The sequence below is a fragment of the Palleronia rufa genome, assembly GCF_000743715.1.
Taxonomy (GTDB): domain Bacteria; phylum Pseudomonadota; class Alphaproteobacteria; order Rhodobacterales; family Rhodobacteraceae; genus Palleronia; species Palleronia rufa.
This window is the reverse complement of record NZ_JQEY01000010.1, coordinates 56386-111979: the sequence shown is the minus strand read 5'-3', so window position 1 is coordinate 111979 and position 55594 is coordinate 56386. Positions and strand designations below refer to the sequence as shown.

Here is a 55594-nt window from a genome sequence, read left to right as displayed (position 1 = left end):
ATCCGGTCTATGTGCGCCGCTCATCCACCTCCACCGGGCGACAGGGTGACCGCGATCCGCGGGCCTTCCGGTGATGTTGCAAAGGACCGAGACCATGGCGCTCGATGCGACCGACCTGCGGGGCAAGACCCCGGACGAGCTGCGCGACCAGCTTGCCCAGCTGAAGAAAGAGCAGTTCAACCTGCGCTTTCAGGCCGCCACCAACCAGCTTGAGAACACCGCGCGGATGCGCAGCGTCCGCCGCGACGTGGCGCGGGTCAAGACGGTGATGAACGAGAAAGCCGCCGCCGCGGCGTCAGACAAGACGGCCGCCCCGGCCGCCGACAGCAAGACGGAGGCGTAAGACATGCCCAAGCGTATCCTCAGGGGCGTCGTGACGTCGAACCAGAACGCCCAGACCGTGACCGTGTCGGTCGAGCGCCGCTTCACCCATCCGATCCTGAAAAAGACGATCCGGAAGTCGAAGAAGTACCGCGCCCACGATGAGGACAACCGGTTCGACGTGGGCGATCTGGTGCGGATCCAGGAATGCGCGCCGAAGTCCAAGACCAAGCGCTGGGAAGTGATGACGCCGGAGATGATCGAGGCCGATCGGATCGCGCGCGAGGAACACGCCCGCCAGCAGCAGGTCGAGGACGCCCAGCGTCACGAGGAGAAGGAGGCCGCCGCCACATAAGCGGCGACCGACCGGGCCGGCGTCGTCGGTCCGGGACACATACGAAACCCCAGGGATGGTCCCTGAAGGTCGGGAGATCTAACCAATGATCCAGATGCAGACCAATCTGGATGTCGCTGACAACTCCGGCGCGCGCTGGGTGCAGTGCATCAAGGTCCTTGGCGGATCGAAGCGGAAATATGCCTCCGTCGGCGACGTGATCGTCGTGTCGGTGAAGGAGGCCATTCCGCGCGGTCGCGTCAAGAAGGGCGACGTCCGCAAGGCCGTCGTCGTGCGGACCGCCAAGGAAGTCCGCCGCGACGACGGCACCGCGATCCGCTTCGACCGGAACGCCGCCGTCATCCTCAACAACAACGGCGAGCCGATCGGCACCCGCATCTTCGGACCGGTGGTCCGCGAGCTGCGGGCCAAGAACTACATGAAGATCATCTCGCTCGCTCCGGAGGTGCTGTGATGGCTGCGAAACTCCGCAAGGGCGACAAGGTCATCGTGCTGGCCGGCAAGGACAAGGGCAAGCAGGGTGCGATCCAGACCGTCATGCCCGCCAAGGGCAAGGCCATCGTGGAGGGCGTGAACGTCGCCATCCGCCACGTGCGCCAGTCCCAGACCACGCAGGGCGGCCGCACCCCCAAGGCGATGCCGATCGACCTGAGCAACCTGGCCCTGGTCGACGCCAACGGCAAGGCGACCCGCGTCGGCTTCCGCGAGGAAGAGGGCAAGAAGGTGCGCTTCGCCAAGACCACGGGAGACGCGATCTGATGCTGGACCAAGCCACATACACCCCGCGTCTGCGCCAGCAGTTCGACGAGACGATCCGCGCGGCCCTGAAGGAAGAGTTCTCCTACAAGAACGACATGCAGGTTCCGCGCCTGGAAAAGATCGTGCTGAACATCGGCGCCGGCTCAGAGGCGGTGCGCGATTCGAAGAAGGCGAAATCCGCCGCGGACGACCTGACCCGGATCGCCGGCCAGCAGGCCGTCGTCACCAAGGCCAAGAAGTCGATCGCCGGCTTCCGGGTGCGTGAGGACATGCCCCTCGGCGCCAAGGTGACGCTGCGCGGCGCGCGGATGTACGATTTCCTCGACCGTCTGGTGACCGTGGCGCTGCCGCGGGTGCGGGACTTCCGGGGGCTCAAGCCGTCCTTCGACGGGCGCGGCAACTTCGCCATGGGTCTCAAGGAGCATATCGTGTTTCCGGAGATCAATTTCGACAAGATCGACGAGGCCTGGGGCCTCGACATCGTCATCGTCACCACCGCCGCGACCGACGCGGAAGCCAAGGCGCTGTTGAAGCATTTCAACATGCCGTTCAGCAGCTAAAGCCTGGAGGATATCATGGCCAAGAAAGCAATGATCGAGCGCGAGAAGAAGCGTCAGGCGCTGGTGGACAGATATGCCGCCAAGCGTGCCGAGCTGAAATCCGTCGCGCGCGACGAATCGAAGCCGATGGAAGAGCGGTTCAAGGCCCAGCTGAAGCTGGCCAAGCTGCCGCGCAACTCCTCGGCCACCCGCCTGCACAACCGCTGCCAGCTCACCGGGCGTCCGCACGGCTATTACCGCAAGGTAAGGATGAGCCGGATCGCGCTCCGGGATCTCGGCTCGGCCGGACAGATCCCCGGCCTTGTGAAATCGAGCTGGTAAGGAGGGTATGACATGAACGATCCTCTCGGCGATATGCTGACCCGCATCCGCAATGCGCAGATGCGCGGCAAGTCCACCGTCCGCAGCCCGGCCTCCAAGCTTCGCGCGTGGGTTCTGGATGTGCTGGCGGACGAGGGCTATATCCGCGGCTACGAAAAGTCGGTGGATGAAAACGGCCACGCGCAGATCGAGATCTCCCTCAAGTACTACGAGGGAACCCCGGTGATCCGGGATCTCAGGCGCGTCTCCAAGCCCGGCCGCCGCGTCTACATGGGCGTTGCGGACCTTCCTTCGGTCCGCCAGGGCCTTGGCGTGTCCATCGTCTCAACCCCGCAGGGCGTCATGTCCGACCAGGCCGCGCGTTCGGCCAATGTCGGCGGTGAAGTGCTCTGCACCGTCTTCTAGAGGAGGGCAAGATGTCTCGTATCGGAAAACGTCCCGTCGAGATCCCCTCCGGGGTCGAGGCGAAGATCGACGGCCAGCGGGTCGAGGTGACGGGGCCCAAGGGCACCCGCTCCTTCAAGGCGACCGACGATGTGACCATCGCCATGGATGACGGCGCGATCAAGGTCACGCCCCGTGGCCTGTCCAAGCGGTCGCGCCAGCAGTGGGGCCTGTCGCGCACCATGGTCGCGAACCTGGTGCAGGGCGTGACCACCGGGTTCCGCAAGGAGCTTGAGATTCAGGGCGTCGGCTACCGCGCGCAGATGCAGGGCAACACCCTGCGCCTGAACCTCGGCCTCAGCCACGATGTGGAGTTCGAGGTGCCCGACGGCATCACCGTCACAGCCCCCAAACCGACCGAGATCGTGGTCGAGGGCAGCGACGAGCAGCAGGTGGGCCAGGTCGCGTCCAACATCCGCGACTGGCGGCGCCCGGAGCCCTACAAGGGCAAGGGCATCCGCTACAAGGGTGAGTTCATCTTCCGCAAGGAAGGCAAGAAGAAGTAAGGAACCGGACAGATGGCAAACAGTAAGTTGCAGCTGTTCCAGAAGCGCCGCCTGCGCGTCCGGAACAAGCTTCGCAAGGTGAACACCGGGCGTCTCCGCCTGTCGGTCCACCGCTCGAACAAGAACATCCACGCGCAGCTGATCGACGACGGTCAGGGCGTGACGCTGGCCTCTGCCTCGACCCTGGAAAAGGATCTGGGCGTGGTCGGCAAGAACAACCGGGACGCGGCGGCCAAGGTCGGCGCGGCGATCGCCGAGCGCGCCAAGGCGAAGGGGGTCGAGCAGGCCTATTTCGACCGCGGCGGGTTCCTCTACCACGGCACCATCAAGGCGCTGGCCGATGCCGCGCGCGACGGTGGTCTGAAACTGTGACGGCGCAGGGAGGCAGGTTGCCTCCCTCGATGATCCGGGGGCCGCTCGTGCCCACCAGGGATCGGATGGTGCGGGGCGCGATGCCCCCTGACGGAAGGAGCCAGGCATGGCCAGAGACGACAACAGAGGCGGGCGGGGCGGACGCCGCGACCGTGACGAGAACCCGGAATTCGCCGATCGCCTCGTCGCGATCAACCGCGTCAGCAAGACCGTCAAGGGCGGCAAGCGCTTCGGCTTCGCGGCGCTCGTCGTCGTGGGCGACCAGCGCGGCCGCGTCGGCTTCGGCAAGGGCAAGGCCAAGGAGGTGCCAGAGGCGATCCGCAAGGGCACCGAGGCCGCCAAGCGCAACATGATCCGCGTGCCGCTGCGCGACGGGCGCACCCTGCACCATGACGTCAACGGCCGCCACGGGGCCGGCAAGGTGGTCATGCGCACCGCGCCCCAGGGTACCGGCATCATCGCCGGCGGACCGATGCGCGCCGTGTTCGAGATGCTGGGCGTGCAGGACGTGGTGGCCAAGTCGAACGGCTCGCAGAACCCCTACAACATGATCCGCGCCACGCTGGACGGGCTGCAGAACCAGTCCAGCCCCCGGTCGGTGGCGCAGCGCCGCGGCAAGAAGGTCGCGGACATCCTGCCCAAGCGGGACGAGGCGCCAGAGGCCTCCGCCCAGGTCGCAGAGGAGTCCTGATCCATGGCCAAAACCATCGTCGTCAAGCAGGTCGGCTCTCCCATCCGCCGCCCCAAGGTGCAGCGCCAGATCCTGGTGGGGCTGGGCCTGAACAAGATGCACCGCACCCGCGAGCTTGAGGACACGCCCTCGATCCGCGGCATGGTCAACAAGATCCCGCATCTCGTGGAGATCGTCGAAGAGCGGGGCTGACCGCCCCGACATCCCGACAGGAACGGCGCCTCCCGGGGCGCCGTTTTTCTGTCCGGCCCCCCGCGAACCGCAACGGCCCCCGCGCGGCACGCCCCTACCGAAGGATATGTGGACCGCGGCACCGATGGGGCGCAGTCTTGCCCCCGTGGCCGATGTCCGGCCGCAAGCGGAGGAGAATCCCCATGTCCGATCACTATGAAGGCGGCTGCGACCACATCCATGCCACGGCCAGCGCCGCGCCGATCGACAACCACGTGTGTCACTGCGACGTCTGCAAGTCCGTCACCGGCCAGCAGACCACCCATGTGGCGTTCTTCAACCATGCCGACCTGACGGTGGATCACCCGGAGAAACTGGCCCGCCAGCCGTTCAACAAGGACAATCCCGACGGCCCGCTGCAGCTGTGCACCTGCCAGGACTGCGGCACGCCGATCATGCTGGACGATACCGAACGGCGCATCCGCGTCGCGGTGCCCAACGTCATGGGCTACGACGAAGCGCGCTTTCCAGAGGCCGACTACCACGCGTTCTGGGACGAATCGAAAGGCTATGCCAAGCCGGACGACGGGCGCCCCGTCTATGACGGGCTGCGCCCGGATTTCCAGTGGCCTACGCCGTCCTGACGCGCGGCGCCCGGGCCCGCGCCGTCCGCATCGCGCGCCCGGCGGCGCGGGCCTCTGGCCACGCGGCGGGCGCTTGATCTTGCGCGCCACCCTGTCTATACGCGCCCATCTGAACGCAGGCCGTGTCCCCCTCATCCGCTTCCCGGAGGGGTCGTCCGGCAAGACAGGAGAAGCGACATGAAACTGAACGAACTCCGCGACAACGACGGCGCGGCGAAGAAGGCCCGGCGCGTCGGCCGCGGCCCCGGCTCCGGCAAGGGCAAGACCGCCGGACGCGGCATCAAGGGCCAGAAGTCCCGGTCCGGCGTGGCGATCAACGGCTATGAGGGCGGCCAGATGCCGCTCTACCAGCGCCTGCCCAAGCGCGGCTTCAACAACCGCAACGCCAAGTCCTACGCGGTGGTGAACCTGGGCCTGATCCAGAAGTTCATCGACGCCGGCAAGCTGGGCGAGGAGATCACCGAGACCGAGCTGGTCGATTCGGGCCTGGTGCGCCGCAAGCGCGACGGCATCCGTCTGCTGGCCAAGGGCGAACTCACGACCGCGGCCAAGATCACCGTCACCGGCGCCTCCAGGGGCGCCATCGAGGCGGTCGAAAAGGCCGGCGGTTCGGTCACCGTGACCCAGCCCCGCGAGACCTCCGAGGCCTGAGGCGGCCCGCAGGGCGGCGGCCACCGCCGCGCCGGGGCAGACCGGCGCGGCGGTTCAGCCCGCCTCCGCCCGCCCGGCCACGCGGTGGGATTTCTCGTACCCGCGCGCGAGGTAGAGAAACGACAGCGGCAGCGTCCAGCCCATCGCGCCGACCACCGCGATCTTTTCCAGAAGCCCGTCGATCCCGTCCGGGGCCAGCTTGAACCCGGTGGCGAACACCGCCCAGGACGCCGCGGCGCCGACGAAGAGCGCCGCATAGGTCCGCGACAGCCCGGCCACGCCGGGCACCATGACCAGCGGACCCAGAAGAAACAGCGGTCCCAGCACGAAGCTGAGCTTGGTGTGGACGCTCATGCCGTCTCCGGGCTGTGCCGAGGCGCCGAACTCGTCCCAGAGGCCCAGCAGCACCACGTCGAGCGCCAGGAACGCCAGGCAGAAGATCCCCACCGACCAGCCCGCCCGGCCCAGATGCGCATGGGCCGCCGCGATGGCCAGCGCCAGAAGCCCGGCGGCGTGGAAATAGAACCCCAGGTCCATGATCCATTTGTTGTCGCCGCGGGCGAGGTCGCTGATCGTGTCGGCGACAAAGGCATGGTCGGTGACCGACCAGCCCCAGAAGATCGTCACCACGGGCATGACATTGCCGATCAGCCCGACGAGGCCACAGAACATCAGCAGTTCGGGCCGCTCCCGCGCGACGATGTCGGCCTCCTCGTGGCGGTTGCCGAGATTTGCGAACATGGACACCTGCCCCCCATTGTCGTCCCCCTGCCGAACGGCCCCCGGGGGCGCAAGTTCCGGTCCGCCGCGCCGAACGAGGTTGCGGAGACAGGCGCGCGTCTTTAGATGACCACAGAATTGCGCGGTGGGCCGAGAGCCGGACCGCCCCATGGTCATGAGAGAGGCCCCCATGGCATCAGCAGCCGAACAGATGGCCGCCAACATGAGCTGGTCCGCCTTCGGCAAGGCGACCGAGCTTCGCGCCCGCATACTCTATGCCCTGGCGCTTCTGTGCGTCTACCGGCTGGGGACCTACATTCCCGTTCCCGGCATCGACGGCGGGGCGCTCAGGGACTTCATCGAACAGGCGAGCGCGGGCCTGGGCGGGATCCTCAACATGTTCACCGGCGGCGCGATCGGCCGGATGGGGATCTTCGCGCTGGGGATCATGCCCTATATCTCGGCCTCGATCATCGTGCAGCTGATGACGGCGATGGTCCCCAAGCTCGAACAGCTCAAGAAGGAGGGCGAGCAGGGGCGCAAGAAGATCAACCAGTACACCCGCTACGGCACCGTGTTCCTGGCCACGTTCCAGGCCTACGGGCTGGCGGTCAGCCTGGAGGCGGGGGGGCTGGTGACCGATCCCGGGTGGTTCTTCCGCGTCGCCTGCGTCATCACCCTGGTGGGCGGCACCATGTTCCTGATGTGGCTGGGCGAGCAGATCACCCAGCGCGGCATCGGCAACGGCATCAGCCTGATCATCTTCGTGGGCATCATCGCCGAGGTGCCGGCCGCCCTGGCGCAGTTCTTCGCCTCCGGCCGGTCGGGCGCCATCAGCCCGGCGGTGATCATCGGCGTCATCGTCATGGTCGTCGTGGTGATCGGCTTCGTGGTGTTCATGGAGCGGTCCTTGCGCAAGATCCACATCCAGTACCCGCGCCGGCAGGTCGGCATGAAGGTCTATGACGGCGGCTCTTCGCACCTGCCGATCAAGGTGAACCCGGCGGGCGTCATCCCGGCCATCTTCGCGTCCTCGCTGCTGCTGCTGCCGACCACCCTGGCGACCTTCTCGGGCAACCAGTCCGGCCCGGTCCTGTCCACGATCCTGGCCTACTTCGGTCCCGGCCAGCCGCTCTATCTGCTGTTCATGGCGTCGCTGGTGGTGTTCTTCACCTATTTCTACACCGCCAACGTCGCCTTCAAGTCAGAGGACGTGGCCGAGAACCTCAAGAACCAGAACGGCTTCATCCCCGGCATCCGTCCCGGCAAGCGGACCGAGGAATACCTCGACTACGTGGTGGCACGCATCCTGGTGCTCGGCTCGGGCTATCTGGCGGCCGTGGTCCTGCTGCCCGAGATCGTGCGCAGCCAGTTCGCGATCCCGTTCTATTTCGGCGGCACGTCGGTGCTGATCGTGGTCTCCGTCACCATGGACACGATCCAGCAGATCCAGAGCCACATGCTGGCCCATCAATACGAAGGCCTCATTGAGAAATCCCAGCTGCGCGGCAAGAAGAGGGGGCGCAAGGGCGCAAAAGCGCCGACACGGGGAGGTTCGCGCCGATGACGACCAACATCATCCTTCTGGGACCGCCTGGGGCCGGCAAGGGCACCCAGGCCCGCCGCCTGGTGGAAGAGCGCGGCATGACGCAGCTTTCCACCGGGGACATGCTGCGGCAGTCCCGCAATTCCGGGTCCGACATGGGACGGCGGGTGGCGGAGGTGATGGACCGCGGTGAGCTGGTCACCGACGACATCGTGATCGGCCTGATCGAGGAACGGCTCGACGCCGACCGCACCGACGGCTTCATCTTCGACGGGTTCCCGCGGACGCTGGCCCAGGCCGATGCGCTGGCCGCGCTGCTGGAAAAGAAGCGGGAGCGTCTGACCGCCGTGATCGAGATGCAGGTGGACGACGACGCGCTGGTGCGCCGCATCACCGCCCGCTCGACCTGTGCCAACTGCGGCGAGATGTACAACGACATCACCAAGCCGATCCCCGAGGACGGCAAATGCGCGGTCTGCGGCGGCACCGAGTTCAAGCGCCGCGAGGACGACAACGAGCAAAGCCTCAAGCAGCGCCTGCTCGAATATTACAAGAAGACCTCGCCGCTGATCGGCTATTACCACGCCAACGATCAGCTGGACCGGGTCGACGGGCTGGGTGAGATCGAAGAGGTCTCCCGCGCCATCAAGGACGTGATCGACTCCCGCGCCTGACCGCGGTGCCGCGACCCGCACCCGGGGCGCCGGCGGTCGGACCGAAGAAAAAACCCGGCCGGGGGGCTTCGCGCGGGGGTCTCGATCCTGTAGCCTGACCTCACAAACACGACCAAAACAAAAAACGATCGAGGCAGGCTAATGGATACCATCACGCAGACGGTCATCGCCGTCTATGCTATCGGATTCGGACTGGGGCTTTGCGGCGTCGCCCTGGTGTTCGTCATCAACTGGCTGGACGCGCGGGACGACTAGCCCGCGGGACCGGAAACGCCGCCGCCGCAGCGCGCGTCCCAACACTCCGGGTCCGGCATGGGTCCGCCGCGTCCCCGGCAGGGGGCGGGGTGGACTTGACCCCGTTCCGAATCCCGACTAAGGCGCAGCATCCCAACGGATCGGGTGCGGCACGGGGTTTGCCCGGCGGCCCGGAACACCTGTCAGACGCAAGGCCGCCGGCGCGCACCGTGCCGCGGTCCGACGTTGTGAAAAAAGGGCCTGGTACCACGGGCTCGCAACGAAAAGGAACGTATATTTGGCACGTATCGCCGGGGTCAACATCCCCACCGCCAAGCGGGTGCCCGTCGCCCTGACCTATGTCACCGGAATCGGCCCGTCCTCTGCCCGCTCGATCTGCGACGCCGTGGGCATCGACCCGGCCCGCCGCGTCAACGAGCTGTCGGATTCCGACGTGCTCAAGCTGCGCGAGCATATCGACGAGAACTACACGGTCGAGGGCGACCTGCGCCGCGAGACGCAGATGAACATCAAGCGCCTGATGGACCTGGGCTGCTATCGCGGTCTGCGCCACCGGCGCAACCTTCCCGTGCGCGGCCAGCGCACCCATACCAATGCACGCACGCGCAAGGGCCCCGCGAAGGCCATTGCCGGCAAGAAGAAGTAAGGGGAGGCCTGACCAATGGCACGCGACCGTCGCGCTACCGCGAAAAAGAAGGTTTCCAAGAACATTGCCGCCGGCGTTGCGCATGTGAACTCTTCGTTCAACAACACCAAGATCCTGATCTCCGACGTCCAGGGCAACGCCATCGCCTGGTCGTCGGCCGGCACCATGGGTTTCAAGGGCTCCCGGAAATCGACGCCCTACGCGGCGCAGATGGCCGCGGAGGACGCCGGCCGCAAGGCCCAGGAGCACGGTGTGCGCACCATCGAGGTCGAGGTCCAGGGCCCCGGCTCCGGCCGCGAGAGCGCCCTGCGCGCCCTGGCCGCCGTGGGGTTCAACATCACGTCGATCCGCGACGTGACGCCCATGGCCCACAACGGATGCCGTCCGCCCAAGCGCCGCCGCGTCTGATCGCAACCTGACCGTCCGGCGGACCGTGCCCCCATGGCGCGGTCCGCAATCGTCGTTTTTACCTCGGGGTGTCGCGCGCTTTGCATGGGCTGCCGACAGGAATTGAGGAGACATACATGCTTCACAAGAATTGGCAGGAACTGATCAAGCCGGCGCAGCTGGAGATCAAGCCCGGCAACGATCCCCATCGCCAGGCCACGGTCGTGGCCGAACCGCTGGAACGGGGCTTCGGCCTGACGCTGGGCAACGCGCTGCGCCGGGTTCTGATGTCGTCGCTGCAGGGCGCCGCGATCACCTCCGTGCAGATCGACAACGTCCTGCACGAGTTCAGCTCCATCGCCGGCGTCCGCGAGGACGTGACCGACGTGGTGCTCAACATCAAGGGCGTGGCCATCAAGATGGAGGTCGAGGGGCCCAAACGGGTGTCGATCCAGGCCAAGGGCCCGATGGTCGTGACCGCCGGCGACATCGCCGTGAGCCAGGGCATAGAGGTGCTCAACAAGGAGCACGTCATCTGCCACCTGGACGAGGGGGCCGAACTGTTCATGGAGATGACCGTGAACCAGGGCAAGGGCTACGTCTCGGCCGACAAGAACCGCCCGGAGGACGCGCCGATCGGCCTGATGCCCATCGACGCGATCTATTCCCCGGTGCGCCGCGTCAGCTATGACGTCCAGCCCACCCGTGAGGGCCAGGTGCTGGATTACGACAAGCTGACGCTGAAGCTCGAAACCGACGGCTCCGTCAGCCCCGACGACGCCGTGGCCTTCGCCGCGCGGATCCTCCAGGACCAGCTGGGCATTTTCGTCAATTTCGACGAGCCCGACCAGGGCGGTCAGGCCACCGACGACGACGGGCTGGAGTTCAACCCGCTGCTGCTCAAGAAGGTCGATGAGCTGGAGTTGTCGGTCCGCTCCGCCAACTGCCTCAAGAACGACAACATCGTCTATATCGGCGACCTCATCCAGAAGACCGAGGCCGAGATGCTGCGCACGCCGAACTTCGGCCGCAAGTCGCTGAACGAGATCAAGGAAGTGCTGTCCGGCATGGGCCTCCACCTGGGCATGGACGTCGAGGAATGGCCGCCCGAGAACATCGAGGACCTGGCCAAGAAGTTCGAGGATAACTTCTAAGAAAAGGTTTAGGGGGGCGTACGCGCCCTCCTACAAGACTCCTACAGGGCTCATACGGGGGTCCGACGGGGGTAGGACACGACCGGGCACAAGCCCCAAGGAGAGCCGGGTGACACGCATCCCCCGGCCGGACAAAGCAAAACGCGAAAGGACACACCATGCGTCACGCCCGCGGCTACCGCCGCCTGAACCGTACCCATGAGCACCGCAAGGCGCTCTTTTCCAACATGGCCGGATCGCTCATCGAGCATGAGCAGATCAAGACCACGCTCCCCAAGGCCAAGGAGCTGCGCCGGATCGTCGAAAAGCTCGTGACCCTGGGCAAGCGCGGCGACCTGCACGCCCGCCGGCAGGCCGCGTCGCAACTCAAGCAGGACATGCACGTGGCCAAGCTTTTCGACGTTCTCGGCCCCCGCTACGCCACGCGGCAGGGCGGCTATGTGCGCGTTCTGAAAGCCGGATTCCGCTACGGCGACATGGCCCCCATGGCGATCATAGAGTTCGTGGACCGCGACCGCGACGCCAAGGGCGCCGGCGACCGCGCGCGGCTGGAGGCCGAAGAGGCCGAGTGATCCACACGTCCTGGCCACGACCAACGGACGTCAGGCTTACGTAAGGTAACGCGAACTTTCCTTTGATAATCAACCCCAGGCCGTTGTATGACTCGGTCTGGTATAAGGGGTTGTCTTAAGACGCTTTCACGCCGGTTTTCCGTGGGCGTCTGTAGGGAAAGAAGGTTGCGGATGGTTTTTCGGTTCGACGCACGGTCGTGGCGCCTGAAGGATCTGGATGAGGATCTCGGCGCGCTTGGGCATGTCGCGCCAAGGGGCTACGCCGTCGGTCTGCACATCAGGTTCGCGGCACCGACCATCACGGCGCACACCTATCCCGAGGAATGGCTGCAGATCTATACCGAGCAGGGCTACGCGCTCCGCGATCCCCTGATCGGTTGGGGGCTGAGCACGACGGGCGCGGCGCGCTGGAGTGAGATCGCCGTGCCCGATCCATTTGGAATCTGGCAGCAAGCCAGGGAATTTGGTCTCAATTTCGGAGCCGCTATCTCGGTCGGGCCCCTGCAGTCCCGCAGTATCGTCGGCATTTCCCGCGAGGACCGGGAGTTCACCGCCGAGGAGCTTGCCACGGCGGAGCAGATCGTGGCGCGGATGCATCTCAGCGCGCAGCCGCCGGCCGAGCTGACGAAGGCTCAGGCAGAGGCCCTTTGTTGCATCGCGGACGGTGACCGTCTTGCAGCCGCGGCATATCGCCTCGGAATATCGGAAAGTGCGCTGAAGGCGCGCCTGTCTTCCGTCCGGCAAAGACTAGACGTACGAACGCTCCCCGAGGCCATTCTCAAGGCGAAGGAGTACCGGTTAATCTGACGGTCACCATCCTGCGGTGCATTGGACTCTCCCCCTAGCATCAGGATTTACCATGAAGACCACAACTCTTTCCTTCCACAACATGCACGAATACGGCCCGCTCCTGGCGAACGTCCTGAGAGCGCGCTACGAAACCTTCATAGAGGAAGCCAAGTGGGACATCCCCTCGTCCGAGGGGATGGAGTACGATCAGTACGACACGCCCGCCAGCCGCTGGATCGTCGTCCATGACGCGGACACGGTGCTTGCCGGGGTGCGGCTGACGCCGACCACGGCCCGCTGCGGGATCTACACTTACATGATCCGGGACGCGCAAAAAGGCCTTCTCGATTCCATCTCGAGCGATCTTCTCTACGAAGAGGCGCCCGTCAGCCCCGACATCATCGAGAGTTCCCGCATCTTCGTGTCCTCGAAAGTCGAAGCGAAGCTCAGGATGCGTGTCCAGATCGGTCTCATCTCCGAGATGGTGGCGAGCGCCGAGCGGATGAACGCGAAGCGCGTGCTGGGCCTGATCCCGGCCAACGGTGCCCGCTGGGGGCGCCGCGTGGGGCTGGACATCGAACCCGCCGGCCCGGTGCTGGAGTTCGAGGACGGAACGACCCCCAGCAGATGCGTCTGGATCAATCTCAACGCATCGCACTAGGGGCCGGACTGGCTCGGCGGCATGGGCGGACTACATCCTGCCCATGCCCGATCTCTTCGATACCGGTCCCATGTCGGAGGACGCATCGTCCGACCGCAGGGGCGTCGCGCGTCCGCTTGCCGACCGGCTTCGTCCGACCGTCCTTGGGGATGTGATCGGTCAGCCTCAGGTGCTGGGACCGGACGCGCCCCTGGGCGTGATGCTGGCATCCGGGGCGCTGTCGTCGGTGGTGTTCTGGGGCCCGCCCGGGGTGGGCAAGACCACCATCGCGCGCCTCCTCGCCCATGAAACGGATCAGCATTTCGTCCAGATCAGCGCGATCTTCACCGGCGTTCCGGACCTTCGGAAGGTGTTCGAGGCCGCTCGGCACCGGCGAGCCAACGGGCAGGGGACGCTGCTCTTCGTCGATGAGATCCACCGCTTCAACAAGGCCCAGCAGGACAGCTTCCTGCCGCATATGGAGGACGGCACGATCCTGCTGGTCGGGGCCACCACCGAGAACCCGTCCTTTGAGCTGAACGCCGCCCTTCTGAGCCGCGCGCAGGTGCTGGTCCTGGACCGACTGTCGCCGACGGACCTGGAGCGACTGGCACAGCGGGCCGAGACGGAGATGGACCGCGCATTGCCGCTGCTCCCCCAGGCGCGGGCCACGCTGCTGGACATGGCCGATGGCGACGGACGGGCGCTTCTGAACCTAGTCGAGCAGGTGATGGCATGGACGGTCGACGCCCCGCTTGACACCGCGGGGCTGCAGTCCCGCCTGCAGCGCCGGGCGGCGCAATACGACAAGTCGGGCGACGCGCATTACAACTTGATCTCGGCGCTGCACAAGTCGGTGCGCGGGTCGGATCCGGATGCCAGCCTCTATTGGCTTGCCCGGATGCTGGCCGGCGGAGAGGATCCGCGTTATCTGGCGCGCCGGATCACCCGAATGGCGGTCGAGGATATCGGCCTGGCCGATCCCCAGGCCCAGCGAGTCTGTCTGGACGCGTGGGAGACCTACGAACGGCTCGGCAGTCCCGAAGGGGAGCTGGCTCTGGGCCAGGCGGTGACCTATCTGGCGCTCGCGCCCAAGTCGAACGCCGGCTATGCGGCGTTCAAGGCGGCGATGCGGGACGCCCGGACCTCCGGCTCACAGCCGCCGCCCAAGATCATCCGCAACGCCCCCACCAGGCTGATGAAGGAGCAGGGCTACGGCGAAGGCTATGCCTACGACCACGACGAGGAGGACTCGTTCTCCGGGCAGAACTACTTTCCCGACGGTATGAAGCGCGGCATCTACTATCTGCCCAAGGAACGCGGCTTCGAGCGCGATCTGAAGAAGCGGCTCGACTGGTTCGTGTCGCTTCGCGCCAAGCGGCAGGCGGGCGGGGATTGACGCCGCGCGCGCCGCAGGAAAGGAGGGGGACATGATCGCCACCCTCCTCCAGGTCGCCGCGGGCGGCGCGCTCGGCGCCTCGGCCCGGTACCTCACCGGCGTCGGGATCGCGCGCATCGCCGGGCCGGGGATGCCGCTGGGCATCCTCACGGCCAATGTGCTCGGTTGCCTGCTCATGGGACTGTTCATCGGCCAGGCGGGGGTGCGGGGCTGGACCTGGCTGAACCCCTTCGTGGCCACCGGGCTCCTTGGCGGCTACACGACCTTTTCCTCCTTCTCCCTGGAGGCGATCAACCTGATGAAGGAGGGGCAGGCGGGGCTGGCGGTCGCCTATGTCGTGCTGTCGGTGGGCGCCGGTCTGGGCGCGCTCTACCTGGGCCTTGTGCTGGCGCGGGGCGTGGCATGAGCGGCGTCCACATGCGCCGGGTCGCGGCCGGTGAGGGCGACCAGAGGCTCGACCGGTGGTTCCGCAGACACTATCCGCACGTCCCCCAGGGCCGGATCGAAAAGATGTGCCGCAAGGGTGAGATCCGCGTCGACGGTGCCCGCGCCCGCGGCGCGACCCGCCTTGATGAGGGGCAGGAGGTCCGCATCCCGCCCCTGCCCGACGGCGCGGCCCCGCAGCCCCAGCGCGGCGCCACCGAGGTGAGCGCGGCGGACGCCCGGATGATCCGGGACGCGGTGATCTTCCGCGATGACCACATCATCGCGCTGAACAAGCCGCCTGGCCTGCCGACCCAGGGCGGCTCCAAACAGACGCGCCATGTGGACCAGCTGTCCGACGCCCTGCGATTCGGGTTGGAGGACCGGCCGCGGCTGGTGCACCGGCTGGACAAGGACACGTCGGGGATCCTTCTGCTGGCCCGCACCCGCGCGGCCGCCAAGGGTCTGGCCGAGGCGCTGCGCCACCGCGCCACGCGCAAGATCTACTGGGCCGCGGTGGCGGGCGTGCCGCAGCCGCGCAGCGGGACGATCAAGTACGGTCTGGTCAAGGCGCCCGGCCACGGGCGCAGCGGCGAGGGCGAGAAGATGATCTGCCTTCATCCCGACGCGGTGCGCGACACACCCGATGCCAAGCGGGCCGAGACCGATTTCACCGTCATTTCCGGTCTGGGCGGGCGCGTGTCCTGGTGCGCGCTTGAGCCGATCACCGGGCGCACCCACCAGCTTCGCGCGCATATGGCGGAACTGGGGCACCCGATCGTCGGCGACGGCAAGTACGGCGGCTCCGGCCAGCAGAATGAGGGTGACGGCTGGGGCGCCCAGCTGGGCGGCGACATGTCGAAGAAGCTGCATCTCCACGCCCGGTCCATGCGGTTCGAGCATCCCGTCACCCGCGCCGCGATGACACTGACCGCCCCGCTGCCGGAGCACATGGCCCGCACCTGGGCAGCGCTGGAATGGGCGCCCGCCGACGCCGCGGACGACCCGTTCGCGCCGGATCCATGACGCGGCGCCCGCTGCACCGTCCGGTGAGGTCCGCGCATGTCTGACTGGGCCCCGAAACGCTTCTGGACCGCCGCCAGGACCGAACCTGCGCCGGGCGGTCACCGGGTTTTGCTCGACGCACGGCCGATCCGCACCCCCGCCGGCGCACCCCTGGTGGTGCCGACGCCGGAGCTTGCGGCGGGGATTGCGCGGGAATGGGACGCGCAGGTGGAGTTCGTGCGCCCTGCGACCATGCCGATGACCCGGACCGCCAACTCCGCCATCGACAAGGTGGCGCCCGAACACGCGGCGGTCGTCGCGATCCTGGCCGAATACGGCGGCACGGACCTGTTGAGCTACCGCGCCGAACGGCCGCAGGATCTGGTCGCGCTCCAGTCGGAGCGTTGGGATCCGCTTCTGGACTGGGCCGAGGACCGGTTCGGCGCGCGGCTCTCGGTCACGCAGGGGGTCATGCCGGTCGCGCAGGATCCCGAGGCGCTCGACCGCCTGGTGGCGCCAGTCCGGGCCATGTCGCCGTTCCGCCTGGCCGCGTTCCATGACCTCGTGGCATTGTCGGGATCGCTCATCCTGGGCCATGCCGCGGCCGAAGGGATCCGACCGCCCGAGGATATCTGGGCTCTCTCGCGTCTGGACGAGGACTGGCAGGCGGCCCTCTGGGGCCACGACGAGGAGGCGATGCGCGCGGCCGCGGTCAAGCGGATCGCGTTCGGCGATGCGCAAAAGTTTTTTGCGCTGTCATTATAGACAATGGGCCTCTCATCCCCTCGGGAACCGGGGACGCCGATTGCGGATCGTGCAATTCCTCAGCGGATCTGACGATAGGCGACTTGACGCCGACTGGCGAATAATCCCACACTCTCCGCGTTCGGGGCCACCGTTCGGCCCCTGCCACCAAACCGCCGGAGCAAACCCGGCCAACGCGCCCGGACAATGATTTCGGGACCGATTCAGGAAGAGGTATCAATGCACAGATCCACATTCTACGGCGTTCTCGCCGCCACGGCCCTCACCGCCGGCGCGGCAGGCGCAGCGACGGTCGATGACGTGAAGGAACGCGGCAAGCTGAACTGCGGCGTGTCCACCGGCCTGACCGGCTTCTCGGCCCCCAACGCCAGCGGCGACTGGGAGGGCTTCGACGTGGCCGTCTGCCGGGCCGTCGCCGCAGCCGTGCTGGGCGATCCCAACGCCGTCGAATTCGTGCCGACCACCGGCAAGACGCGCTTCACCTCGCTCTCCTCCGGAGAGATCGACATGCTGGCCCGGAACACCACCTGGACCTTCAGCCGCGACAACGACCTGAAGTTCGAGTTCGCCGGCGTCAACTACTACGACGGCCAGGGCTTCATGGTTCCGACCGGGCTGGGCGTCACCTCTGCCAAGGATCTCGACGGGGCAACGGTCTGCGTGCAGACCGGCACCACGACGGAGCTGAACCTTGCGGACTTCTTCCGCAAGAACAACATCAGCTATGAGCCCGTCCCGATCGAGACCAACGCCGAGGCGCTTCAGCAGTACACCGCCGGCGCCTGCGACGCCTATACCACCGACGCTTCCGGCCTGGCCGCCAACCGTGCCACGCTGGAGAACCCGTCAGAGCATGTCATCCTGCCGGAGATCATCTCGAAGGAGCCGCTGGGCCCGTTGGTGCGCCACGGCGACAACGAATGGGGCGACATCGTGCGCTGGACCCTCAATGCGCTGATCGCGGCCGAGGAATACGGCGTGACCTCGGCCAACGTGGCGGACATGGCCTCCGCCCCCGGCGACAGCCCCGAGATCAACCGCATGCTCGGCACCGAGGGCAACCTGGGCGAGATGATCGGCCTCGACGCCGACTGGGCCGCCAACGCGATCGCTGCCGGTGGCAACTACGGTGAGTTGTTCGCCAAGAACATCGGTGAGGATACGCCCATCGGCCTGTCCCGCGGGCTCAACGCTCAGTGGACCGAAGGCGGCCTGCTCTATTCGCCGCCGTTCCGGTAAGCCGGTTTTCGGGGGGCGCGGCGTTGTCCTGCGCCCCCCGGTTTCGTGAAGGACGTTCCCAAACAGCACATGCGCCGGGCGGACCGCAGGATCCCGAACGGACCGACGCATACCGGGGAAGGCGCCCATGACCTCTGTTCCCGATTCCCAGTCCGACGGCTCCGGCGGCTTCCGCCCGTCGATGTTGCTCAACGACACGCGCTACCGCGGCCTGACCTTCCAGTTTGTCGCCCTTGTCCTCATCATCTTCCTGGTGGGCTGGCTGGGGATGAATCTGGTCAGCAACCTTGCCGCGGCGGGTCTGAACATCTCCTACGACTTTCTGGACGAGCCTGCTGGCTATGACATCAACCAGGCGCTGATCGACTATTCCAGCCGGTCGACCCATCTGCGCGCCGCGCTGGTCGGCGTCATCAACACCTTGCTGGTCGCCGTTCTGGGCTGCATCACCGCCACGATCATCGGCGTCACCGCGGGCGTTCTGCGGCTGTCGAAGAACTGGCTCGTCGCGCGGCTCATGTCCGTCTATGTCGAGGCGTTCCGTAACGTTCCGGTGCTGATCTGGATCCTGGCCATCGGCACGGTCGTCACGGTCAGCGGGGCGAACCCGCGCGAGTTCCTGACCCGCGGCGGCGCGGTAGAGCCCAACTCCGAGTTGATCCTGGGCGCCTTTGCCCTGACCAACCGCGGCTTCTACGCGCCGTCGGTTCTGCTGGGTCCGGGCTGGATCGCCGTACTGGCGGCGCTGGTCGGCGGCATCGTCGGCGCGCTGCTGTGGCGCCGCCACGTCAGGCAGACGCTGTTCAAGCACGGCAAGCTTCTGCCCGGCTGGCCCGCCTGGGCCATCCTGGTCCTGCCGGCCCTTGTGGTGCAACTGGTGCTGACGCCGGTGTCGCTCTCCATGCCGGACGTGGCGTCCAACAACTTCAACATCCAGGGCGGCACCCTGATCGGCAAGCCGCTGATCGCGCTCTGGCTGGCGCTGTCGGTCTATACCGGCGCCTTCATCGCCGAGAACGTGCGTGCCGGGATCCTGTCCGTCTCCCGCGGCCAGACAGAGGCCGCGGCCGCCCTGGGCCTGCGTCCGCGCCGGATCATGAACCTGGTCGTCCTGCCCCAGGCGCTCAGGGTCATCATCCCGCCGCTGATCTCGCAGTACCTGAACCTGACCAAGAACTCATCGCTCGCCATCGCGGTGGGCTATGCCGACATCACCGCGACCCTGGGCGGCATCACCCTGAACCAGACCGGCCGCGCCATCGAAAGCGTGCTGCTGCTGATGCTGTTCTATCTGGTCATCAGCCTGTCGATCTCTGCGGTGATGAACGTCTACAACGCTTCCGTCGCATTGAAGGAGCGGTGAGATGACTGGTAAGGAGCGCCGCGCATGAGCGACACACACGCCCAGTCCGTCGCCTACGTCCGCGACACGTTCATCGCCGAACAGGCCCCGCCGACGCGTGAGGCCGGGGCCGTCAAGTGGCTGCGCGAGAACCTGTTTTCGTCGATCCCCTACACCATCCTGACGCTGCTGGCGCTGTTCGTGATCTGGCAGCTGCTGTCTGGATTCCTGCCCTGGCTTTTCGGTGGCGTGTGGACGGCGGACTCGATCCGTGGCTGCCGCGAGGTGCTGGACGGCGCAAGGGGGGGCTGCTTCGCCGTCCTGACCGAACGCTGGAACCAGCTTCTGTTCGGGTTTTCCTACCCGTCCAGCCAGTACTGGCGCCCGACGCTGGCTCTGGTGCTGCTCTTCGTGGCCGTGGCGCCAGTGCTCTTTCCCGACTTGCCGCGAAAGCTGCTGATCGTGACGCTGCTCTATCCGTTCACAGCCTACTGGCTGATCTGGGGTGGCACGATCCTTGTGCCGCTGGTCGCTCTTCTGGGCGTCGTGGTCGGCTACGTGGCGTTCACCTATGCAGAGCGGCGCGGATTCGCCATTGGCCTTCTGGCGGCGGTGGCCGCCGCCGCCGTGGTCTGGTGGATGGGCGGTCTTGCGGCAGAGAACGGGCAGTTCCTGCTGCGCCTGACACCGGTGCAAAGCCGCGACATGGGAGGGTTCATGCTCAACATGATCCTCGGCACGGTCTGCGTCTCCCTGTCTCTGCCGTTCGGCATCCTGCTGGCGCTGGGCCGGCAGTCGAAACTGCCGATCATCAAGATCCTCTGCGTCGCCTTCATCGAGTTCGTGCGTGGCGTGCCGCTCATCACGCTGCTGTTCGTGGCCAATGTGGTGCTGGCCTACTTCCTGCCGCCGGGCACCAATTTCGACCTGATCCTGCGGGTCATCATCATGATCACGATGTTCGCCTCGGCCTATATCGCAGAGGTGATCCGCGGCGGTCTGGCGGCACTCCCGCGCGGCCAGTACGAGGCCGCGGACAGCCTTGGCCTCGACTACGCGCAGGCGATGCGGCTGATCATCCTGCCGCAGGCGCTGAAGATCTCGATCCCAGGCATCGTCAACGTGGCCGTGGGGCTTTTCAAGGACACGACGCTGGTGTCGATCATCTCCATGTTCGACGTGGTGGGCATGATCCGCGGCCCCATCCTGGCCTCGACCGACTGGAACGGCGTCTACTGGGAGCTCTACGGCTTCGCCGCGCTGCTGTTCTTCGTGACCTGCTACGGCATCTCGCAATATTCCCAGTGGCTTGAGCGTAAGCTGGCCACGGATAACCGATAGGGGCATCGCCATGGACACTACCGGAACCGTCGCCGACGATATCCAGGTCGACCGGAAGCAGATGAAAGTCTCGGACGAGGTCGCCATCGAGATCAAGGACATGAACAAGTGGTTCGGCACGTTCCACGTGCTGCGCGACATCAATCTTACCGTCTATCGCGGCGAAAGGATCGTGATCTGCGGCCCGTCGGGGTCCGGGAAATCGACGCTGATCCGCTGCATCAACGCGCTGGAGGAACACCAGAAGGGCACCATCGAGGTGGACGGAACGCGCCTCTCCTCCGATCTCAAGCAGATCGACAAGATCCGCTCCGAGGTCGGCATGTGCTTTCAGCACTTCAACCTGTTCCCGCACCTCACCATCCTGGAGAATTGTACCCTGGCGCCGATCTGGGTCCGCAAGACGCCCAAGAAGGAGGCCGATGAGACGGCGATGCACTTCCTGCGCAAGGTCAAGATCCCCGAGCAGGCGGACAAGTACCCCGGCCAGCTGTCCGGCGGCCAGCAGCAGCGTGTGGCCATCGCCCGCTCGCTCTGCATGAAGCCCAAGATCATGCTTTTCGATGAGCCGACATCGGCCCTGGACCCGGAGATGATCAAGGAGGTGCTCGACACCATGATCGAGCTGGCAGAGGAAGGCATGACCATGATCTGCGTCACCCATGAGATGGGCTTTGCGCGGCAGGTGGCGAACCGCGTGATCTTCATGGCCGACGGCCAGATCGTCGAGCAGAACGAGCCGGAGGCGTTCTTCAAGCATCCGAAATCGGAGCGCACCCAGCAGTTCCTGAGCCAGATCCTGGGCCACTGACGGTGCGGCTCAGCCTTTCCGGGCGGTCCCGTCCAGAAGCGCGCCGGGCACGATGAAATCCACCAGCCGACCGGACAGCGGCTGGATCTCCGACCAGCCGTCCCCGTCGAAGTCCAGGACCAGCGTCGCGCAGGTGGGAAAGCGTTCGAACGCATCGTCCTGGGGCGGATCCCGTGTCAGCCACTGGGCAAGGGACGCCATGCCCGGATTATGGGCGATCAGGATCACCCGATCCGCGGTCTGATCGGCCAGCGCCTCCAGCATCGTTTCGGGCGCCGACAGATAGAGCCGGGAATCGCGCGTCACCGTGTCCACATCTGCCTCCAGGCCAAGCGCGTCCCAGGTTTCCGACACACGGCGCGCCGTGGACAGAAGCGCGGCCGTCGGGACATGGCCGCGCGCGCGCAGCCACCGGCCGATGGCGGGGGCCGCGCGACGGCCGCGCGCGTTCAGCGGCCGGTCATGATCGGCCAGGTCGGGATCGTCCCAGCCGGATTTGGCATGGCGGGTCAGGATCAGCCTCAGGGTCATCGCGCGGTCCTGATCAGCGTGCCTGCCCCGGCCTGGGTGTAGAGCTCCAGCAGGCAGGCGTTCGGCGCGCGCCCGTCCAGGATCACCACCGCGCGCACCCCCCCCGCCATGGCCGCCAGCGCGGTCTCTGTCTTGGGGATCATGCCGCCGGCAATCACGCCAGCGTCGGTCAGGTCCCGGATCGCGTCGGGCGTGATCTCAGAGATCACGCGGCCCTCCGCGTCCTTGACCCCGGCCACGTCGGTCAGAAGCAGCAGGCGGTCGGCCTTCAACGCCGCGGCGATGGCACCTGCGGCGGTATCGCCGTTCACGTTGTACGTCTCTCCTGCCCTGCCCATGCCGATGGGTGCGATCACGGGAATCGTCTTGCTGTCCTTGAGCCGCTCCAGAAAGCCGGGGTTCATCTCCACCGGTGTGCCGACATACCCCAGCGCGGGGTCGGTCTGTTCGCAGACCATCAGCCGCGCGTCCTTGCCGGAGATCCCCACGGCCTGTCCCCCGACCGCCTGGATGGCGGAGACGATGCGCTTGCCGACAAGACCGGACAGGACCATCTCGACCACCTCGACGGTCCGGGCGTCGGTCACGCGCTTGCCGTTCACGAAATCCGACACGACGCCCTGCGCCTTCAGCGTCGCATTGATCATCGGCCCGCCGCCGTGGACGATCACGGGGTTCACGCCCACGTGGCTCATCAGCACGATGTCGCGGGCGAAGCTCTGCATCGCCGCGTCAGAGCCCATGGCATGGCCGCCCAGCTTGATGACGACCGTCGCGCCGGCATAGCGCTGGAAGAATGGCAGGGCCTGGCTGAGCGTGTGGGCGGTCTGGGCCCAATCGGTCGCGTGGGTGTCGGTCATGGGGGTCCTTCGGGCCGCGACGAAAGGCGCAGGCCCCGGAGCCTGCGCGACTTTCCTACCGAAGGAGATCCTATTTCGCCAGTGGCTCCTGGGTCGAGAACCACGCCGCGACATCGTCCCGCTGCTCATCGGTCATGCGGGATGCGAATTTGTTCATCGGCGACAGAGCATAGAGGTTCTCTCCGCGCTCGCCGGCGAACTGGTCGAGCCGCTCCTTGAGATAGGCGTAGTTCTGTCCGTTCAGCCGCGGAAGGATCTCGATCTCCTGCGTGGGTTCGGAGCCGTGGCACGTCACGCAGGACGGCACGCCGACGTCGGGCAGCCCGTTCTGGGCGATGGCCGCGCCCCTCTGCGCGGAGGCGGCATCGACATCGCGCACGACCGCGACCGGAGGCAGGGCGCCGAAATAGGCGGCGACGTTGGCGATATCCTGTTCGCTGATCTTGGTGGCGGTCTGGCCCATCTGTGAGCTCGGGCGTATATCCTCGCGGAATTTCCACAGTTGCTGGTGGATGTAGTCCGGACTCTGCAGCGTCAGGTTCGGCTTGTCTCCGGACGGGCTGCCGATCCCCGCCACGGTATGACATTCCTTGCATACCTGCTCGACCACGCCCGCGGCGTCCGACGGTCTGGCGCTTGCCAGCAGGTCCCGGCGCTCGATCTGCGCGCCCGGCTCCTGCTGGGAAAACCATGCGGCAAGGCCGTCGATCTCTTCTTCGGTAAGGTTCGAGGCAATGTACTGCATCGGCTTCCACGCCGCTCCGCCCTGTCGGACGCCAGCCGCGAACAGGCGCAGCTGATCGCGGATATAGGGCGCCGATTGCCCGGCAAGGTTCGGGACGTCCAATCCGGCCACGGCGTCGTCGCCGACGCCGGCGTTGTTGTGGCAGGTCACGCAGGACGGAACCGCGGCCATGAGCTTTCCGCCGGTGGCGATGTCCTCTCCGATCTGCGGGTCGCCAAGGCTGGCCTGGGTCGGCGCAACGTCCGGCAGCGCGTCGTAATACTTGCCCAGCGCCTCCCGCTGGCCTTGGGAAAGGTTCGACGCGACGATCTGCATGATCCCGGACTTCCGCTCCCCGCTGGCATAATCGGTGAGTTGCTCGGTAATGTAGTCGGCCGAAAGGACCGTCAGGTTCGGGGCGCGGCCCAGGGTGGCCTCTCCTCCGCCGTTGCCGCCGTGGCAGGCCGCGCACCGCTGGACCACATCGCCCTGGATCGCGAAGTCGCGCCATTCCGTCGCGGGAGAGGAATAGGCGTACTCGTCGGCAGGATAGCGCTCCGCCCCGAGATCGTTGTCGAGACGGGGTCCCGGCGCACCGTAGGTGATCGCCGCCGCGCGCTCTGGCATGGCAAGCTCACGGTCTTCGAGCAGGGCAAGATAGGACTGCGCCGACATGTCGGGAAGGTTGCGGATGAAGGCGACCACGTTCCAGATCTCGTCATCCCGGTCCTCGGTGGGCCAGGACGGCATGGCCGACATGCGAACGCCGGATTTCAGGATGTAGAAAAGTTCGGCATCCGTGAACTGGTCGACAACGGAGGGAAGATGCTGCGGGCGGGGCCGCATCGCCAGCGCCAGCGGATTCTGTCCCAGTTCGGGGCCGCCGTGGCACTTGGCGCAGCTGTTGACGTATTGCTGGGCGCCAAGCGCGATGCGGCCGGGATCGTCCAGATCCACCGGAACCTCGTCCGGGGCGCGCCAGGCGACGGAATTCGTGAAGGTGTTGTGAAGTACCCAATAGACCGGCTTGGGATCCGGCCAGGTCGCGGCAAGGTTCAGTCCGCCAAGGATGACGAAGGCGAAGACGGCGGATGCGCCGGCCACGCCCAGCACGGCGGCGGCGACGATCCCGGGAATGAGACTTTTCAGGGAATAACCGAAAATTTTCATGTTGCCTCCACTCACGCGCCGTTCACCCGTCTGCGATATAGTAGAGTAGGATCGGCGATTGAAAAGCAACCCGCTGCGACAACCGGCCCTTGGATCCGGTTCAGGCGAGGGTGGCGATCACCGCGCGGAGCGTGTCGATGCCGTCGCCTTTTTCGGATGAGGTCACGACGATCTCTGGAAACGCGGCGGGATGGCGGGCCAGGGTGGCGCGGAGCTGGTCGAGCGTGCGATCCCGCTCCGCCTGCCGGACCTTGTCGGCCTTCGTCATGACCGCCTGAAAGGGCACGGCGGCGCTGTCCAGAAGGGACATGATTTCATCGTCCACCGGTTTGGCGCCATGGCGATGGTCGATCAGCAGGAAGGCGCGGCGCAGGGTCGCGCGGCCCGAAAGATAGGATTTCATCAGTTTCTGCCAGCCGCGGACCACCTCCACCGGCGCGTTGGCGAAACCGTAGCCGGGCAGGTCGACCAGATAGAGCGGCCCGAGGGTGAAAAAGTTGATCTCTTGCGTGCGGCCTGGCGTGTTCGATGCGCGGGCGATATTGCGGCGGCCGGTCAGGGCGTTGATGAGGCTGGACTTACCGACGTTCGAGCGTCCGGCAAAGCAGATTTCAGCCCGGTCGTCGGGCGGCAGGCCGTCCATGGCGACGACGCCCTTGAGGAACTCCGTTTCCTTTCGGAACAGTGCCGTGCCGGCCGAAAGCTCTTCGGCGTCAGGGTCGCTGAGGGGAAAGGGCAGGGGCACGGGCGCTGCGTCAGGACAGGGCCGCGGCGTCGCCGACGGCGATCCGGCCGCCGTCGACCACACGTGCGTAAACGCCGAAATCCGTGTGTCCGAAACGGTCCCGCAAAAGGGCCAGGATGTTGACGTCGCGCCGGCCGTTCAGCGGATTGGCCTCTGTCGCGCGGCAGCGGCCGATGGGCTCGATGACCTCCAGCGTCGCGGCGCCGACGCGCAGGCGCTTGCCGACCCATCCGAACTCTTCCCACGCCACCGCGCCGTCGAGGATCAGGTTGCCCCGGAAGCGCGCGACGTCCAGCGCCGCGCCGGCCGCGTCGGACAGCGCGTCGAGCGAGCGGCGCGTCAGGACCGACAGGCTGGCGATGCCGTTGTCGGGCATCCCCGTCGATTCCGGCGCCCGGCGCAGGTCCGCGGGCGCAGGGCGGGTCTCTGGCCAGAGCGGGCGGACCCAGTCGATCAGCCGCGCGGCGTCGCCGGGCAGGTCGAACGCGGCCTCCGGCCGGTCGGGATGGGTGAGCGCCACGCGGTCGCCGTCGCTCGTCGCCTCGACCGCGGCGAGATCTGGACCGGAGGCAACCACCAGAAAGTTGCCCCTGGGCCGCCATCCTTCGCCTTCAGGACAGCCGGCATGGGTCACGGCCCAGGCGCGGTCTCCGGGCAGAGGTGCATCGGGCGCAAGGGTCACGGTTCGCAGCGCCTCGCGGCCGATGCCCTTGACCGGATACCGGCGGATTCCCTCCAGCCTCATTTCGCCGCGGACTTGTCCCGCTTGAAGGTTCGCAGGATGTTGCCCAGCACGTCTGGCTTGTAGCCCTGACTGCGCATGATCGCATATTGCTGGGTAAAGGTGATGGTGTTGTTGGCGATCCAGTAGAGCACGAGGCCGCTGGCGAACTGACCCAGCATGAACATGAACACCCAGGGCATCCAGGCGAAGATCATCGCCTGGGTCGGATCCGCCGGGGCGGGGTTCAGCTTTTGCTGGAGCCACATGGAGATGCCCAGCAGGATCGGCAGGACGCCCAGCGACAGGATCGCGAAGATCGACGACGGGTCCGGCGGGGCGAACGGCAGCAGGCCGAACAGGTTCAGGATCGAAGACGGATCGGGGGCCGACAGATCGCGGATCCAGCCGAACCACGGCGCGTGCCGGAGTTCGATCGTGACAAAGATCACCTTGTAGAGCGAGAAGAAGATCGGGATCTGCATCAGGATCGGCAGACAGCCGGCGGCGGGGTTCACCTTGTTCTTCTTGTAGAGCTCCATCATCCCCTGCTGGAGCTTCTGGCGATCGTCACCGGCCTTTTCCTTCATCTTCTCCATCTCGGGCTGAAGTTCCTTCATCTTGGCCATCGAGACGTAGGACTTGTAGGCCAGCGGGAAGAGCAGCGCCTTGATCCCCAGCGTGAGCACGATGATCGACCAGCCCATGTTGCCGATCAGACCGTTGAGCCAGTGCAGGACCACGAAGATCGGCTTGGTCAGGAAGAAGAACCAGCCCCAGTCGATGGAGTCGACGAACCCCTCGATCCCCTGTTCCTGGTATCCCAGGATCGCCTCCCATTCCTTGGCGCCGGCGAAAAGGCGCATCTGGGTCTCTTCGGTGGCGCCGGGCGCGACCTCCATGGTCGGCAGGCGTGCCTCGGTCTGGTAGAGATCGCCCTGGGCATATTTCGCGACCGAGGTGAAGGCCGAGCCGGGGTCGGGAATGAGGGTGGTCATCCAGTACTTGTCGGTAAAGCCGATCCAACCGTCCTGGGCCACCTCTATGACATCGGCGGGCGCGCCTTCGCGGGCCACCTGGTCCAGATCCGGCAGGTCGTCGTAGGAGAGTTCCTGCAACTGGCCGTCGGACATGCGCACGACGCCTTCGTGCAGGATGAAAAACCCGGCCAGGTCCATCTCGCCGGTGCGGGCAACGGTTCCGTAGGGCGCCAGGCGCACCGCGGCGTCGGTCGCGTTCTCGACCGACTGCCGGATGGTGAACATGTACTCCTCATCCACCGAGATCGTGCGGCGGAACGTCAGTCCCGCGCCGTTGTCCCAGCTGAGCGTCACGGGGCTGTCGACTGACAGCGTCTCCCCGTCCTCAAGCCGCCAGGGGGTGTTGGCGCCGGGCACATCGGCGTAGTCGAGCGATCCGCCCGGCGCCCAGCCGAAGAGGGCGTAATAGGGGCTGCTGGTGCCCACCGGGTTCAGAAGGTCCACGATGGGCGAGTCCGGATCGACTTCGGTGCGGTAGCGCTTGAGCGACAGTTGGTCGATGCGCCCGCCTTCGGTTGCGATCGCGCCGGAAAGCGCCGGCGTGTCGATGGGCACGCGTGGAACGTCGGCGGCCACGGGCGATGCGGTGCCTTCTCCGGTGGGTGCCGCCGGGGCGGCGGGGTCGGCGGCGCGGCCATCCGGGCCTGCGACCGTCTCCACCTGGGCCGGGTCGGACGTGGGAGCGGGGGCGGGCGGGAACATGATCGACCAGACGAGGATCACCAAGGCGCTCATCACGATGGCGAGGATCAGGTTCTTGTTCTGGTCGTCCATGAAATTCTGCCTCTCCGGCCCGTCAGACGTCGCGGGTGTTCAACAGGCGACGGCGCAAGAGGTCAAGGCGTTTCGGGCCGGTTCAGCCGTGCTTGCGCCGGGCCTGACCGGCCGCGGGCAGCGCGCCGGGATCGGCGGGCACAACCCAGGGACCCTGGGCCGCCGCGCCGGCGCGGGCGGCGATCCACCCCGCCAACCGCGGGGCCGGCATGGCGCGGGCGATTGCCGGCCCATGGAGCGCGGTGCAGCCGAACTGCGCCATCAGTGCGGCCTCTTCCGGCCGCGTCAGGCCCATGGCGACGGTCTCAGCGCCTCGCGCCTCGGCCGCTTTGAGGATCCCCGACACGAGCCTGCGGCGGGCGTGGTCGCTGTCGATGCCGCGGGTCAGTGCGGCGGGGATCGCGATCCGCTCGGCCACAGAGGTGGCCGCGGCGTCGTGGATCAGCGGGCAACCGGGGCGCATATGGGCGTCTGCCGCGACCGCCCCCCGATCTTCCGCAGCGTCCAGGCCGGGATCCAGGCGGATGCGCAGTGCCCCGGGGTGCAGATCGGCCCGGTCGAGCGCGAAGGCCAGGCGCTGTTCGAACCTGTCGCAGCGGCCGATGGCTGCGGGAAGCGTCAGCGTCAGCGGCAGTGGGGCAAGACCTCGTGCGGAGAGACTGTCCAGAAGGTGGATTCCCGACTCCAGCGTGCGCAGAGCAAGGTCGTGCCACTGGCTGTCGGCGGTCAGCGCCGGTGCCAGGTCGCGGGCGGTCAGGGTGCCCAGGGCAGGATCGCTCCAGCGGGGGTGCAGCTCAACCGACAGCAGCCGCCCGGTGTCTCCGCAGACCACGGGTTCCCCCCACATCTCGAAGAGTGAGCTTGCGGCGGGATCGGGAATGGCGCGGGCGATGCGCGCGGTGGCGTCCGCCTCCGGATCGCCCTGCGCAAGCTCTATGGCCGATGGGCCGGATCTGCGGGCAAGTGCCTGCGTCGCGACCTCCAGTGTTGTGTGGCCGGATGCGGACAGGCGGCAGGAGGCGATCCCCAGCGACACGGTGCGACCGCCGAAAGCTGCCTCTGCGGTTGCCTGAAGGCGGCAGGCCGCCGCCACCAGCCCCCCCACGCCGCCGCCATGGGCAAGGGCCACGCCAAGACGTCCGCCCCCCAGGTTTGCGACCGCCGCGTCGTCCAGCCTGCGGGGGGCTCGAAACCGCCGCCAGCCGGGCGCGTCCGCCCGCAGGACCACACAGGCCATCGTGGCGGGCGCGCCGCCGGCAAGCCGCACAAGAAACGCTGCCCGGGCGGCTTCGGCCCGCGCCCGCATCGCCGCGACCAGCCCCACGCCGGCCAGGGCGAGCGCCAGCACCAGCGCCACCGGTGGAGCGACGGCCGACAACTGCCCGATGGCGACGACCGCCACGCCCGTCGGGGCCAGAGTGATCCAGTGCGCGCGAATCCGATCCATGCCGCAGTTCCCTTTCCGTTCAAGGTACCCATAGCGCACCGCGATGACTGGAACGTTAAGTGAACAGAATGGCCTTTGGACTTTGCGGGCTGATCGGGCCTCTGGTGCGCAGATCCTGAGCGGGTCGCCTCGCGAGTCCGGTGTGGCTACCGGGATGCATGAGCAGGCCGACATTCCGAAGGTCCGCTCTATCGAGATCACCGGAAGGCACACGGGTGGCGGGCCTGCGGTCGGAAGATTGGGACTTTTGCGGCGTTACCGCAGACGATGCCCGAGACGCCCAAAAGCGCCGTGATCGGATCGAGTTTGCATGCCGTCATCGTTCGCAGGAACGCCACGCCCCGACGCCATCCAAAGCGGGCGCAATCGCGCGAGACGAGGTGCCGCGAGCATCAGGATACCTCGGCCGCACGATCTGGCAAAACTGGAGCCGATACCACTACCGAAGTCGCGCGGAGACAAGGATGTAGCCTGCTAAACCGCTGAGATAGCTCCCCTTGTCGCGGTTCGGAACGGCTCACCGCGCCTGGCCTACCCATCGCAGACGGCTGATCGGGTCCGTCCAGCGAAAAGCGCAGCCCGACCTTCCGTCGACCCGTCGGCGCCTGCCGCAAGGAACCGTGAAATCCCAAAGGTCCTTCCGGTGCAGTCACCGAAATGCACTCCACCATCAGCCTCTTACTGTGCCGATTGCATCCCCGGCGGGGCGGGCTTTGAGGAAGAGTCTCAGGTCAGAGTTTCTCGTTCAATTCCGGAATGGCATCGAACAGGTCGGCGACAAGTCCGTAATCGGCGACCTGGAAGATCGGCGCTTCCTCATCCTTGTTGATGGCCACGATCACCTTGCTGTCCTTCATGCCGGCAAGGTGCTGGATCGCTCCTGAGATGCCGCAGGCGATGTAGAGGTCCGGGGCGACGACCTTGCCGGTCTGACCGACCTGCCAATCGTTCGGCGCGTAGCCTGAGTCGACCGCGGCACGAGAGGCGCCGATCGCCGCCCCCAGCTTGTCGGCCAGGTTCTCGATGAGCTTGAAGTCCTCTTCGGATCCGACGCCGCGGCCGCCAGAGACGACGATCCCGGCCGACGTCAGGTCGGGCCGGTCGCTTTCGGCCACGTGGTCTTCGACCCATTCGCTGAGGCCGGGGGCCTCTGCGGGGGTAACGGTTTCGACGGGGGCGGAATTGCCGGTCCCGGCGGCGTCGAAAGTCGAGGTCCGGATCGACAGCACTTTCTTCGAGTCCCGCGATTTCACCGTCTGGACCGCGTTGCCGGCGTAGATCGGGCGTTCGAACGTGTCGGCATCGATGACGCCGGAAACGTCGGTGAGGATCATGACATCCAGAAGTGCTGCGGCGCGGGGCAGGATGTTCTTGGCATCCGTGGTCGCAGGCGCGGCGATGTGGTCGTAATCCCCCGCCAGGTCCACCAGCAGCTTGGCCGTCGGCTCTGCCAGCCGGTGTCCGTATTGCGCGTCCTCGGCGACGAGGACCTTGGCCACGCCGTCGATGGTCGCCGCGGTCTCACCGGCGGCGGCCGCCTTGGCGCCGGCGCAGAGTACATGCACATCGCCCAACGGCTTGACCGCCGTGACCGCCTTGGCGGTGGCGTCCAGGTTGAGTTCGCCGTTGTCGACTTCGGCCAGAAGAAGGACAGCCATCAGATCACCCCCGCTTCGTTCTTGAGCTTGTCCAGCAATTCGTCCACCGACTTGACGATGATGCCGGCGTCTCGCTCCGGCGGCTCGGCCGTCTTGACGACCTCCAGCCGGGGAGAGACATCGACGCCGTAGTCCTCCGGCGTCTTTTCGTCGAGCGGCTTTTTCTTGGCCTTCATGATATTCGGCAGGGAGGCGTAGCGCGGCTCGTTCAGGCGCAGGTCCACCGAGATCACGGCAGGCATCTTGACCTTGATCGACTGCATCCCGCCATCGACCTCACGCTTGACGGTGGCGTGGTCGCCGTCGATGTCGATCTTCGAGGCGAAGGTGGCCTGGCTCCAGCCCAGCAGCGCCGAAAGCATCTGGCCGGTGGCGTTCATGTCGTTGTCGATGGCCTGCTTGCCGCAGATCACCAGCCCCGGCTCTTCCGCGTCCACCACGGCCTTCAGAAGCTTGGCGACGGCCAGAGGCTCGATATCGGTGTGGACGTCGTCGGTGGCGACGATCAGGATCGCGCGGTCGCAGCCCATCGCCAGGGCGGTCCGCAGAGTCTCCTGCGCCTGCTTCACGCCGATGGACACGGCGATGACCTCTTCGACCGCGCCGGATTCCTTCATGCGGATCGCCGCTTCGCAGGCGATCTCATCGAACGGGTTCATGCTCATCTTGACATTGGCGAGGTCCACCCCGCTGCCGTCGCCCTTGACGCGGACCTTGACGTTGTAATCGATCACGCGCTTGACGGGGACCAGAACTTTCATGTCGTCCTCCTAATACACTCAGGTCCGAGACCTAGCGCGGCACGGCCGCCACCGACAGGGGAAATCCGCACGGCCCCTGGCGGAACGACGCCGCGTCCCGGCGCTCAGCGGTTCGCGCCCGGGGTCCACAGGATGTCGGACCGCCCGTCATCGTTGGCGATGCGCGCCGCGCAGAAGCACCAGTCCGACAGACGGTTGAGGTAGGTCAGGGCGGCCGGATTCATGGCATCCTCACCGGCCAGGGCCTGAACCCGCCGCTCTGCCCGGCGCGTCACCGTGCGGCAGAGGTGCAGGTGTGCGGCCAGGGCCGAGCCGCCCGGCAGGATGAAAGAACGCAAAGTCTCCAGCCGTTCGTTCATGGCGTCGATCTCCGCCTCCAGCCGCGCGGTCTGTTCGGGCGCCATGCGCAGCGGCGGATAGTCGGCCTCTGCGTCCTTGTCGATGTCGGGCCGGCAGAGATCCGCGCCCAGGTCGAACAGGTCGTTCTGGATCCGCTCGATCTGCCGGGCAAGGTCGCCGCCGGCGTGAAGGCGGGCCAGTCCGAAGGCGGCATTCGCCTCGTCCACGGTGCCGTAGGCCTCGACCCTCAGATTCGTCTTGGACACGCGGGTACCGTCGCCGAGGGCGGTCTGTCCGCCGTCGCCGGTCCGGGTGTAGATCTTCGAGAGAACGACCATGTTCAGCCCCCCGTGCGGCGGAAAAAGACGAAGACAAGGATCAGGACGATGGCGATCGCCTGGGCATAGATGCGGTAGCGCATGAACAGGTTCGATCGTCTGGAGTTCGCCTCGCCCGCCTTGCCGAAGCCGGAAATCCCCATCAGCAGGATCACAGCCACCGCAAGGCAGGCGACGACGACGAGCAGGAAAAGCGGGTCGGTGAGCATGGACATGTCCTTCGCGACGGGTCGCGCCCGACCTAGCGCGGACGCGCCGAAAAGCGAAGGCTCAGCCCTGCGGCGTCAGGAAGCGGCCGAATATCCATGCCTCCAGGCCGGTCTGGGTCACGCGGATCCGCGCCCAGTCGTCCTGTGCGCCGAGTATCTCTACAGTCTGGTCGCGCACGACCTGATCGATGACCGAATTGGACGTGGACGGACCTGTGCGCAGGTTGACCCGTTCCGCGTTGACGGTGGCGCGTACGGCGCCGCTTTCGGACCTGACGTCTTCGGTTGGGGTGGTTTGCACCGCGGCGGGCTGGACGGTGGCCGGCTGGATCGTTTTCGCGGCATTCAGCGCACGCTCGATCGCGCCGGCTTCATCGTCCAGAGCCAGGCGGCCAGATGGAGCGGTTGGCGGATCGGTCTGCTTGCGCGTGACGGCGGCGGTGTCGGTCGCAGCCGTTTCAGGCAAATCGCGCCCCGCGACAGACAGGGTGACGGCGATCCCGGCGAGCAGCAAAAGCGTCAAACGAATCAATGTACCCTCCCGACTCAGCCGCGCATCTTGCTCCGGATATCCCGGTTTTCCACGCAAATCACTTACGCGATGTGAACGCGGCCCTAGCCGAAAGGTTCGCTGCCTACTCCGGATTGGCGTTTACCCACCCGCGCCGCGCGGCTATTGCGCCCCCATGAGCGATGTAACCGACGACGACGATCCTACGGCCGAACTGTCGGAATCCCTGGGCCGGGCCATCGGCGACCGCTACCTGACCTATGCGCTGTCGACGATCATGCACCGCGCGCTGCCGGACGCGCGCGACGGGCTGAAACCTGTCCACCGGCGGATTCTCTACGCCATGCGTGAGCTGCGCCTGGGTTCCACCGGTGGCTATCGCAAATCCGCGAAGATTTCCGGCGACGTGATGGGCAATTACCACCCGCACGGAGACTCGGCGATCTACGACGCCATGGCGCGGCTGGCCCAGGATTTCACGATCCGCTATCCGCTGGTGGACGGGCAGGGAAACTTCGGCAACATCGACGGCGACAACCCCGCCGCCTCCCGCTACACCGAGGCGCGCATGACCGCCGCGGCCGAGGCGCTGCTAGCCGGTCTGGATGAGGATGCCGTCGATTTCCGTCCCAATTACGACGGCACGCTGGAAGAGCCCATCGTCCTGCCGGCGGCCTTCCCGAACCTGCTGGCCAATGGCTCCAGCGGCATTGCCGTGGGCATGGCCACCAACATTCCGCCACACAACATCGTCGAACTCATCGACGCCTGCCTGCATCTCATCAAGTCGCCGGACGCGCGCGACGACACGCTTCTGAACCACGTCAAGGGACCCGATTTTCCCACTGGCGGGGTGATCGTGGAGACACCCGAGAGCATGGCAGAGGCCTATCGCACCGGGCGCGGCGGCTTCCGGGTCCGGGCGAAATGGCAGCAGGAGGACCTGGGCCGGGGCCAGTGGCAGATCGTCGTAACCGAGATCCCGTATCAGGTGGCCAAGTCCAAGCTGGTCGAGCGGATCGCGGATCTCATCGCCTCCAAGAAGCTGCCGATCCTGGCCGATGTGCGCGACGAGAGCGCCGAGGACATCCGCCTGGTGCTGGAGCCGCGCGCGCGCTCGGTCGATCCGGATGTGCTGATGAACATGCTGTTCCGCCAGTCGGACCTGGAAACCCGCTTCGCGCTCAACATGAACGTGCTGATCGACGGGCGCACGCCCCGCGTCTGCTCGCTCAAGGAGGTGCTGCGCGCGTTTCTCGACCATCGCCAGCAGGTGCTTTTGCGCCGCAAGCGGTTCCGACTGGGCAAGATCGACCACCGGCTGGAAGTGCTCGAAGGGTTCATCGTCGCGTTCCTCAACCTCGACCGCGTGATCGAGATCATCCGCTACGACGCGGAGCCGAAGATCGCGCTCATGGCGCAGAATTGGGCGGACGTCCCGCCACGCTCCAACGACGAAAGCGACTACGTCTCGCCTCTGCCGACGGAAGGCGACGGCGAACTCTCCGATGTCCAGGCCGAGGCGATCCTGAACATGCGCCTGCGCGCGCTGCGCCGGCTGGAAGAGCTGGAGCTGAAGCGCGAGCGCGACGCCCTGATGCGCGAACGCGCCGGGATCGAGGACCTGCTGGCCGATGAGGGGCTCCAGTGGCGCGCGATCTCCGATGAGCTGAAGGCCACCCGGCAGCAGTTCGGCCGCGACGATCCCCGTGGCGCGCGGATGACGCAATTCGCCAAGGCCGGCGTGGTCGAGGACGTGCCCCTGGAGGCGATGATCGACCGCGAACCCGTCACCGTGGTGTGCAGCCGGATGGGCTGGATCCGCGCCATGAAGGGCCATGTGGATCTGGGACAGGACCTGAAGTTCAAGGACGGCGACGGGCCGCGCTTCGTCTTTCACGCCGAAACCACGGACCGGCTGCTGCTCGTCGGCTCGACGGGGCGGTTCTACACCATTCCCGTCACGGCCCTGCCCGGCGGACGCGGCATGGGTGAGCCGGTGCGCCTCATGGTGGACCTGCCGAATGAGGCGCAGATCGTCGCGCTACGGATCCATCGGCCCGGGGGGCGGCTGATGGTGGCCTCCTCCGCCGGGGACGGCTTCATCCTGCCCGAGGATGAGGCCGTGGCGCAGACCCGTTCCGGAAAGCAGGTGCTGAACGTCAAGGCCCCGGCCGTCGTGCAGGTGGTGCGCCCGGTCGAAGGCGACCACGTGGCCAGCGTCGGCGAAAACCGCAAGCTCCTGGTATTCCGGCTCGACGAGCTGCCGGAAATGGGCCGCGGCAAGGGGGTCAGGCTGCAGAAGTTCAAGGACGGCGGGCTGTCCGACGCACGGGTGTTCGGCCTGTCCGAGGGCCTCGCCTGGGCCGATCCGGCAGGCCGGACCCGAAGCGTGGGATCTGCGGAATTGGCCGAATGGGTCGGCAAGCGCGCCTCTGCCGGACGGATGGCGCCGCGCGGCTTTCCCCGCGACAACCGCTTTCCCTGACGGCTTGGCCCGGCGCGCGTCAGCCGCTATCCACGGGCAACCACCTGGAGGGTTCTGGATGATCCGACGCGTTGCCGCCGGGCTTTGCCTGATGCTTCTGTCGGCCTGCGCATCGGCGACCGACGACGGTCCGGCGGAACTGGGCGACTTCCGCCTGGGCTACAACATCGTCCAGGCCAACGACGTCCAGACCGGCCCGTTCTCACGCCCTGCGGACGGCGCGGAACTGTCCGCCGCCCTTTCCCGCGCGATCGAGGCGCGCCTGGGGCGCTACGACGGCGACGGACTCTACCACATCGGGGTGGCGATCGGGGCCTACGTTCTGGCGCAACCCGGCGTGCCGCTGATCTACACCCCGAAATCGGTGCTGATGTTCGACATCAACATCTACGACAATGCCACCGGGACCCGGCTGAATGACGCGCCGCACCGGATCCAGGTGTTCGAGGGACTTGAGAACATCGCCCCGCTGATCGGCTCGGGTATCGCGCGGGACCGCGAGGCGCAGCTTGCCAACCTGACCACGCAGGGCGCCCGGGCGGTCGAGCGCTGGCTGAAGGAGCACCCCGACTGGTTCGAAGGCGGCCCAGGCCGGGCGCGCGTGGACATCGACCGCGAGACGCTGCGCCGGATCGGCAGCGACGCCATCGCGGCGGCCCGCTGAGCCTTGCCTTTCCCGGGGCGCGTGGCTACGTAGCGCGCGTTGTTGAACCGGGCCCTGCCGCGACGGCGTTTCGGCCCCCAGACGAATGAGGCTGACCAGGCCATGGCGAAGGCAAAATTCGAACGTAACAAGCCGCATGTGAACATCGGGACGATCGGTCACGTTGACCACGGCAAGACGACGCTGACGGCTGCGATCACGAAGTATTTCGGCGATTTCCGGGCCTATGACCAGATCGACGGTGCGCCGGAGGAGAAGGCGCGGGGGATCACGATCTCGACGGCGCATGTGGAATACGAGACCGACGCGCGGCACTACGCCCATGTGGACTGCCCCGGCCACGCCGATTACGTGAAGAACATGATCACGGGTGCCGCTCAGATGGACGGCGCGATCCTGGTGGTGAACGCCGCCGACGGCCCGATGCCGCAAACGCGCGAGCACATCCTTCTGGGCCGTCAGGTCGGCATCCCGTCGATGGTGGTCTACATGAACAAGGTCGACCAGGTGGACGACGAGGAGCTTCTCGAACTGGTCGAGATGGAGATCCGCGAGCTTCTGTCGAGCTACGAGTATCCCGGCGACGACATTCCGATCGTGAAGGGCTCGGCGCTGGCGGCGATGAACGGCGAGAACCCGGAGATCGGCGAAAATTCGATCCGCGAGCTGATGGCGGCGGTGGACGAGTACATCCCGACGCCCGAGCGGGCCATCGACCAGCCGTTCCTGATGCCGGTCGAGGACGTGTTCTCGATCTCCGGCCGCGGCACGGTGGTGACGGGGCGCGTGGAGCGCGGCGTGATCAACGTGGGCGACTCGATCGAGATCGTGGGCATCCGCGACACCAAGACCACGACCTGCACGGGCGTGGAGATGTTCCGCAAGCTTCTGGACCGGGGCGAGGCGGGCGACAACATCGGCGCGCTCCTGCGCGGCATCGACCGCGAGGGGGTCCAGCGCGGCCAGGTGCTGTGCAAGCCCGGCTCGGTCAAGCCGCACACCAAGTTCGAGGCCGAGGCCTACATCCTGACCAAGGAAGAGGGCGGCCGGCACACGCCGTTCTTCGCCAACTACCGGCCGCAGTTCTACTTCCGCACCACGGACGTGACCGGGACGGTGCAGCTGGCCGAGGGCACCGAGATGGTGATGCCGGGCGACAACGTGTCGTTCGGGGTCGAGCTGATCGCGCCGATCGCCATGGAGGAGAAGCTGCGCTTCGCCATCCGCGAGGGCGGGCGCACCGTCGGCGCCGGGGTGGTGTCGAAGATCATCGAATAGACCGCGCCCCGGGCGCCAGCCCGACCGCAACCCCGGCGACCCGAAAAAGCCGCCGGGGTCCTGTGCGGACGCGCCGGGGATGACCAGCGCCCACCATGGCCTAGATCCAGAGGGCGGCTTGTCCGGCCGCCCCCTTTACCGTTCTGGCAGCGGGACGCCATGCCCGACCATATCGCCTTTGCCTATCCTTTGCGCGGACCCGAACAGGGGCGGCTTCTTGAGGATGACGACGTGATCGCCGACGCGCTCCACGCCGACACCCCGGCCTGGCTGCATCTGCGCGCCGACCATCCCGAGGCGGATCCCTGGGTCGACCGCCATCTGTCCTATCTCGACCCGGCGATCCGCGATGCGCTGACCGACACCGAGACGCGGCCCCGCGCGCTGAGGATCGGTGACGGATTGCTGGTGAACCTGCGCGGCATCAACGTCAACGACGGCGAGGATCCCGAGGATATGGTGTCGCTCCGGCTCTACATCGACCCCGCGCGGATCGTGAGTCTGTCGCGCCGGCGGCTTGGCTCGGTCGAGGCTCTGGCAGGGGCCGTCGAGAGCCGGGAGGGCCCGACCGATGCCGGGGCGTTTCTGGCGCAGCTCGTCGAGGCGCTGACCGACCTGATCGAGGATCAGGTGGCGGATCTGGACGACCGCGTGGAAGCACTGGAAGCCCAGTCGATCGCCGCCCCGCACGGAGAGCTAAGCTCTGTCGTCTCCGGCCAACGGCTGGAGCTTACGGAGCTCAGACGGTTCCTCATTCCCCAGCGCACGGCCGTCGCCGACATCCTGCGGGCGAGAATCGGATGGCTGGCTGACTCCGATCGGACCGTGCTGGGCGAACAGCTGGACCAGTTGACCCGGGTGACAGAGACGCTGGAGGCCCTGCGCGAGCAGCTTTATGCGATCCGCGATGAGATCGAGAGCGCGCGGAACGAACGATTGAATCGCAATCTCTACGTCCTCAGCGTGATTTCCGCGGTATTCCTGCCGTTGAGTTTTCTCACCGGCCTTATGGGCATCAATATCGCGGGGATGCCGGGAACGAACTGGCCGCCGGCGTTCTGGGTGTTCGCCGGCGGATTGGCGGTCATCACCGGCGTCGCGCTGGCGCTTCTCAGACGCTACCGGATTCTCTAGGCCTCTGCCGGGCGGAAGGTGAGGGCGATGCCGTTCGAGCCGTGGAGCAGCGCACCGTCGACGATGAAGACGTAACCGATGTGGACCTGTCTCGGTTTGATGCCGCTCCTGTTGAGAGCATTTACGCCAACGATGGAGACGGGCGATGGGGCTGAAACGGACGCACGAATTTCTCCAAGATGCGGTGGATCGCACTGAGGTTTTGTTGCAGAAAGGCCGCCTGAGGCGTGAGTGTCCCTTTCCCGTTCGGGTTCAGGCCACGCGGACSACCTCGGCGGTGCCGAGCGCGTTGAAGCGATTGATAAGGGCGACACGGATGTGGATTTCGGCGGTCTGGCGGTCTGGGTCTCTCGCGGCGATGCGCTCGCCGAAGGCCTTCAGGCATCGCATCTTGGCCTCCACGCGGCTTCGGGCGTGGTATCCGGTCCACCGCTTCCAAAACGCCCGACCGTAGTGACGCGTGGCGCGCAGGGTTTCGTTGCGTGCCTTGGCAGCCGGACAGTCCTCCTTCCAAGCCCGACCGTTCCTTCGGATGGGTATGATTGCCGTGCCACCGCGTGCGATGACGGCGCCGTGGCAGCGGCGGGTGTCGTAGGCGCCGTCCGCGGTCACGGTGCCGATGTCTTCGTCTTCGGGGATCTGGCCCAACAGGTCCGGCAGGACGGGGCTGTCGCCTTCCCGGCTGTGGGTGAACTCGACGGCCAGGATATCCGAGGTGGCGGTGTCCATCGCCAGATGCACCTTGCGCCATTGGCGGCGACCCTGAATGCCATGCTTCCGGGCCTGCCACTCGCCATCGCCGAGGAACTTGATGCCGGTGCTATCAACCAGCAGGTTCAGTGGCCCGCCAGCACGGCGATAGGGGATCTGAACCTTCAAGGTCTTCTGCCTACGGCACAGGGTCGAGTAGTCCGGAACGGGCCAGTCCAGCCCCGCGAGTCGCAGCAGACTGGCGACCATCCCGGCAGTCTGTCTGAGCGGCAACTTGAACAGAACCTTGATCGATAGGCAGAACTGTATCGCGGCATTCGAAAAGACCGGGGGGCGCCCCGGGCGTCCCTCATGCGGCGCGTGCCAGGTCATCTCCTTGTCCAGCCAGATCAGCAGCGACCCGCGCTTCCTGAGCGCATCGTTGTAGGTGGACCAGTTCGTCGTGCGGTAGCGGGCGGGCTTGGGCTTGCTCATGCTGCTCGTCTAAGCGCATGAATTCCCGATGTGAATCCTTTACGGCTAGAGTTCTGCAACAACGCCGTGCTTGTATTCGATTGCCTTTGCGGACCGATCGATCCGGTCTGCAAGCTGTCGATATGATGCCGCCTTGTTCAGGGGTTTCCCCGCGAGATCATCGACCAGCATCGCGAAGTAATCCGCGACGATCAGATCGTTCTCTTCGTCCGTCCAGGGCCCGTTCGACATTGCGCCAGGCTACGGACGGGAAGTCCTTTTGTCATCAAAGCTTTCCGGGGTTGGTCTTGGTAGATCGCCGTCACCGCTACGCGTCATTCGGCCAGCGCACCCAGCGGCTGCGCCTCTCGCGTGTTGCGGCTCTGTTCCCCTCGAAGGGGATGGACACGGGGGCCGAAGTTTTGGCGGAGTTGAAACTCAGGGCATTGGAATGGCGAGGAAATATCCGACCGAACCGAATTCGACGAGGTTCGCCCGAACAGAGACGGAGCGCCGTTCAGAGCCCGGAACGGGCCTTGCGTGCAGTCTCGGAGGTTCGCATGGGGGAGGCAAAGCCCCTTGAAAACACGACTATTTCCGCGCCTCGGTGGGCGCCTGTCCGTGTTCGCAACAGGGATGATGGCGGAGACGATGGGATTCGAACCCACGAGGCGGTTTCCCGCCTACTCCCTTAGCAGGGGAGCGCCTTCGACCACTCGGCCACGTCTCCGCCGACCCGTATAGCCGCGCAAGCCTCGGAATTACAAGGCGAAATTCCCGCGTTCGCCGAACAGACCGTTTGGGGTGTCAAGCCCTTGAATTGGCACCGAAAGGCACCGGGAAGCACCGGTTGTGGGCAAGATTTGGTCAACTCCCTGAAGGAGCATTCTCGCCTCGAGGTACAGCCTCAACGCGAACCCGCGAGCATCAGGACGGCTCCGTGCCAGCGCTTCCTCGCGATCCCGAGGCGTCGGCAGCTCATGGATTTCCGCTTCCCGCGCTGCGGACCGACCTCCCGTCAAGGACGGAGGTCGAACCATGAGCGCAGCCCAGCGCAGATCAGTAGCGAACCAGATGGGGAAGCGGCAGTCGACTTCCGATCGACGGACGCTCGCAATTCAAGATCAATCGATGAGCCACATCGAAGCCGCGAGCGCGAGGACGTGCGGTTCCCTATCCGCCCGGCCACGGTCGTCTCTGTCGAATTTCGCTCGTTCTAAGCTTTGCGCTCCAGAGACGACGGCTGCCGATCTATCGCGCCTGGTCGCGCGCAACGCCAGCCAGACGCGCGTCTTGGCCCGTGCCCTTCAACGCCTTCCGCTATTCGAACTGACCAAGAAAGACTGTGAGCGCCGCTGGAAGGTTGGGCCAGACACGGTCCGGAAGATCCTCCGCTCGCATGGCGTCGATCCAGGACCGGAAAAGCATCTGCGCATCCCGTTCACGGACGTCCTTCTCTGCGAGAGAATTCTCGATCCCCTTTCGCATTGGATTTCCGCCAGCGACGACCAGCGGAAAATTCTTCAGGCGGACCTCCTGTCGTTCAAGGATTGGCAGACCCGCGTGGCCGACAATCCGAGCCTCCACGAAGACAGCTACTACCGGCACTTGAAGGACGGCCGGGCCGTCTCCGTCCGGATCGGAAAGCTCCACCGTTTCCGCCCGGATCTTGAAACCGCCATCCGTTGGCTTGCCTCGAGAGAGGGCACCAGCCAATGACCCGGTTGTCTCTCGAGAGCGCTTTCAGCGTCCGGACCGCTATTCGGTCGTCCCAGCTTGCGCCGATCCGGCCAAAAATGACGACGACATCATGCTGGGCCTGGTTCAAGGGGCCAACACCCTGTCTGCGTCAGACCGGCCCGCCAGCCCCGATTTGCCTGCGTTAGGCGTCACTCTCGACGGCTTACCGCGGCCAGCTCTCTCTTCGAAATTCACGCAAAATCAGGAGCATACTATGCTTGACGGGTTCCTTAACACGACGTCAATCACCTTTCCCGAGATCGAGGCATGCCTGCACGAAATGAAGCAGGATCTCCGGAACAAAACCTACCGCGGGCCATGGGCCGCCAGCGTGCTTCCCAGGAAGCTCGCTGCGCTGAGCAGGCTCAAGAAGCTTTTCCAAGACTCTGGGGAGTTCGCTTCCTCCGAGGAGTATCCCTCGAGCCGCGAGGAGGTTCTCTACTTTTTCGACACACAGCTCGACGCGGTGTCGCGGTCGCGGCACGACCGCGCGCTGAAGGAGTACTGCACAATCTGTGACGTGCTCAGCGGGCGACGCGATGCCGAGATTGCTCTCAGGGCGCAAGACGATGAAGGCGCAGAGCTGATCGCGCATCTCACCGGGAAACGCGGCTCCCCGGTCGTTTATGGCAACTACGAGATGATCGCGGTCTGCTCGCTGGTGCGGGAATGCAGGCACGAAAACCTCCCCCTCTCCAGGCTGACCACCGACGCCTTCGTTACGATGGCAAAGCGGCTGCGTCCAGCAACCCTCGCCGCCGTGACGCTCGGTCTGCACAGGCTTGGCCCGCTCCACAGGAGCAATCTTGTGCCCCAGGAGCTCCTGCCACCGGCTTGTCGCGATGAGCTGCCGTCTCTGACGCGTCCCGCAGTTAGAGTCGTACCTCCCCTGCACGCCGAATTTGCCGCGCTGATCGCGCGCTACGTCGAGGTGCAGGCTCACGGACGCAAAGAAGTGACCTTCGGAACTGAGGTGCGGGCGATCGATACCGAGGGTGTTGGCGAGGAGCGTGTGAAGAACATCCGCAACGCCCTGCGGTGGCTCTGGCACGGGCTGGTCGTCCTCGGCGGCGCCAGCGACGCCGATTTCGACGTAGCAGCGCTCTCGGAGTCGGTGATCGTTCACGATCTGGTCGACGCTTGCGCGACTGGCAGGCTGGGTCCGGCATGCGACAGCGAAACGAGGCGCGATCGCCTGCTCATTGTCCTCGCCTTTCTCGACTGGCTTCGTCCAGGGTTCCGTGCGGAAATCGACAAGGAATTCTTCAAGTCGGCGCACCTTCGTCGCAAAGCCGGCGAGGAAGCGGAAGGGGATCGCATGAGGCGCGAGAGCTGCCTTGGCTTTGTTCGAAATGCGGACCTACAGCGCAAGTTCTTCACGATGCCGAACGTGTTCTTCTCCGAAGCCAGGGAACTCATCGCCGATTTCGGCTCACTGAAACGGACCAATGAGCATGGCATCTCACGCGCGTTGTTGCAGAACTCTAGCCGTAAAGGATTCACATCGGGAATTCATGCGCTTAGACGAGCAGCATGAGCAAGCCCAAGCCCGCCCGCTACCGCACGACGAACTGGTCCACCTACAACGATGCGCTCAGGAAGCGCGGGTCGCTGCTGATCTGGCTGGACAAGGCAACGAAACCCTGCGCGCCACGCGTCACTACGGTCGGGCGTTTTGGAAGCGGTGGACCGGATACCACGCCCGAAGCCGCGTGGAGGCCAAGATACGATGCCTGAAGGCCTTCGGCGAGCGCATCGCCGCGAGAGACCCAGACCGCCAGACCGCCGAAATCCACATCCGTGTCGCCCTTATCAATCGCTTCAACGCGCTCGGCACCGCCGAGGTCGTCCGCGTGGCCTGAACCCGAACGGGAAAGGGACACTCACGCCTCAGGCGGCCTTTCTGCAACAAAAACCCCGGCACGAGTAGTCTCCGGCAAAACTATCAGGAGGCCCGGAGTGGAGCTTTGAAACCGTCGGATCCTGTCTAAGGATCGGGGAGCACCTTGGGGGGGCAATCCGGAGGCTTTGCCGACGGGTCCGGGGCATGGGGCGCTCTTCGCCCCGATGGCTTGCTTTCCGCCGCGCCGCGGGGCTTGAATGTCACGCAGGTAAAGCCGGGGCGGGTTCCGGATCCGGGAGGGGCTGTGGACGACACCGACGACACCGACGATACACCGGGCCGGAAGCCGCGCATGGCGACGATGGAGGCGCTGTCGGTCGCCATCGGCGTGTCCCGGCCCACCCTGTCGCGGTACTTCCAGGATCCCTCCAGGCTGAAGCCGTCGACCTGCGAGCGCATCCGCCAGGGGCTCGAGCGCGTGGAATACGTGCCGAACTTCTTCGCCACGCGGATGAACCGGAAGTCCACGGGAATGATCGGCGTGATCATTCCGTATCTGAACGACCTCTTCTTCACCCGGCTGCTCGAATCCATAGAGATCGCGGCGATGCGGCGGGGCTACACCGTCATCGTGCAATGCTCCCATTCAGATCCGGCGATCGAGGCACGCGCGGCGGAGACGTTTCTGTCGATGAATGTGGACGGCGCGCTCGTCGCGCCGCTGGGCAACAACAGCGACTATGAGGTGCACGAGCGGCTGAACGCCCGGATGCCCTTCGTGCTGGTCGACTCGCGTCCGCGGTCCATGTCGGACGTGGATTTCGTGGGGACGGACCACCGGCAGAGCACCAGCCTGATCACCGATTATCTGTGCCGGGTCGGCCAGCCGCCTGCCTTCCTTGCGATGCCGCGCGTAAACTTCAACGCGATGGCGCGGGAACAGGCCTATATCGGGCGCATGAAGGAGCTGGGCCATGAGCCGACGGTCATCGGAACGGAGCCGATCAGGGATGACTGGCTGTTCGAGGCGCATGGCCAGGGGGTGCTGGAAGGCCAGTTTTCCCGCGGGGCCTTCACCGACAGGTCGATCCTCTGCGTCAACGACCGTGTCGCCATCGGCGCGCTGCGGGCCGCCGCCCGCCACGGGCTTCGTCCCGGACAGGGCGCGGAGGGCGGCCTGCGAATCGCCGGGCACGATGGCTATCCGTTGTGCCCGTTCGTGACGCCGGCTCTGACCACAATCGCCCAGGACGTGACCGGCATCGGCCGGGCGGCCATCGACGTTCTGGTCAAAAAGATACGCGGGGAAAATACCGAAACATCGCCCCATATTCAGTTGTTTGCAGGCGCTCTGAAGGTGCGTGAATCGGCCTGAGCCGCAAGAGACTCGGACTTCCGACGCGTGACAGTGAAAATTTTAGTTGACTGAACGTTATTGCGCGGTCTAACATTTCCGCACGTAAAAAAGATATTTCTGGGAGGAAATGATGACTTCGAAGCGCACCCTTCTCGGGTCGGCGGCGTGTCTTGGGCTGGCGGCCGGTCTTTCGACCGCCGCTCTGGCCGAACAGATCACCGTCGCGACCGTCAACAACGGCGACATGATCCGCATGCAGGAACTCTCCTCGCAATGGGAGGAGGAGACCGGCAACACCATCGAGTGGGTCGTTCTGGAAGAGAACACGCTCCGCCAGCGGGTCACGCAGGACGTCGCCACCAAGGGCGGCCAGTTCGATGTGATGACGATCGGCACCTATGAGGTTCCGATCTGGGGCAAGCAGGGGTGGCTGGTCCCGATCGAGGGTATGCCGGACGGCTACGACGCCGAGGACATCCTGCCCTCGATCGCCGAGGGTCTGACCGTCGACGGCACGCTCTACGCGGCGCCGTTCTACGGCGAAAGCTCGATGATCATGTACCGCAAGGACCTGATGGAAGAGGCCGGCATGGAGATGCCGGAGAAACCCACCTGGGCCGACGTTACCAAGGCCGCCGAGGCGATGACCGACGCGGAAAACGGGATCTACGGCATCTGCCTGCGCGGCAAGCCGGGCTGGGGCGAGAACACCGCATTCCTCACCGCCATGTCGAACTCCTTCGGCGCGCGCTGGTTCGATATGGAATGGACTCCGCAATTCGACAGTCCGGAATGGCAGGAGACCTTCACCACCTACCTTGACCTGATGAACAACTACGGACCTCCCGGCGCGGCCGCCAACGGCTTCAACGAGAACCTGTCGCTGTTCCAGCAGGGCAAGTGCGGCATGTGGATCGATGCCACCGTCGCCGCGTCCTTCGTGACCAACCCGGACGACTCCCAGGTTGCCGACAGTGTCGGCTTCGCCCTGGCGCCGAACAAGGAAGGCGTGGAGAAGCGCGCCAACTGGCTCTGGGCCTGGTCCCTGGGCATCCCGGCGGGCACCGACGCCGAGGACGTGGCCAAGGAGTTCGTGGCCTGGGCCACCTCCAAGGATTACACCGCGCTGGTGGCCGAAAAAGAAGGCTGGGCGAATGTGCCCCCGGGCACGCGCACGTCCCTTTACGAGAACCAGGAGTACAAGGACGCGGCGCCCTTCGCAGAGATGACGCTGCAATCCATCGAGCTGGCCGACCCCAAGAACCCCAGCGTCCAGGAAGTGCCCTATACCGGCGTCCAGTTCGTCGCGATCCCGGAGTTCCAGGGCATCGGCACGGCAGTGGGTCAGGCGTTCTCTGCGGCGCTGGCCGGCCAGACCTCGGCCGAAGAGGCGCTGGCGCAGGCCCAGTCCCTGACACAGCGTGAAATGGAGCGCGCCGGCTACCCGAAATAGCACCGGCCGACGATCCAGGGTGGGGGGGCGCACGGCCCCCCACCGACCTCACGGCATCATTTCGGAAGGGCACGCCAATGGCCACGCAGCATTCCCGCGCCGCCGCGCGATTCATGATCGCCCCGTCTGTCATCCTGCTTCTGGCCTGGATGGTCGTCCCGCTGGCGATGACGCTCTGGTTTTCCTTCTTGCGATACAACCTTCTGATGCCAGGCGACAATCCGTTCGTCGGCTTCGACAACTACAGCTATTTCCTGACCGATCCGGCGTTCCAGGCCGCCATCGTCAACACCCTGCTGCTGGTGGTCGGCGTGCTCATCATCACCGTCGGCGGCGGCATCGGGCTGGCCGTGCTTCTGGCCCAGCCCATGTGGGGGACGGGCATCATCCGCATCATGGTGATCTCGCCGTTCTTCATCATGCCGACCGTGTCGGCGCTGGTGTGGAAGAACATGTTCATGAATCCCGTGAACGGTCTCTTTGCCTATGGCGCCGACCTTCTGGGTCTGCAGCCCTTCGATTTCCTGACCCAGGCCCCGCTCGCCTCGATCATCGGCATCGTCAGCTGGCAATGGCTGCCCTTCGCCACGCTGATCCTGCTGACCGCCATGCAATCGCTCGACAGCGACCAGATGGAAGCCGCCGAGATGGACGGGGCCAGCGCGTTCTCACGCTTCTTCTATATCACGCTCCCGCACCTGGCCCGCGCCATCACCGTGGTCATCCTGATCCAGACGATCTTTCTTCTGTCGATCTTCGCGGAGATCCTGGTCACCACCAACGGCGGCCCCGGGGTCGCCTCCACCAACCTGACCTACCTCGTCTATGCCGAGAGCCTGCTCAGGTTCGACGTGGGGACGGGATCCGCCGGCGGCGTCGTCGCCATCATCCTGGCCAACATCGTCGCGATCTTCCTGATGCGGATGATCGGCAAGAACCTGGACGCCTGAGGAGGGGACACTATGGCACGCGCAATCACCCCCGGCCGCAAGGCGGTCAACACCGCCATCGGCGCCGGTATCGGGATCCTGATCTTCTTCCCGATCCTGTGGACCTTCCTGACCAGCTTCAAATCCGAAGCGACGGCCATCGCCGATCCGCCGGTCTGGTTCTTCTTCGACTGGACGTTCGAGAACTACGGCGCCGTTCAGGAGCGGTCGAACTACTTCCGCCACTTCTGGAACTCGGTCATCATCTCGGTGGGATCGACGGTACTGGGCCTTCTGATCGCGGTCCCCGCCGCCTGGGCCATGGCCTTCGTTCCCGGCAAGCAGACCAAGAACGTGCTGATGTGGATGCTCTCCACCAAGATGCTGCCCCCCGTGGGCGTGCTGGTCCCGCTCTACCTGATCTTCCGCGACTGGGGGCTTCTGGACACGCGGACCGGCCTGGTGATCGTGCTCATGCTCATCAACCTGCCGATCATCATCTGGATGCTCTACACCTACTTCAAGGAAATCCCCGGCGAGATCCTGGAAGCCGCGCGGATGGACGGCGCCGGCCTGCAGTCGGAGATCATCTATGTCCTGACCCCCATGGCCGTTCCGGGCATCGCCTCGACACTGCTGCTCAACATCATCCTGGCCTGGAACGAGGCGTTCTGGACCCTCAACCTGACCGCCTCGAACGCGGCGCCGCTGACCGCCTTCATCGCCAGCTATTCCTCGCCCGAGGGCCTGTTCTACGCCAAGCTCAGCGCGGCATCGACCATGGCCATCGCGCCGATCCTCATCATGGGCTGGTTCTCCCAGAAACAGCTCGTCCGCGGCCTGACCTTCGGCGCGGTCAAATAAGGAGACCTTCCCATGGGACGCATCACGCTTGAGAAAGTGCAGAAGAAGTTCGGCGACGTAGAGGTCATCCCACCCCTTGACCTGACCATCGAGGACGGAGAGTTCGTGGTCTTCGTCGGGCCGTCGGGCTGCGGCAAGTCCACGCTGCTGCGCCTGATCGCCGGGCTTGAGGACGTGTCGGGCGGAGAGATCCGCATCGACGGCAAGCCCGCCACCGACCTGCCGCCGGCCAAGCGCGGCCTGGCCATGGTGTTCCAGTCCTACGCGCTCTATCCGCACATGTCGGTGCGCAAGAACATCGCCTTTCCGATGAAGATGGCCGGCATGTCCCAGGAAGAGCAGGACGAGAAGATCAGCAAGGCCGCGGAGGTGCTCAACCTCACCGACTATCTGGACCGCCGGCCCGGGCAGCTGTCGGGCGGCCAGCGCCAGCGAGTGGCCATCGGCCGCGCCATCGTCCGCGAACCCGCCGCTTTTCTCTTCGATGAGCCGCTGTCGAACCTCGACGCCGCCCTTCGCGTGGGGATGCGGCTGGAGATCTCCGAACTGCACAAGCGCCTTGAGACGACCATGGTCTACGTGACCCACGATCAGGTCGAGGCGATGACCATGGCCGACAAGATCGTGGTCCTGCGCGCCGGCAACATCGAGCAGGTCGGCAGTCCGCTGGAGCTTTACAAGACACCGCGCAACACCTTCGTGGCGGGCTTCATCGGCAGCCCCAAGATGAACCTGATCGAGGGCGATATCGCCCGCAAGCACGATGCCCGGACCATCGGCGTCCGCCCGGAGCATCTGCAGGTCGTGGACTCGGGTGGGACCTTCACCGGCAAGGTCGGCGTGGCCGAGCACCTGGGATCGGATACGTTCTTCCATGTCCATCTGGACGAGATGGACGAACCGATGACAGTGCGCGCCGGCGGAGAGGTCGGCCTGAGTCACGGCGACACGATCCACCTCTCGCCGCAGCCCGACAAGATCCACCGCTTCGACGACCGGGGCCTTCGCATCGCATGAAACGGCTCGACGGCAAATCCGCCCTTATCACCGGCGCCGCGCGCGGCATCGGCAAGGGGTTCGCGGATGCCTACGCACAGGAAGGTGCTGTCGTCGCGATCGGCGACGTCAATCTCGACGCGGCCGAAGCGGCGGCTCGTGACATCGGGCGGGGTGCCTATGCCGTTCGGATGGACGTGAGCCGGCAGGAGAGCATCGACGGCGCCGTGGCCACGGTTGTCGAGAGGGCCGGCAAGCTCGATATTCTGGTCAACAACGCCGCGCTCTTCGACGCGGCCGAGATCGCGGACATCACGAGGGAGAGCTACGAAAAGCTCTATGCCGTCAACGTGGCCGGAACACTCTTTACCCTGCAGGCGGCCGCGCGGCAGATGATCGCCCAGGGCCACGGCGGCAAGATCATCAACATGGCCAGTCAGGCGGGCCGCCGTGGCGAAGCCCTGGTCGCGGTCTATTGTTCGACCAAGGCGGCGGTCATCTCCCTGACCCAGTCCGCGGGGCTGAACCTGATCCGCCACGGCATCAACGTGAACGCCATCGCCCCCGGCGTCGTCGACGGCGCCCACTGGGAGCATGTGGACGCGATGTTCGCCAAGCTCGAAGGCAAGAAGCCCGGCCAGAAACGCGCGGAGGTCGAGGCCGGCGTTCCCGCGGGCCGCTTTGCCGTGCCCGCAGACCTGACCGGCATGGCGGTATTCCTGGCCTCTTCAGAGGCCGATTACATCGTCAGCCAGACCTACAACGTCGACGGCGGCCAGTGGATGAGCTGACGCCCGCCCGGACACCATGCCCAAGGATGCCCGATGCCCACGCCCCTTTCGCTTTCGACCCTGCGCGATCTTCCCGATGGTGTCCGCGTGCCCGCCTATGCGCGGGACGACCTGTCGCCGGGGATCGTGCATATCGGCCTGGGCAATTTCCACCGCGCCCATCAGGCCTGGTACCTGCACCGCCTGTTCGACCAGGGGCATGATCACGACTGGGCGATCCTGGGCGCGGGCGTGCGCCCCGGCGACGCGGAGGCGCGGCGCAAGATGCTGGACCAGGACTGCCTGACGACGCTCATAGAGCTCGACCCCGCCGGCAAGTCGGTGGAGGTGACGGGCGCCATGATCGGCTATGTGCCGGTGGAGGAGGACAACGCCGCGCTGATCGCCCACATGGCCATGCCCGGCATCCGCATCGTGTCGCTGACCGTAACGGAGGGCGGCTATTACCTGACCGGGGACGGCGGCTTCGACGCCGGGCATCCCGACATCGTTCACGACGCGGCAGCCCCCGACACCCCCCGGACCGCGTTCGGCGCGATGATCGCCGCCCTCCGCCGCCGCCGGGCAGGGGGGCTGGGCCCGTTCACCTGTCAGAGCTGCGATAACTTGCAGGGCAACGGTGACATCCTGCGGCAGACCGTCCTTGGTCTGGCCCGTCTGTCGGACCCCGATCTTGCGGCCTGGATCGCGGATGGCTGCACCTTTCCCAATTCGATGGTGGACTGCATCGTGCCGGCCACCGGTCCGGCGGAACTCGCCCTGGCGCGGGACCACGGCATCGCCGACCAGGTGCCGGTGACCCATGAGAACTTCCGCCAATGGGTGCTTGAGGACCGCTTTTGCGCCGGCCGCCCGGACTGGGACCGGGTCGGCGCGACATTCACCGACGACGTCCATGCCTACGAATCCATGAAGATCCGGATTCTCAACGGTGGCCATCAGGTGATCGCCAACGCCGGTGAGATCCTCGGCGTCGAGACGATCGCCGATTGCATGGCGCATCCGCTGATCCACGCGCTCTTTCGCAAGGTCGCGACGCAGGAGATCGTCCCCCATGTGAACGCCGTGCCGGATATGGACGGGCTTGCCTATGTGGACCTCACGGACCGGCGGTTCTCGAACCCGGAGATCCGCGACACGACGCGCCGGGTGGCCTTCGACGGCTCGTCCCGCCACGCAGGCTTCATCGTGCCGACGATCCGGGACGCGCTCGCCGCCGGCGCGCCGGTCGAGGGCCTGGCCCTGGTCGAGGCACTGTGGGCGCGGATGTGCGCGGGAACGCGCCAGGACGGCTCGGCCATCGCGCCCAACGATCCGTTCTGGGATGAATTGACCGCCGCCGCGGCCGCCGCGCGGCACACCCCCCGCACGTGGCTGGAGCAGCGCCGGATCTACGGCCGGCTGGCCGGCGACGACCGTATCGCGGCGCCCTTCGCACGCTGGCTCGAAACGATCTGGTCAGAAGGCGCCGAGGCGGCGCTCGCGGCCTACACGCGCGGCTGACCGGGCGGAGATCCGGATCCGGTCAGCCCGCCCGGCCGGCCGCAGCCGCGTCGCCGTCCTCCGTCGCTTCCAGAAGATAGATCTGCCGCCCGCCGTCCCGCAGGGAGGTCACGACGATCCGGCGTCCGTCCGGGCTGGGGCAGGGGTGCAGGTCGCAGCGGAACGGACCCCGGCGCGGCACGTGGCCCGGAAACGTCGCGATCCGGCGATGCGTCCCGGTCCGGGTGTCCAGCGTCAGCAGGTCGATCTCTTCGCGGTAGGGGGTATCGAGCACGAAATGCCGGGCGTTCGCGTCCAGGTGACGGATATGCACGTTGGCGTCGATCAGATCGGGCGCGATGGTGCCGACCTTCCGCCCCCCGGCGGCCTCGTCCCGAAAGACCTCGACCGCGCCGCGCCGCCAGAAATAGAGATGCTCCGGATCGCGCCAGATCACATGCGACGTGGCGTCGGCCAGCAGGCGCGGATCGTCGCCATCCGCGCCGCAGGTCAGGCTGACGCCCATGCTCTCGTTCCAGGGGCCGCCGATCTTGCGCCAGCGCAGTTTCACCGTGAACCGCCTGCCGTCCGGCGCGACCTTGACGTGGTTGAACCAGTAGGTGTAGCCCGCCAGCCCGTGCCGTAGGCGCGCGCGCATCCCCAGCCGCGGCCGCACCAGCCGCGCCGCGCGGCGCAGCGACAGGACCAGCCTGGCCCGCCCGGTCTCCAGATCCACCCGCCAGACGCCGTCGTCGTCGGGGTATCGGGGCAGGGCTGTGCCGTCCGGCCCGCCCGGATAGCCATAGCCCGGCCGGACCGCGTTCAGCCGCCCCATGTCGAGCGAAAAGCCGGTGGTGCCCGCCGGATCGACGCCATAGACGGTCCGGCCGAGCGTCCGGGTCTCTCCGGTTTCGGTGTCGTGGATCCTGGCGACGAAATCCGGCCCCTCGCGGTCGTTCCAGACCACGCGGGGTCCGCCGCCCAGCCATTGCGCCAGCGGTCCCTGCTGCCAGCTCCAGGCCCGGCTCTCGCCGATCGGCTGCCAGCTGTCGGGCCGGTCGGCGTCGATCAGGCCGATCTCGATGGTGTCCTCTGGCGTCGGCTGGCGTCCCGCAAAGGACATCCGGTGCGCGACGATGCGGCGGCCCGTCGCGTCGAAGACGGGCACATCGTAATAGCTGTGGCTGTGGAACGGCCCGTCCGGCCCGCCACGGGTCAACCGGGTGCAGCGCCAGCCGGTCACGGACGCACCCGCGACAGGCGGTGACGGACGCGCCGGGCCTGCAGGCGGACCCGCGACTCCATCCGCATGGCGGCCAGCCGGAGCGGCCAGCGGGAAATTTCCGATCGGGTCGTCGCCACCTGGTCGAGATCCACGCCGCCGTGCTCCTTCAGATGTGCCAGGATCTTCGCGCCGTATTCCTGCCCCGCGGCGCTGACGCCGGGCGTGGCAAGGCGTCGCTCGAGGCTGGCGGCCAGTCCCGCGGTCCAGTGGTAGTGATGCACCCGCAGCGGCACGCGGAAGCGGAAGGCGGGCGTCTCGATCCGGGAGAACTCCGCCAGGGGCCGGCCGAAGAGATGCACCACCCCCGCCTGCCCGCCCAGCGGATGGTGCCCGCCGCGGCTGGGCATGACATGCGACCGGATCGCCATCAGCTTGACCGTCCCGTAGCGATTGTGATGCCGTCCGGTCCCCCCGACGCGCGCGATCACGTCCGCCATGACCGGAAACTGCGCGGACAGGGCAGGGGAGGGGTCGATCTGCGCCAGCGCCCCGCCGGGGGCCAGCCGGTCGATGAACACCCCCTGCGTGCAGGTGACGCCCAGCGCGGCGCAGCGGTTCAGGAAATCCGGCAGCGGCTCCGGATACTCGTGGAACTCGTCGGCATCGGCGCTGAGGATCCAGTCGCCGTCTGCTGAGACGCTGGCCTGGACCTCGCGCCGCTTCTGCCACATTCCGTCGCTCGTATAGGGGGCGATCCAGACCTCATGGGGCGTTACCCCGAACCGGCCGAGCACGTCCCGCGCCGCGTCGAGCGCCGGATGATCCGGCTCGGCGGATTGCAGGATCAGGTGCATCCGGTCGGCGCGAATTCCCAGGTCGGCGTAGTGGCCCAGGAAATGCGGCAGCAGCGCCAGATCCGACTCCACCCCGATGCAAGAGATCAGGCGCGGGCCGGCGCCGGGGTCAAAGGGCATCGGCATATCCGTTCAGGAAGTCGAATTCGCGGCAAATGGCGTCCACGCTTTCCAGCTGGGCATCGGTCCAGGTTACCGCGTCGCGGCTGCGGTTGGGGCTTTCGTGCAGGATTCCGGTGCAGGCGCGCAGGAACTCCGGCTCTGCCGGCAGCTCCAGGAACTCCAGCAGCGCGGTCAATCCCGGCTCCGGGTCGCGGATGAAGGTCTCATAGGTCAGTTGGTGCCAGGCGGCCGGGTCGATGGCGCGCTTCATCTCCGCGATGGCGGTGCAGAGCGCGCGGTAGTCCTCGATCATCTCGTCGGAGGCCGCGCGGGCCACCTTGCCCTGCGCCTTCGCGGCATCGAGCGCGGTCCGGAACGAGGCACCGCTTGCCGACGCGATTCGCAGCCGGTCGTAGGTGCCGCCGCGCCGCAGGGACATGGTGGCGATGTTGTCCAGCGGATGGCGCACCACCAGAAGCCAGCGCGGCGACCGCGCGCCGGACCGGGCCAGGCGGTCCAGAAGCGACGGATCCTTGCCGCACCAGCGCGCCGCCCAGTCGCCCTTCTTGTCGCCGATCACCGTCAGCGGCGCGCCTCTGGCCGTGCCCGCCGCCGGCACCCGGTAGGAAAATCCGTTCCACCAGCGCCCGTCGGCCGAAAAGGCGGCGGCGTTGGCGCGGATCAGGCCTGCGATCACCGCGAACGGCACGCCCTTGTGGATCAGCCCCATGGTGTCCAGCTCATGGCTGATCGTGGCCTGGGGATGGGCATCGAGGAGCGAGCCGATCAGCGAGTGTCCGGACCGCGGAAAGCCGACGAACTGCACGAAATGCCGGACCGAGCGGACCTGGCCGCCGCCCATCCGCACCCGGGCGGACAGCGCCCGGGCATAGAGGCGCCAGAGCGGGACCGGTCGATGCCTGCGCGATTCGCGTCCCTCGAACAGGGGAACGGCATGGCGCTGGATGAGATGTCTCAGAAAGCGGGCTCCTTCCTGCTGTCGGTCCCTGTCCTGTATCTCAACCCGTGGAGTCGCCAGGTCAAGGCGGTCGCGGCGATGGACGCCGCGAACCCGGCGGCGTCTTTGGAATGCCAACGCGCCTGGCGGGTCAGACTTGCCGCCACGTCCCGGACGAAACCGCGCGCCACGTCGTCGGGTTCGATCCGCCGCGCGACGTCGCGGATGGCGCGCAGCCCCGCGATACCGCGACGGATGGTCCGTCGATCCAGCCATCCGAAGCTCTGGAACAGCGCGGCCGCCTCCGCCGCGTGGGGCGCCTCGCAGCCCAGATAGGCGGTCTGCATTCGCGCGGGCACGGTCAGGCTCAATCGTTGGCCGTCCTCGCCCCTGGTCCGCATGATGGACCTGTCGTGGACCCGGTAGTCCACCAGCGCATCGGGCAGGTTGTCCATCGACGTGATGCCCGACAGACGCGCCCAGAGGTCGCTGTCCTGCGCGGTCCAGTAGGCCGGATCGTACCCGCCCACCGCCCGCACCTGCTCCAGCCGGAACATCGCGCCCGAGTGCAGCAGGGGATTCATGAAAAGCATGCGAAAGCGCAGCCGCGCAGGTCCCTGAAGCGGGATGCGCGTTCCGCGCCGCCGACCGTCATCGTCGATCCGGTTGTATCCGCAGGACAACACCCCGATGTGCGGGTTCGCGGCCAGGTGGGCGTGCTGCCGGGCCAGCCGGTCGGGATGATAGATGTCATCGCCGTCGGCGCGCGCCACGATCGGCGCCCGCACCACCTCCAGCCCGCGGTTCAGCGCCGCCGGAAGACCGGTTCCGACCGCGTTGCGCAGCACCGTCACGCGCGAATCGCGCGCCGCCATGGCCGACAGGATCGCTCCGGTCTCGTCCGTGCTGCCGTCATCCACGGCGATGAGCTCGAAATCGCG

At 66.4% G+C, this 55594-nt stretch carries 60 protein-coding genes, 1 tRNA gene and 4 pseudogenes (1 of these 65 cut by a window edge); 45 read left to right on the top strand and 20 right to left on the bottom strand.

Going from position 1 to position 55594, the window contains the following annotated elements; translation table 11 throughout:
* Positions 1–94 precede the first annotated feature (94 nt).
* From rpmC to rplO, 13 genes and pseudogenes are all read left to right on the top strand, one after another.
* Entirely contained in the window at positions 95–343 is a 249-nt protein-coding gene (rpmC, locus tag KW83_RS13355) for a 50S ribosomal protein L29 (protein WP_036179693.1), read from the top strand.
* Positions 344–346: 3 nt separating this feature from the next.
* Positions 347–568: pseudogene (gene rpsQ / locus KW83_RS13350) on the top strand (30S ribosomal protein S17); the annotation flags it as partial.
* Positions 569–761: 193 nt separating this feature from the next.
* Positions 762–1130: a 50S ribosomal protein L14 gene (gene rplN, locus KW83_RS13345; protein ID WP_036179689.1), complete on the top strand. Its 369-nt coding sequence runs from the start codon at positions 762–764 to the stop codon at positions 1128–1130.
* Positions 1130–1435, top strand: coding sequence for a 50S ribosomal protein L24 (gene rplX, locus KW83_RS13340; protein WP_036179687.1), 306 nt, complete (start codon positions 1130–1132; stop codon positions 1433–1435). The genes rplN and rplX overlap by 1 nt, the downstream gene beginning before the upstream one ends.
* Positions 1435–1995 carry a 50S ribosomal protein L5 gene (gene rplE / locus KW83_RS13335; protein ID WP_036179685.1) on the top strand — a complete coding sequence of 187 codons (561 nt, stop codon included), beginning with the start codon at positions 1435–1437 and terminating at the stop codon, positions 1993–1995. Before rplX ends, rplE begins: the two co-directional genes overlap by 1 nt.
* A 15-nt stretch (positions 1996–2010) precedes the next feature.
* Positions 2011–2316, top strand: coding sequence for a 30S ribosomal protein S14 (gene rpsN, locus KW83_RS13330; protein ID WP_036179683.1), 306 nt, complete (start codon positions 2011–2013; stop codon positions 2314–2316).
* Positions 2317–2328: 12 nt separating this feature from the next.
* On the top strand, positions 2329–2721 hold the full coding sequence (rpsH, locus tag KW83_RS13325) for a 30S ribosomal protein S8 (protein ID WP_036179682.1): 393 nt from the start codon (positions 2329–2331) through the stop codon (positions 2719–2721).
* Between the two features lie 11 nt (positions 2722–2732).
* Entirely contained in the window at positions 2733–3266 is a 534-nt protein-coding gene (gene rplF / locus KW83_RS13320; protein WP_036179681.1) for a 50S ribosomal protein L6, read from the top strand.
* Positions 3267–3278: 12 nt separating this feature from the next.
* Entirely contained in the window at positions 3279–3638 is a 360-nt protein-coding gene (rplR, locus tag KW83_RS13315; protein WP_036179680.1) for a 50S ribosomal protein L18, read from the top strand.
* Positions 3639–3744: 106 nt separating this feature from the next.
* Entirely contained in the window at positions 3745–4329 is a 585-nt protein-coding gene (gene rpsE, locus KW83_RS13310) for a 30S ribosomal protein S5 (RefSeq protein ID WP_036179678.1), read from the top strand.
* 3 nt (positions 4330–4332) lie between these two features.
* The gene (gene rpmD, locus KW83_RS13305; protein WP_036179676.1) at positions 4333–4521 is read left to right on the top strand and encodes a 50S ribosomal protein L30; all 189 of its coding nucleotides are present in this window, start codon (positions 4333–4335) and stop codon (positions 4519–4521) included.
* 182 nt (positions 4522–4703) lie between these two features.
* Positions 4704–5144, top strand: coding sequence for a GFA family protein (locus tag KW83_RS13300; RefSeq protein ID WP_036179674.1), 441 nt, complete (start codon positions 4704–4706; stop codon positions 5142–5144).
* A 177-nt stretch (positions 5145–5321) separates the two neighbouring features.
* On the top strand, positions 5322–5795 hold the full coding sequence (gene rplO, locus KW83_RS13295; RefSeq protein WP_036179672.1) for a 50S ribosomal protein L15: 474 nt from the start codon (positions 5322–5324) through the stop codon (positions 5793–5795).
* Between the two features lie 54 nt (positions 5796–5849).
* Here rplO and KW83_RS19260 read toward each other — a convergent pair whose 3' ends face one another.
* On the bottom strand, positions 5850–6536 hold the full coding sequence (locus tag KW83_RS19260; RefSeq protein ID WP_051928503.1) for a DUF998 domain-containing protein: 687 nt from the start codon (positions 6534–6536) through the stop codon (positions 5850–5852).
* Positions 6537–6705: 169 nt separating this feature from the next.
* Between KW83_RS19260 and secY the strand changes: the two genes are divergently transcribed.
* The 16 genes from secY (at position 6706) to KW83_RS13210 (ending at position 21503) form a co-directional block, all read left to right on the top strand.
* Complete coding sequence (gene secY, locus KW83_RS13285) at positions 6706–8082, top strand: preprotein translocase subunit SecY (RefSeq protein ID WP_036179743.1); 1377 nt, start codon at positions 6706–6708, stop codon at positions 8080–8082.
* Positions 8079–8735: an adenylate kinase gene (locus KW83_RS13280; protein WP_036179670.1), complete on the top strand. Its 657-nt coding sequence runs from the start codon at positions 8079–8081 to the stop codon at positions 8733–8735. The genes secY and KW83_RS13280 overlap by 4 nt, the downstream gene beginning before the upstream one ends.
* Positions 8736–9267: 532 nt before the next feature.
* Positions 9268–9636 (top strand): 30S ribosomal protein S13, encoded by a 369-nt coding sequence (rpsM, locus tag KW83_RS13275; RefSeq protein ID WP_036179669.1) that lies wholly within the window; start codon positions 9268–9270, stop codon positions 9634–9636.
* 15 nt (positions 9637–9651) lie between these two features.
* Positions 9652–10044 (top strand): 30S ribosomal protein S11, encoded by a 393-nt coding sequence (rpsK, locus tag KW83_RS13270; protein ID WP_036179667.1) that lies wholly within the window; start codon positions 9652–9654, stop codon positions 10042–10044.
* Between the two features lie 116 nt (positions 10045–10160).
* A complete protein-coding gene (locus KW83_RS13265) occupies positions 10161–11177 on the top strand; it encodes a DNA-directed RNA polymerase subunit alpha (protein WP_036179665.1) in 1017 nt (338 codons plus the stop codon).
* A 158-nt stretch (positions 11178–11335) separates the two neighbouring features.
* A complete protein-coding gene (rplQ, locus tag KW83_RS13260; protein ID WP_036179663.1) occupies positions 11336–11749 on the top strand; it encodes a 50S ribosomal protein L17 in 414 nt (137 codons plus the stop codon).
* 171 nt (positions 11750–11920) lie between these two features.
* Complete coding sequence (locus tag KW83_RS13255; RefSeq protein ID WP_036179661.1) at positions 11921–12556, top strand: autoinducer binding domain-containing protein; 636 nt, start codon at positions 11921–11923, stop codon at positions 12554–12556.
* Positions 12557–12608: 52 nt separating this feature from the next.
* Positions 12609–13199, top strand: a complete 591-nt coding sequence (locus KW83_RS13250; RefSeq protein WP_036179659.1) for an acyl-homoserine-lactone synthase — start codon at positions 12609–12611, stop codon at positions 13197–13199.
* Positions 13200–13242: 43 nt separating this feature from the next.
* Positions 13243–14577, top strand: a complete 1335-nt coding sequence (locus KW83_RS13245; protein ID WP_036179657.1) for a replication-associated recombination protein A — start codon at positions 13243–13245, stop codon at positions 14575–14577.
* Between the two features lie 31 nt (positions 14578–14608).
* Positions 14609–14983, top strand: a complete 375-nt coding sequence (gene crcB, locus KW83_RS13240) for a fluoride efflux transporter CrcB (protein ID WP_036179655.1) — start codon at positions 14609–14611, stop codon at positions 14981–14983.
* Positions 14980–16026: an RluA family pseudouridine synthase gene (locus tag KW83_RS13235; protein WP_036179653.1), complete on the top strand. Its 1047-nt coding sequence runs from the start codon at positions 14980–14982 to the stop codon at positions 16024–16026. Before crcB ends, KW83_RS13235 begins: the two co-directional genes overlap by 4 nt.
* A 36-nt stretch (positions 16027–16062) precedes the next feature.
* Entirely contained in the window at positions 16063–16770 is a 708-nt protein-coding gene (locus tag KW83_RS13230) for an ATP12 family chaperone protein (RefSeq protein WP_036179651.1), read from the top strand.
* Positions 16771–16989: 219 nt separating this feature from the next.
* A complete protein-coding gene (locus KW83_RS13225; RefSeq protein ID WP_036179649.1) occupies positions 16990–18009 on the top strand; it encodes an amino acid ABC transporter substrate-binding protein in 1020 nt (339 codons plus the stop codon).
* A 127-nt stretch (positions 18010–18136) separates the two neighbouring features.
* The gene (locus tag KW83_RS13220; protein ID WP_036179647.1) at positions 18137–19372 is read left to right on the top strand and encodes an amino acid ABC transporter permease; all 1236 of its coding nucleotides are present in this window, start codon (positions 18137–18139) and stop codon (positions 19370–19372) included.
* A gap of 24 nt (positions 19373–19396) precedes the next feature.
* The gene (locus tag KW83_RS13215; protein ID WP_036179645.1) at positions 19397–20692 is read left to right on the top strand and encodes an amino acid ABC transporter permease; all 1296 of its coding nucleotides are present in this window, start codon (positions 19397–19399) and stop codon (positions 20690–20692) included.
* Positions 20693–20753: 61 nt separating this feature from the next.
* A complete protein-coding gene (locus KW83_RS13210; protein ID WP_036179741.1) occupies positions 20754–21503 on the top strand; it encodes an amino acid ABC transporter ATP-binding protein in 750 nt (249 codons plus the stop codon).
* 9 nt (positions 21504–21512) lie between these two features.
* Here the strand turns inward: KW83_RS13210 and KW83_RS13205 are convergent, their stop codons facing one another.
* The 7 genes from KW83_RS13205 to KW83_RS13175 form a co-directional block, all read right to left on the bottom strand.
* Positions 21513–22034, bottom strand: a complete 522-nt coding sequence (locus KW83_RS13205) for a SixA phosphatase family protein (RefSeq protein ID WP_036179644.1) — start codon at positions 22032–22034, stop codon at positions 21513–21515.
* The gene (argB, locus tag KW83_RS13200) at positions 22031–22894 is read right to left on the bottom strand and encodes an acetylglutamate kinase (RefSeq protein WP_036179643.1); all 864 of its coding nucleotides are present in this window, start codon (positions 22892–22894) and stop codon (positions 22031–22033) included. Before argB ends, KW83_RS13205 begins: the two co-directional genes overlap by 4 nt.
* A gap of 70 nt (positions 22895–22964) precedes the next feature.
* Positions 22965–24788: a c-type cytochrome gene (locus tag KW83_RS13195; protein ID WP_036179642.1), complete on the bottom strand. Its 1824-nt coding sequence runs from the start codon at positions 24786–24788 to the stop codon at positions 22965–22967.
* Positions 24789–24888: 100 nt separating this feature from the next.
* Positions 24889–25533: a ribosome biogenesis GTP-binding protein YihA/YsxC gene (gene yihA, locus KW83_RS13190; RefSeq protein ID WP_036179739.1), complete on the bottom strand. Its 645-nt coding sequence runs from the start codon at positions 25531–25533 to the stop codon at positions 24889–24891.
* Between the two features lie 10 nt (positions 25534–25543).
* A complete protein-coding gene (locus tag KW83_RS13185; protein WP_036179628.1) occupies positions 25544–26278 on the bottom strand; it encodes an MOSC domain-containing protein in 735 nt (244 codons plus the stop codon).
* Entirely contained in the window at positions 26275–28068 is a 1794-nt protein-coding gene (gene yidC, locus KW83_RS13180; RefSeq protein WP_036179625.1) for a membrane protein insertase YidC, read from the bottom strand. Before yidC ends, KW83_RS13185 begins: the two co-directional genes overlap by 4 nt.
* A gap of 82 nt (positions 28069–28150) precedes the next feature.
* A complete protein-coding gene (locus KW83_RS13175; RefSeq protein ID WP_036179623.1) occupies positions 28151–29515 on the bottom strand; it encodes an EAL domain-containing protein in 1365 nt (454 codons plus the stop codon).
* 347 nt (positions 29516–29862) lie between these two features.
* On the opposite strand from KW83_RS13175, the pseudogene KW83_RS20650 reads away from it, so the two are divergent.
* A pseudogene (locus tag KW83_RS20650) lies at positions 29863–29982 on the top strand (IS5/IS1182 family transposase); the annotation flags it as partial.
* 264 nt (positions 29983–30246) lie between these two features.
* Here the strand turns inward: KW83_RS20650 and KW83_RS13170 are convergent.
* The 5 genes from KW83_RS13170 to KW83_RS13150 form a co-directional block, all read right to left on the bottom strand.
* Positions 30247–31173, bottom strand: a complete 927-nt coding sequence (locus tag KW83_RS13170) for an electron transfer flavoprotein subunit alpha/FixB family protein (protein WP_036179620.1) — start codon at positions 31171–31173, stop codon at positions 30247–30249.
* Entirely contained in the window at positions 31173–31934 is a 762-nt protein-coding gene (locus KW83_RS13165; protein ID WP_036179617.1) for an electron transfer flavoprotein subunit beta/FixA family protein, read from the bottom strand. Before KW83_RS13165 ends, KW83_RS13170 begins: the two co-directional genes overlap by 1 nt.
* Before the next feature lie 104 nt (positions 31935–32038).
* On the bottom strand, positions 32039–32611 hold the full coding sequence (locus KW83_RS13160) for a cob(I)yrinic acid a,c-diamide adenosyltransferase (RefSeq protein ID WP_036179614.1): 573 nt from the start codon (positions 32609–32611) through the stop codon (positions 32039–32041).
* A gap of 2 nt (positions 32612–32613) precedes the next feature.
* Positions 32614–32820 (bottom strand): twin transmembrane helix small protein, encoded by a 207-nt coding sequence (locus tag KW83_RS13155; RefSeq protein WP_036179611.1) that lies wholly within the window; start codon positions 32818–32820, stop codon positions 32614–32616.
* A 61-nt stretch (positions 32821–32881) separates the two neighbouring features.
* The gene (locus tag KW83_RS13150) at positions 32882–33334 is read right to left on the bottom strand and encodes an SH3 domain-containing protein (protein ID WP_161785502.1); all 453 of its coding nucleotides are present in this window, start codon (positions 33332–33334) and stop codon (positions 32882–32884) included.
* A gap of 172 nt (positions 33335–33506) precedes the next feature.
* Here KW83_RS13150 and KW83_RS13145 point away from each other — a divergent pair, with 172 nt between their 5' ends.
* From KW83_RS13145 to KW83_RS13130, 4 genes are all read left to right on the top strand, one after another.
* Positions 33507–35819: a DNA topoisomerase IV subunit A gene (locus tag KW83_RS13145; protein ID WP_036179605.1), complete on the top strand. Its 2313-nt coding sequence runs from the start codon at positions 33507–33509 to the stop codon at positions 35817–35819.
* 58 nt (positions 35820–35877) lie between these two features.
* Complete coding sequence (locus KW83_RS13140; RefSeq protein WP_051928502.1) at positions 35878–36483, top strand: hypothetical protein; 606 nt, start codon at positions 35878–35880, stop codon at positions 36481–36483.
* 102 nt (positions 36484–36585) lie between these two features.
* Positions 36586–37761 (top strand): elongation factor Tu, encoded by a 1176-nt coding sequence (tuf, locus tag KW83_RS13135; RefSeq protein ID WP_036179602.1) that lies wholly within the window; start codon positions 36586–36588, stop codon positions 37759–37761.
* 159 nt (positions 37762–37920) lie between these two features.
* On the top strand, positions 37921–38895 hold the full coding sequence (locus KW83_RS13130) for a zinc transporter ZntB (protein ID WP_036179599.1): 975 nt from the start codon (positions 37921–37923) through the stop codon (positions 38893–38895).
* A gap of 252 nt (positions 38896–39147) precedes the next feature.
* Here the strand turns inward: KW83_RS13130 and KW83_RS13125 are convergent, their stop codons facing one another.
* The 3 genes from KW83_RS13125 to KW83_RS13115 form a co-directional block, all read right to left on the bottom strand.
* Positions 39148–40080, bottom strand: coding sequence for an IS5 family transposase (locus KW83_RS13125; RefSeq protein WP_036173704.1), 933 nt, complete (start codon positions 40078–40080; stop codon positions 39148–39150).
* Positions 40081–40125: 45 nt separating this feature from the next.
* Entirely contained in the window at positions 40126–40311 is a 186-nt protein-coding gene (locus tag KW83_RS21180; protein WP_036179596.1) for a hypothetical protein, read from the bottom strand.
* Between the two features lie 388 nt (positions 40312–40699).
* Positions 40700–40789 (bottom strand) — tRNA-Ser (locus KW83_RS13115).
* A 401-nt stretch (positions 40790–41190) separates the two neighbouring features.
* Here KW83_RS13115 and KW83_RS20645 point away from each other — a divergent pair.
* From KW83_RS20645 to KW83_RS13065, 11 genes and pseudogenes are all read left to right on the top strand, one after another.
* On the top strand, positions 41191–41778 hold the full coding sequence (locus tag KW83_RS20645; protein WP_161785501.1) for a hypothetical protein: 588 nt from the start codon (positions 41191–41193) through the stop codon (positions 41776–41778).
* A 235-nt stretch (positions 41779–42013) separates the two neighbouring features.
* Positions 42014–43336 carry a hypothetical protein gene (locus KW83_RS13105; RefSeq protein ID WP_036179590.1) on the top strand — a complete coding sequence of 441 codons (1323 nt, stop codon included), beginning with the start codon at positions 42014–42016 and terminating at the stop codon, positions 43334–43336.
* A pseudogene (locus KW83_RS21975) lies at positions 43333–43428 on the top strand (IS5/IS1182 family transposase); the annotation flags it as partial. The gene KW83_RS13105 and the pseudogene KW83_RS21975, both read left to right, overlap by 4 nt.
* Before the next feature lie 5 nt (positions 43429–43433).
* Positions 43434–43661 (top strand): annotated as a pseudogene (locus KW83_RS13100) (IS5/IS1182 family transposase); the annotation flags it as partial.
* A gap of 285 nt (positions 43662–43946) precedes the next feature.
* Positions 43947–45017: a LacI family DNA-binding transcriptional regulator gene (locus KW83_RS13095; RefSeq protein ID WP_235191426.1), complete on the top strand. Its 1071-nt coding sequence runs from the start codon at positions 43947–43949 to the stop codon at positions 45015–45017.
* A gap of 112 nt (positions 45018–45129) precedes the next feature.
* The gene (locus KW83_RS13090; protein WP_036179727.1) at positions 45130–46452 is read left to right on the top strand and encodes an ABC transporter substrate-binding protein; all 1323 of its coding nucleotides are present in this window, start codon (positions 45130–45132) and stop codon (positions 46450–46452) included.
* 77 nt (positions 46453–46529) lie between these two features.
* Complete coding sequence (locus tag KW83_RS13085; protein WP_036179587.1) at positions 46530–47402, top strand: carbohydrate ABC transporter permease; 873 nt, start codon at positions 46530–46532, stop codon at positions 47400–47402.
* Between the two features lie 12 nt (positions 47403–47414).
* Positions 47415–48245: a carbohydrate ABC transporter permease gene (locus KW83_RS13080; protein WP_036179584.1), complete on the top strand. Its 831-nt coding sequence runs from the start codon at positions 47415–47417 to the stop codon at positions 48243–48245.
* A 12-nt stretch (positions 48246–48257) separates the two neighbouring features.
* Complete coding sequence (locus KW83_RS13075; protein ID WP_036179582.1) at positions 48258–49262, top strand: ABC transporter ATP-binding protein; 1005 nt, start codon at positions 48258–48260, stop codon at positions 49260–49262.
* Positions 49259–50032, top strand: coding sequence for an L-iditol 2-dehydrogenase (locus tag KW83_RS13070; protein WP_036179581.1), 774 nt, complete (start codon positions 49259–49261; stop codon positions 50030–50032). The genes KW83_RS13075 and KW83_RS13070 overlap by 4 nt, the downstream gene beginning before the upstream one ends.
* Positions 50033–50065: 33 nt before the next feature.
* On the top strand, positions 50066–51535 hold the full coding sequence (locus KW83_RS13065) for a mannitol dehydrogenase family protein (protein WP_036179577.1): 1470 nt from the start codon (positions 50066–50068) through the stop codon (positions 51533–51535).
* Positions 51536–51557: 22 nt separating this feature from the next.
* Here the strand turns inward: KW83_RS13065 and KW83_RS13060 are convergent, their stop codons facing one another.
* The 4 genes from KW83_RS13060 to KW83_RS19255 form a co-directional block, all read right to left on the bottom strand.
* Positions 51558–52757, bottom strand: coding sequence for a TolB family protein (locus KW83_RS13060; protein WP_036179574.1), 1200 nt, complete (start codon positions 52755–52757; stop codon positions 51558–51560).
* Positions 52754–53713 carry a glycosyltransferase family protein gene (locus tag KW83_RS13055; protein ID WP_036179571.1) on the bottom strand — a complete coding sequence of 320 codons (960 nt, stop codon included), beginning with the start codon at positions 53711–53713 and terminating at the stop codon, positions 52754–52756. Before KW83_RS13055 ends, KW83_RS13060 begins: the two co-directional genes overlap by 4 nt.
* Entirely contained in the window at positions 53703–54557 is an 855-nt protein-coding gene (locus tag KW83_RS13050) for a sulfotransferase family protein (RefSeq protein WP_036179568.1), read from the bottom strand. The genes KW83_RS13055 and KW83_RS13050 overlap by 11 nt, the downstream gene beginning before the upstream one ends.
* A 113-nt stretch (positions 54558–54670) precedes the next feature.
* A protein-coding gene (locus KW83_RS19255; RefSeq protein WP_051928501.1) for a glycosyltransferase family 2 protein crosses the window boundary here: on the bottom strand, positions 54671–55594 show its 3' portion. The gene runs 93 nt beyond the window's last position; only the last 924 of its 1017 coding nucleotides appear in the window; its start codon lies off the right edge, out of view — the gene reads right to left on this strand; its stop codon occupies positions 54671–54673.

Bases quoted from the DNA above. Each gene is read 5' to 3' on its own strand.
- rpsK (WP_036179667.1), top strand. From the start codon at position 9,652: ATGGCACGCGACCGTCGCGCTACCGCGAAAAAGAAGGTTTCCAAGAAC.
- KW83_RS13070 (WP_036179581.1), top strand. From the start codon at position 49,259: ATGAAACGGCTCGACGGCAAATCCGCCCTTATCACCGGCGCCGCGCGC.
- KW83_RS13055 (WP_036179571.1), bottom strand. From the start codon at position 53,713: ATGCCCTTTGACCCCGGCGCCGGCCCGCGCCTGATCTCTTGCATCGGG.
- KW83_RS13225 (WP_036179649.1), top strand. From the start codon at position 16,990: ATGCACAGATCCACATTCTACGGCGTTCTCGCCGCCACGGCCCTCACC.
- argB (WP_036179643.1), bottom strand. From the start codon at position 22,894: ATGACCGACACCCACGCGACCGATTGGGCCCAGACCGCCCACACGCTC.
- KW83_RS13195 (WP_036179642.1), bottom strand. From the start codon at position 24,788: ATGAAAATTTTCGGTTATTCCCTGAAAAGTCTCATTCCCGGGATCGTC.
- rplF (WP_036179681.1), top strand. From the start codon at position 2,733: ATGTCTCGTATCGGAAAACGTCCCGTCGAGATCCCCTCCGGGGTCGAG.
- secY (WP_036179743.1), top strand. From the start codon at position 6,706: ATGGCATCAGCAGCCGAACAGATGGCCGCCAACATGAGCTGGTCCGCC.
- crcB (WP_036179655.1), top strand. From the start codon at position 14,609: ATGATCGCCACCCTCCTCCAGGTCGCCGCGGGCGGCGCGCTCGGCGCC.
- rplR (WP_036179680.1), top strand. From the start codon at position 3,279: ATGGCAAACAGTAAGTTGCAGCTGTTCCAGAAGCGCCGCCTGCGCGTC.
- KW83_RS19260 (WP_051928503.1), bottom strand. From the start codon at position 6,536: ATGTTCGCAAATCTCGGCAACCGCCACGAGGAGGCCGACATCGTCGCG.
- rpsH (WP_036179682.1), top strand. From the start codon at position 2,329: ATGAACGATCCTCTCGGCGATATGCTGACCCGCATCCGCAATGCGCAG.
- KW83_RS13230 (WP_036179651.1), top strand. From the start codon at position 16,063: ATGTCTGACTGGGCCCCGAAACGCTTCTGGACCGCCGCCAGGACCGAA.
- yidC (WP_036179625.1), bottom strand. From the start codon at position 28,068: ATGGACGACCAGAACAAGAACCTGATCCTCGCCATCGTGATGAGCGCC.
- KW83_RS13065 (WP_036179577.1), top strand. From the start codon at position 50,066: ATGCCCACGCCCCTTTCGCTTTCGACCCTGCGCGATCTTCCCGATGGT.
- rpmC (WP_036179693.1), top strand. From the start codon at position 95: ATGGCGCTCGATGCGACCGACCTGCGGGGCAAGACCCCGGACGAGCTG.
- rpmD (WP_036179676.1), top strand. From the start codon at position 4,333: ATGGCCAAAACCATCGTCGTCAAGCAGGTCGGCTCTCCCATCCGCCGC.
- KW83_RS13130 (WP_036179599.1), top strand. From the start codon at position 37,921: ATGCCCGACCATATCGCCTTTGCCTATCCTTTGCGCGGACCCGAACAG.
- KW83_RS13250 (WP_036179659.1), top strand. From the start codon at position 12,609: ATGAAGACCACAACTCTTTCCTTCCACAACATGCACGAATACGGCCCG.
- KW83_RS13205 (WP_036179644.1), bottom strand. From the start codon at position 22,034: ATGACCCTGAGGCTGATCCTGACCCGCCATGCCAAATCCGGCTGGGAC.
- rplQ (WP_036179663.1), top strand. From the start codon at position 11,336: ATGCGTCACGCCCGCGGCTACCGCCGCCTGAACCGTACCCATGAGCAC.
- KW83_RS13185 (WP_036179628.1), bottom strand. From the start codon at position 26,278: ATGAGGCTGGAGGGAATCCGCCGGTATCCGGTCAAGGGCATCGGCCGC.
- KW83_RS13255 (WP_036179661.1), top strand. From the start codon at position 11,921: ATGGTTTTTCGGTTCGACGCACGGTCGTGGCGCCTGAAGGATCTGGAT.
- rplO (WP_036179672.1), top strand. From the start codon at position 5,322: ATGAAACTGAACGAACTCCGCGACAACGACGGCGCGGCGAAGAAGGCC.
- rpsE (WP_036179678.1), top strand. From the start codon at position 3,745: ATGGCCAGAGACGACAACAGAGGCGGGCGGGGCGGACGCCGCGACCGT.
- KW83_RS13215 (WP_036179645.1), top strand. From the start codon at position 19,397: ATGAGCGACACACACGCCCAGTCCGTCGCCTACGTCCGCGACACGTTC.
- KW83_RS13210 (WP_036179741.1), top strand. From the start codon at position 20,754: ATGAAAGTCTCGGACGAGGTCGCCATCGAGATCAAGGACATGAACAAG.
- KW83_RS13140 (WP_051928502.1), top strand. From the start codon at position 35,878: ATGATCCGACGCGTTGCCGCCGGGCTTTGCCTGATGCTTCTGTCGGCC.
- KW83_RS13080 (WP_036179584.1), top strand. From the start codon at position 47,415: ATGGCACGCGCAATCACCCCCGGCCGCAAGGCGGTCAACACCGCCATC.
- KW83_RS13085 (WP_036179587.1), top strand. From the start codon at position 46,530: ATGGCCACGCAGCATTCCCGCGCCGCCGCGCGATTCATGATCGCCCCG.
- KW83_RS13220 (WP_036179647.1), top strand. From the start codon at position 18,137: ATGACCTCTGTTCCCGATTCCCAGTCCGACGGCTCCGGCGGCTTCCGC.
- rpsN (WP_036179683.1), top strand. From the start codon at position 2,011: ATGGCCAAGAAAGCAATGATCGAGCGCGAGAAGAAGCGTCAGGCGCTG.
- KW83_RS13075 (WP_036179582.1), top strand. From the start codon at position 48,258: ATGGGACGCATCACGCTTGAGAAAGTGCAGAAGAAGTTCGGCGACGTA.
- KW83_RS13050 (WP_036179568.1), bottom strand. From the start codon at position 54,557: ATGGGCGGCGGCCAGGTCCGCTCGGTCCGGCATTTCGTGCAGTTCGTC.
- KW83_RS13155 (WP_036179611.1), bottom strand. From the start codon at position 32,820: ATGCTCACCGACCCGCTTTTCCTGCTCGTCGTCGTCGCCTGCCTTGCG.
- tuf (WP_036179602.1), top strand. From the start codon at position 36,586: ATGGCGAAGGCAAAATTCGAACGTAACAAGCCGCATGTGAACATCGGG.
- KW83_RS13175 (WP_036179623.1), bottom strand. From the start codon at position 29,515: ATGGATCGGATTCGCGCGCACTGGATCACTCTGGCCCCGACGGGCGTG.
- rplE (WP_036179685.1), top strand. From the start codon at position 1,435: ATGCTGGACCAAGCCACATACACCCCGCGTCTGCGCCAGCAGTTCGAC.
- KW83_RS13165 (WP_036179617.1), bottom strand. From the start codon at position 31,934: ATGAAAGTTCTGGTCCCCGTCAAGCGCGTGATCGATTACAACGTCAAG.
- KW83_RS13105 (WP_036179590.1), top strand. From the start codon at position 42,014: ATGCTTGACGGGTTCCTTAACACGACGTCAATCACCTTTCCCGAGATC.
- rplX (WP_036179687.1), top strand. From the start codon at position 1,130: ATGGCTGCGAAACTCCGCAAGGGCGACAAGGTCATCGTGCTGGCCGGC.
- KW83_RS13145 (WP_036179605.1), top strand. From the start codon at position 33,507: ATGAGCGATGTAACCGACGACGACGATCCTACGGCCGAACTGTCGGAA.
- KW83_RS13265 (WP_036179665.1), top strand. From the start codon at position 10,161: ATGCTTCACAAGAATTGGCAGGAACTGATCAAGCCGGCGCAGCTGGAG.
- KW83_RS13160 (WP_036179614.1), bottom strand. From the start codon at position 32,611: ATGGTCGTTCTCTCGAAGATCTACACCCGGACCGGCGACGGCGGACAG.
- KW83_RS13170 (WP_036179620.1), bottom strand. From the start codon at position 31,173: ATGGCTGTCCTTCTTCTGGCCGAAGTCGACAACGGCGAACTCAACCTG.
- KW83_RS20645 (WP_161785501.1), top strand. From the start codon at position 41,191: ATGAGCCACATCGAAGCCGCGAGCGCGAGGACGTGCGGTTCCCTATCC.
- KW83_RS21180 (WP_036179596.1), bottom strand. From the start codon at position 40,311: ATGTCGAACGGGCCCTGGACGGACGAAGAGAACGATCTGATCGTCGCG.
- KW83_RS13245 (WP_036179657.1), top strand. From the start codon at position 13,243: ATGCCCGATCTCTTCGATACCGGTCCCATGTCGGAGGACGCATCGTCC.
- rplN (WP_036179689.1), top strand. From the start codon at position 762: ATGATCCAGATGCAGACCAATCTGGATGTCGCTGACAACTCCGGCGCG.
- KW83_RS13090 (WP_036179727.1), top strand. From the start codon at position 45,130: ATGACTTCGAAGCGCACCCTTCTCGGGTCGGCGGCGTGTCTTGGGCTG.
- KW83_RS13280 (WP_036179670.1), top strand. From the start codon at position 8,079: ATGACGACCAACATCATCCTTCTGGGACCGCCTGGGGCCGGCAAGGGC.
- KW83_RS13300 (WP_036179674.1), top strand. From the start codon at position 4,704: ATGTCCGATCACTATGAAGGCGGCTGCGACCACATCCATGCCACGGCC.
- KW83_RS13235 (WP_036179653.1), top strand. From the start codon at position 14,980: ATGAGCGGCGTCCACATGCGCCGGGTCGCGGCCGGTGAGGGCGACCAG.